This window comes from Nonomuraea sp. B19D2, assembly GCF_040137845.1.
Classification (GTDB): Bacteria; Actinomycetota; Actinomycetes; order Streptosporangiales; family Streptosporangiaceae; genus Nonomuraea.
Genome location: NZ_JBEFAK010000064.1, coordinates 1 through 48641, shown reverse-complemented (window position 1 = coordinate 48641; position 48641 = coordinate 1). Strand labels below are relative to the sequence as shown.

General features: G+C 64.1%; 40 protein-coding genes and 1 pseudogene. 15 read left to right on the top strand and 26 right to left on the bottom strand.

All coding sequences use genetic code 11. The features are described from left to right. A pseudogene (locus ABN273_RS53490) lies at positions 1 to 160 on the top strand (transposase); the annotation flags it as partial. Between the two features lie 70 nt (positions 161 to 230). Here ABN273_RS53490 and ABN273_RS53485 read toward each other — a convergent pair. Further along, on the bottom strand, positions 231 to 650 hold the full coding sequence (locus tag ABN273_RS53485; RefSeq protein WP_349457450.1) for a hypothetical protein: 420 nt from the start codon (positions 648 to 650) through the stop codon (positions 231 to 233). Positions 651 to 1056: 406 nt separating this feature from the next. On the opposite strand from ABN273_RS53485, the gene ABN273_RS60035 reads away from it, so the two are divergent. The 7 genes from ABN273_RS60035 (at position 1057) to ABN273_RS53455 (ending at position 7346) form a co-directional block, all read left to right on the top strand. Beyond that, positions 1057 to 2010 (top strand): ATP-binding protein, encoded by a 954-nt coding sequence (locus ABN273_RS60035; protein WP_502911305.1) that lies wholly within the window; start codon positions 1057 to 1059, stop codon positions 2008 to 2010. A gap of 745 nt (positions 2011 to 2755) precedes the next feature. Next, positions 2756 to 3997 (top strand): MarR family transcriptional regulator, encoded by a 1242-nt coding sequence (locus ABN273_RS53480; protein ID WP_349457449.1) that lies wholly within the window; start codon positions 2756 to 2758, stop codon positions 3995 to 3997. Positions 3998 to 4139: 142 nt separating this feature from the next. Next, the gene (locus ABN273_RS53475) at positions 4140 to 5144 is read left to right on the top strand and encodes a DUF932 domain-containing protein (RefSeq protein WP_349457448.1); all 1005 of its coding nucleotides are present in this window, start codon (positions 4140 to 4142) and stop codon (positions 5142 to 5144) included. 105 nt (positions 5145 to 5249) lie between these two features. After that, positions 5250 to 5723, top strand: coding sequence for a hypothetical protein (locus ABN273_RS53470; protein ID WP_349457447.1), 474 nt, complete (start codon positions 5250 to 5252; stop codon positions 5721 to 5723). A 300-nt stretch (positions 5724 to 6023) separates the two neighbouring features. Then, complete coding sequence (locus tag ABN273_RS53465; RefSeq protein ID WP_349457446.1) at positions 6024 to 6491, top strand: hypothetical protein; 468 nt, start codon at positions 6024 to 6026, stop codon at positions 6489 to 6491. A gap of 22 nt (positions 6492 to 6513) precedes the next feature. After that, a complete protein-coding gene (locus ABN273_RS53460; RefSeq protein WP_349457445.1) occupies positions 6514 to 6957 on the top strand; it encodes a hypothetical protein in 444 nt (147 codons plus the stop codon). Continuing rightward, complete coding sequence (locus ABN273_RS53455) at positions 6954 to 7346, top strand: ParB N-terminal domain-containing protein (RefSeq protein WP_349457444.1); 393 nt, start codon at positions 6954 to 6956, stop codon at positions 7344 to 7346. The genes ABN273_RS53460 and ABN273_RS53455 overlap by 4 nt, the downstream gene beginning before the upstream one ends. A 97-nt stretch (positions 7347 to 7443) precedes the next feature. On the opposite strand, the gene ABN273_RS53450 is transcribed toward ABN273_RS53455, so the two are convergent. The 10 genes from ABN273_RS53450 to ABN273_RS53405 form a co-directional block, all read right to left on the bottom strand. Then, positions 7444 to 8292 carry a restriction system modified-DNA reader domain-containing protein gene (locus ABN273_RS53450; protein WP_349457443.1) on the bottom strand — a complete coding sequence of 283 codons (849 nt, stop codon included), beginning with the start codon at positions 8290 to 8292 and terminating at the stop codon, positions 7444 to 7446. Positions 8293 to 8504: 212 nt separating this feature from the next. Next, a complete protein-coding gene (locus ABN273_RS53445) occupies positions 8505 to 9452 on the bottom strand; it encodes a C40 family peptidase (RefSeq protein WP_349457442.1) in 948 nt (315 codons plus the stop codon). 33 nt (positions 9453 to 9485) lie between these two features. Next, a complete protein-coding gene (locus ABN273_RS53440) occupies positions 9486 to 10355 on the bottom strand; it encodes a replication-relaxation family protein (RefSeq protein ID WP_349457441.1) in 870 nt (289 codons plus the stop codon). A gap of 42 nt (positions 10356 to 10397) precedes the next feature. Then, complete coding sequence (locus ABN273_RS53435) at positions 10398 to 12839, bottom strand: type IV secretory system conjugative DNA transfer family protein (protein WP_349457440.1); 2442 nt, start codon at positions 12837 to 12839, stop codon at positions 10398 to 10400. Further along, on the bottom strand, positions 12836 to 14650 hold the full coding sequence (locus ABN273_RS53430; RefSeq protein WP_349457439.1) for a VirB4 family type IV secretion system protein: 1815 nt from the start codon (positions 14648 to 14650) through the stop codon (positions 12836 to 12838). The genes ABN273_RS53435 and ABN273_RS53430 overlap by 4 nt, the downstream gene beginning before the upstream one ends. Beyond that, on the bottom strand, positions 14647 to 15600 hold the full coding sequence (locus tag ABN273_RS53425; protein ID WP_349457438.1) for a PrgI family protein: 954 nt from the start codon (positions 15598 to 15600) through the stop codon (positions 14647 to 14649). The genes ABN273_RS53430 and ABN273_RS53425 overlap by 4 nt, the downstream gene beginning before the upstream one ends. Further along, positions 15597 to 16961 carry a TrbL/VirB6 family protein gene (locus tag ABN273_RS53420; protein ID WP_349457437.1) on the bottom strand — a complete coding sequence of 455 codons (1365 nt, stop codon included), beginning with the start codon at positions 16959 to 16961 and terminating at the stop codon, positions 15597 to 15599. The genes ABN273_RS53425 and ABN273_RS53420 overlap by 4 nt, the downstream gene beginning before the upstream one ends. Before the next feature lie 380 nt (positions 16962 to 17341). Further along, a complete protein-coding gene (locus ABN273_RS53415; RefSeq protein ID WP_349457436.1) occupies positions 17342 to 17749 on the bottom strand; it encodes a pilin in 408 nt (135 codons plus the stop codon). A gap of 250 nt (positions 17750 to 17999) precedes the next feature. Then, on the bottom strand, positions 18000 to 18755 hold the full coding sequence (locus ABN273_RS53410) for a hypothetical protein (protein ID WP_349457435.1): 756 nt from the start codon (positions 18753 to 18755) through the stop codon (positions 18000 to 18002). 1004 nt (positions 18756 to 19759) lie between these two features. After that, complete coding sequence (locus tag ABN273_RS53405; protein ID WP_349457434.1) at positions 19760 to 19936, bottom strand: hypothetical protein; 177 nt, start codon at positions 19934 to 19936, stop codon at positions 19760 to 19762. Between the two features lie 834 nt (positions 19937 to 20770). On the opposite strand from ABN273_RS53405, the gene ABN273_RS53400 reads away from it, so the two are divergent. The 4 genes from ABN273_RS53400 (at position 20771) to ABN273_RS53385 (ending at position 24826) form a co-directional block, all read left to right on the top strand. Beyond that, positions 20771 to 21613 (top strand): hypothetical protein, encoded by an 843-nt coding sequence (locus ABN273_RS53400; protein ID WP_349457433.1) that lies wholly within the window; start codon positions 20771 to 20773, stop codon positions 21611 to 21613. Further along, on the top strand, positions 21613 to 22488 hold the full coding sequence (locus ABN273_RS53395; RefSeq protein ID WP_349457432.1) for a TRM11 family SAM-dependent methyltransferase: 876 nt from the start codon (positions 21613 to 21615) through the stop codon (positions 22486 to 22488). Before ABN273_RS53400 ends, ABN273_RS53395 begins: the two co-directional genes overlap by 1 nt. A 788-nt stretch (positions 22489 to 23276) precedes the next feature. Further along, the gene (locus ABN273_RS53390; RefSeq protein ID WP_175594775.1) at positions 23277 to 23465 is read left to right on the top strand and encodes a helix-turn-helix transcriptional regulator; all 189 of its coding nucleotides are present in this window, start codon (positions 23277 to 23279) and stop codon (positions 23463 to 23465) included. Further along, on the top strand, positions 23462 to 24826 hold the full coding sequence (locus ABN273_RS53385) for a tyrosine-type recombinase/integrase (protein WP_349457431.1): 1365 nt from the start codon (positions 23462 to 23464) through the stop codon (positions 24824 to 24826). Before ABN273_RS53390 ends, ABN273_RS53385 begins: the two co-directional genes overlap by 4 nt. A gap of 294 nt (positions 24827 to 25120) precedes the next feature. Here ABN273_RS53385 and ABN273_RS53380 read toward each other — a convergent pair whose 3' ends face one another. The 3 genes from ABN273_RS53380 to ABN273_RS53370 all read right to left on the bottom strand — a co-directional run bounded on the left by ABN273_RS53380 (position 25121) and on the right by ABN273_RS53370 (position 28004). Continuing rightward, a complete protein-coding gene (locus tag ABN273_RS53380; protein WP_349457430.1) occupies positions 25121 to 25402 on the bottom strand; it encodes a hypothetical protein in 282 nt (93 codons plus the stop codon). A gap of 260 nt (positions 25403 to 25662) precedes the next feature. Continuing rightward, positions 25663 to 27714: a hypothetical protein gene (locus ABN273_RS53375; protein ID WP_349457429.1), complete on the bottom strand. Its 2052-nt coding sequence runs from the start codon at positions 27712 to 27714 to the stop codon at positions 25663 to 25665. Next, entirely contained in the window at positions 27711 to 28004 is a 294-nt protein-coding gene (locus ABN273_RS53370; RefSeq protein ID WP_349457428.1) for a hypothetical protein, read from the bottom strand. Before ABN273_RS53370 ends, ABN273_RS53375 begins: the two co-directional genes overlap by 4 nt. A 219-nt stretch (positions 28005 to 28223) precedes the next feature. Here ABN273_RS53370 and ABN273_RS53365 point away from each other — a divergent pair, with 219 nt between their 5' ends. Continuing rightward, positions 28224 to 29045, top strand: a complete 822-nt coding sequence (locus ABN273_RS53365; RefSeq protein WP_349457427.1) for an aldo/keto reductase — start codon at positions 28224 to 28226, stop codon at positions 29043 to 29045. Positions 29046 to 30086: 1041 nt separating this feature from the next. On the opposite strand, the gene ABN273_RS53360 is transcribed toward ABN273_RS53365, so the two are convergent. The 12 genes from ABN273_RS53360 to ABN273_RS53310 all read right to left on the bottom strand — a co-directional run bounded on the left by ABN273_RS53360 (position 30087) and on the right by ABN273_RS53310 (position 44787). Next, positions 30087 to 31091 carry a hypothetical protein gene (locus ABN273_RS53360; protein ID WP_349457426.1) on the bottom strand — a complete coding sequence of 335 codons (1005 nt, stop codon included), beginning with the start codon at positions 31089 to 31091 and terminating at the stop codon, positions 30087 to 30089. A gap of 4 nt (positions 31092 to 31095) precedes the next feature. Then, on the bottom strand, positions 31096 to 32097 hold the full coding sequence (locus tag ABN273_RS53355) for a sulfotransferase family protein (RefSeq protein WP_349457424.1): 1002 nt from the start codon (positions 32095 to 32097) through the stop codon (positions 31096 to 31098). 248 nt (positions 32098 to 32345) lie between these two features. Further along, positions 32346 to 34160, bottom strand: coding sequence for a glycosyltransferase family 2 protein (locus ABN273_RS53350; protein WP_349457423.1), 1815 nt, complete (start codon positions 34158 to 34160; stop codon positions 32346 to 32348). A gap of 93 nt (positions 34161 to 34253) precedes the next feature. Further along, on the bottom strand, positions 34254 to 35744 hold the full coding sequence (locus ABN273_RS53345) for a glycoside hydrolase family 3 protein (RefSeq protein ID WP_349457422.1): 1491 nt from the start codon (positions 35742 to 35744) through the stop codon (positions 34254 to 34256). After that, a complete protein-coding gene (locus tag ABN273_RS53340) occupies positions 35737 to 38676 on the bottom strand; it encodes a S41 family peptidase (RefSeq protein ID WP_349457421.1) in 2940 nt (979 codons plus the stop codon). Before ABN273_RS53340 ends, ABN273_RS53345 begins: the two co-directional genes overlap by 8 nt. Beyond that, positions 38673 to 39161 (bottom strand): peptidase inhibitor family I36 protein, encoded by a 489-nt coding sequence (locus ABN273_RS53335; RefSeq protein ID WP_349457420.1) that lies wholly within the window; start codon positions 39159 to 39161, stop codon positions 38673 to 38675. Before ABN273_RS53335 ends, ABN273_RS53340 begins: the two co-directional genes overlap by 4 nt. 74 nt (positions 39162 to 39235) lie before the next feature. Beyond that, the gene (locus ABN273_RS53330) at positions 39236 to 39772 is read right to left on the bottom strand and encodes an NUDIX hydrolase (RefSeq protein WP_349457419.1); all 537 of its coding nucleotides are present in this window, start codon (positions 39770 to 39772) and stop codon (positions 39236 to 39238) included. Positions 39773 to 39847: 75 nt separating this feature from the next. Continuing rightward, positions 39848 to 40516 (bottom strand): HAD family hydrolase, encoded by a 669-nt coding sequence (locus tag ABN273_RS53325; RefSeq protein ID WP_349457418.1) that lies wholly within the window; start codon positions 40514 to 40516, stop codon positions 39848 to 39850. Between the two features lie 48 nt (positions 40517 to 40564). Then, on the bottom strand, positions 40565 to 41458 hold the full coding sequence (locus ABN273_RS53320) for an NAD-dependent epimerase/dehydratase family protein (RefSeq protein ID WP_349457417.1): 894 nt from the start codon (positions 41456 to 41458) through the stop codon (positions 40565 to 40567). Between the two features lie 98 nt (positions 41459 to 41556). Then, complete coding sequence (locus tag ABN273_RS60030) at positions 41557 to 42174, bottom strand: HIT family protein (RefSeq protein WP_502911302.1); 618 nt, start codon at positions 42172 to 42174, stop codon at positions 41557 to 41559. A 3-nt stretch (positions 42175 to 42177) separates the two neighbouring features. Next, a complete protein-coding gene (locus tag ABN273_RS53315; protein ID WP_349457416.1) occupies positions 42178 to 43335 on the bottom strand; it encodes an aminotransferase class V-fold PLP-dependent enzyme in 1158 nt (385 codons plus the stop codon). 1134 nt (positions 43336 to 44469) lie between these two features. Next, the gene (locus ABN273_RS53310) at positions 44470 to 44787 is read right to left on the bottom strand and encodes a hypothetical protein (protein WP_349457415.1); all 318 of its coding nucleotides are present in this window, start codon (positions 44785 to 44787) and stop codon (positions 44470 to 44472) included. 15 nt (positions 44788 to 44802) lie between these two features. On the opposite strand from ABN273_RS53310, the gene ABN273_RS53305 reads away from it, so the two are divergent. Together ABN273_RS53305 and ABN273_RS53300 are read left to right on the top strand one after the other, a co-directional pair. Then, positions 44803 to 46344, top strand: coding sequence for an ABC transporter ATP-binding protein (locus ABN273_RS53305; RefSeq protein WP_349457414.1), 1542 nt, complete (start codon positions 44803 to 44805; stop codon positions 46342 to 46344). Next, positions 46341 to 48164, top strand: a complete 1824-nt coding sequence (locus ABN273_RS53300) for an ABC transporter ATP-binding protein (protein WP_349457412.1) — start codon at positions 46341 to 46343, stop codon at positions 48162 to 48164. Before ABN273_RS53305 ends, ABN273_RS53300 begins: the two co-directional genes overlap by 4 nt. Positions 48165 to 48641: the final 477 nt, after the last annotated feature.

Sequence of the window (48641 nt, the reverse complement as noted above, 5' to 3'; positions counted from 1 at the left end):
AGCCAGCGGCTGGGACGTCATCGCTGGGTGGTGGAGCGCACCGTCTCTTGGCTTGCCGGCTGCCGACGCTTACACCGGCGCTACGAACGCCGGGCGGACCACTTCTCTTCCTTCGTGGCTCGCCGCAGTCCTCATTTGCTACCGCCGACTCACCAAATGAGTCACCGTCTTAGGGAGATCTCGGCGCAACCGAGCCCGCAGACTCGGTAGCTCCACCGGTGGTTCATCAACTAGCGCGGTGAACGCGAGGGAGACGGCACGCGATTGAGGATCTGCCTGTCGTAGGCGGAGTAGGTGGCAAGCACGCTGGGAGGGACCAGGCGCTCGGGGCCCGTGCCGTAGATGCGGCCGAGCAAGTAGAGGGCGTGCGCCGGAGGGCGGCGGCCCGCATCGGGCCAGTTCTCGTACTCGTAGAGGCGAGCCTCGCGAAGGCCGGCGGCTCGGCTGGGGTCGAGGGTGGCGTAGGCACTGATGGTCTGGCTGGCGGTGAGTCCGGCGGCGTACCGGTACAGCCGGAGCGGGCTGACCTGATGGTCGAGGCTGAGGACGATGGCGATCTGGTCGATGGTGAAGCCGCGCTCGCGTAGCAGGCGGCTGCGGCGCCGGCACTCGAGGAGAGTCTGGTAGCCCTTGCCTGACATGGCATCCACGTTCCTTCCTGGTGACCCGGTGGGTTCGTGGACCGTAGGGCGACTGGCTGGAGAGGCTCAAGCTGCTGGTTGGGGTGATCGCTGCGCCGGACGGCGGCGTGGTCACCCCTGGCTGCGGGGTGAAACCGCTGGTAGACGGCCGCCCCGGAGGGGCGGTGTGCTGGGGGTGTGATTCGGGCGCGGAGGTGGTTGATGGTGCTGGCCGCTCCCGGAGCGGTCGGGGGCGTCACGGAGGTGACGAGCGGTGGATCGCCATCACGACCAGCGGGCGCGCCCGCAAGCACATGATCCGGAGCGGCTGCACGTGCCGAACGCAGCGGCCCACGCCGGATACCAAGACGACGTCCTTGATCCCCAGCGTGATCCGTTCGTCGCCGACGTATGGCCCGCGCCAGCGACGAGTGGGATGGGCTGGCGGCGGGTGTTCCCGGGCCGAGGCGATCAGGCGGCTCCTGCTCGTCGTCTGGTGAAGCTGCTGTTGGAGGACACCTCTCGTGCGGACGACGCCGAATGGGTGGCAGCGGAGCTGATCAGTAACGCCCTTCGGCACAGCCGCTCCGGCCTGGCTGGAGGCTTCTTCGTTGTGGAGGTCACGCGTACGACGCACTCGGCGCGTGTCACGGTCTATGACCTGGGCGGAGGAGCCGTCCCGGACTATGAGCAGGCCGACGCGGCCGCCCGGCAATGCCAGCCGGGACAGAAGGAAGATGGATACGGGCTCGCAGGTGTGGCGCGGCTCGCCGCCGAGGTCGGGGTGTCGGGAAGCCCCATCAAGGGGCACGCGGTATGGGCTGAGCTGCGTCTGGTCCCGCCTCAGCCCTCAGGAATCGCAGCAGTACACGCGGCAGGCTCTCTGCCTGTGGCCCGAGCGGCCCGCGCGGAGCACCGCCGGGTTGAGCCCCTCGGCGCTGCTCCGGGACTCGGCGTAAACGACAGGGACGACCAGGTGTCCGCCTTCGGGCAAGAGCCGTGGGCGCAGGTGGAGCTGCGGCGGTTGCGGCGGGAGCACCCTGACTGGGCGTTCTTGGTGGTGCGTTATCGGTGGATGGCGCTGCAGGGCAAGGATGCGGTGATCATTGCTTCTGGGCCCAACGAGTTGCAAGCGGCTCTGCCTCGTGATCGTCGATCGGAGCATAGGAGTGGGGGAGTAGCTGGCCCTGGAGCCGATCCGGGGCCGCTCGAAACCGCTGGATCGGATCTGGTGGAGCCGCGTCGCGCCGTTGCGGACGATGCGGTGTTGACTGCGCGGCGGTCAGGCACGGGGACGTGGACGGCGGTCTCTGATCCCCCAGCGGAAACGTGCCGATGGCCGCTGAGGTGGCCATGGTCACGTCGGCGCATGCGCACCTCCAAAGCGTGAGGTCGCTCGGTACCCGTGGCCGTCTCTGGTCGGCGTGAACCGGAGGCCGGCGGTTAAAGGCATGCCACGGATCAGGCTTGATATGGCGTGCCGAGACGGCCTGGGCGGGATAGCCAGGCCAGATGGCGGGGTGCCGAGCGTGCTGAGATCTGTACTGGAAATGCATGTAGCGTTCCCGCGTGCGCTTAAGACCGCGCCGCCTCTATAACGTCATTTTCCATGGTCAGCGCGGTTCCGGGCGGCGCGGTGTACGGCCCGACTCGCTTAGAAGCGAGGATGCAATATATGGGCAGGGGAGGATTTCGCGTTGGTCGGGGTCGGAGTCTCTGGTACCTGGCCTTGAGAGCTCGCAAACGGTCCGTCTTACCGTCATTTATGTAGTGCCGCTTATTGCGTGCTTTTGCTCTCGTGGTGTAGGTGCAGAATACAGTTCTATTTCTCAAGGCATCGGGATGCCTTGAAGGTTCAGCGCAGGTGGGCGTGTACTTCGGCCCTACGCTCGTGGTTTGTGGCAGTTCCCCGGCTCGCGGGCCGAAAGTCACGAGTCTTTGGTTCGACTTCGTCGCAAGATGATTCCGCAGCCGGTGTGAATCCTAATGAGGGCAGCCTCTCCAGCCGTTGGGGTGACGTAAAAAAATACGGCGACCGCTTGCCATGGCCTATCGCGCGAGACATTGTCGAGCCGCACACAAAAAAACCGGCCCACAAAATGCGAGCCCCAACCAGTGCGGAAAGGACAACGGCAATGGAAATTCAGGTCTCAGAAACCGCGCTCGACAGTGTGACAGGAATCGCGACAGACGGCGCCCTCAGCCCCGCCGAAACCGCTCTCACCCCAACCCCGGAAGCTGTGACGGCCGACGGCCCGAACGCCCGCCAGGAGGCGGTGTGGGCCGCGCTGGCGGTAAACCCTGGCGCGTCCGTGACAGCGATCGGTGCGGCGGCGGGGATGAGCCGGGTGGCAGCGGGCAAGATCCTCAATGAGCTGGAGAGGAGCGGCCGGGCCAGGCGCACAGCCGGTGGCCATGACGGGCGGGGACGGACTCCCGACCGCTGGTACCCGGCCGAAACCGACGACCCGGCGGACACCCCGGAGCCGGTCGAGCACGCCGATCTCACCGATCCGGCCGAAGCCTCGCCGATGGCTGTCACGACTGACGACTCCGACGCCGTCACCTCGTCGGACGCGACGGAGGACACCGCCGGGCTGGACGCGCACCAGGAGGCCGTTCTGGCCGTGCTGGAGAGCAACCCCGGCTGGTCCGCTGCCGCGATCGGCGTGGCGGCGGGACTGACCCGGGCAGGCGCGATCAAGGTACTCGACCAGCTGGTGGCGGCCGGGCTGGCCTCTCGCGGAGACGAGGAGGATCGGGCCAAGGACGAGTGGTACCTGGCATCCCACGAGCCGACCGCCCACGATGAGGCTCTCGCTCTGGACGGGCACCCCGTCTCGACCACCTCTACCGGCGATCCTGCTGCGGACGTGGACGCAAGCCCCGAGGAGAGCGCGGAGGAACCGGAGCCCGACCCGGAGAACTTGCCTCGGGCAGAGGCGCGCGCGGAGCTGCTGGAACTGGCCGACCTGCTCCTCGGGACGGTCCGCGCGATGGACAACGAAGGGGACGCGGTCCTCGCGCTTGGCCGCTTGGAGATGGCCATGGCGAAGATCCCGCAGGCGCATCGCAACGCCCGCGCGGTGCTGACCGGCACCACCGCTCCGGCCCGGCCGGTGCCAGGCCGCTCCGGCAGCCGTAGCGGTGGGAGCGCCGGACTGGTCCGCCCCGGTGCGCTGCGTGACCGCGTGCTGAGCCACCTCACGGAGCACCCGGGCAAGGACTTCACCCCGTACGAGATCGGACGGGTACTCAACGCCTCATCCGGCGCGGTGGCCAACGCCCTGGACCGGCTCGTCAGCCTCGGTCAGGCCCAGCTGACCTGCGAGCGGCCCCGCCGGTTCAGCCTCGCGGAGACCTCGGCCCCGGAGTGACCCAGCGGTGCGGCGAACCACACCGGCCCGCCTGCCGTGCCCGCAGACGGACAGCAGGCCGACACGCGCCTGCCCAAGAAGCCCTTCCGACCTCACACATCTCCCGTTCGACCATTCACGACCTGCCTAGGAGGCATCTGTCATGGCCCACGAGATCGAGATCTTCGCCAACGGCTCGGCCGGATTCGCCGCCGCTGGGAAGCCCGGCTGGCATCGGCTCGGGTACACCGCACCCGGCCCGATGACCGCCGAGGAACTGCTCACCAACGCCCAGCTCGCCGGATGGAACGTGCGCAAGGTGGCGGTCGGCCAGGTGACCGACCCCGACACCGGGCAGACCGTCACCTCCGAGGAGGACTTCCTCATCGTCCGTACGAATCCGGTGACCGGCCAGCCCGAACGCCTCGGCATGGTCGGCAAGGACTACAAGATCGTCCAGAACGAGGAGGTCGCGGAGTTCCTGCAGACCCTGGTGGACGAGTCCGGGGCGATCTTCGACACCGGCGGCTCCCTGAACGGCGGACGCCGGGTCTTCGTCACCATGCGCCTCCCCGAACCGCTCATGGTCGGCGGCCATGACCGGCTCGACCTGTACCTGGCGGCCTTCTCCCGCCACGACGGCTGGGGTGCGTTCACCACCGTTGCCACCCCGGTACGAGTGGTGTGCGCGAACACCGAGCGGGCCGCACTACGCAACCACGCCTCGATGTTCAAGGTCCGCCACACTGGCCACATCGGCGGCCGGATCGCCGAGGCTCGGGAGGCGCTCAAGCTCACCTGGCGGCACGGCCAGGCATTCGCCGAAGAAGCCGAGAAACTCCTCGCCATCCCGATGGACGTCAAGGAGTTCCGCCAGTTCGCCAACACGCTGCACCCGCTCGCGCCGGACGCCAAGGAGCTCACGCGCCGCAATCACGAACTGGCGATGCGCGAGCTGGAATACCTGTTCACCACCGCGCCCACGCAGGAGCCGATCCGCAACACCCGCTGGGCCGCCTACAACGCGGTCACCGAGCGGCTCGACCACCGCAGCCCGGTGATCGGACGGCGGGAGCCCGAGATCGTGCGGGCCGAGCGTGCCCTGCTGGACGACCACGACAACACCAAGATCAAGATCCGCGCGTTCAAACTCCTCGCCACGGCCTGACCATGCTCGCCCGGTACGGCCCGCGCCGTGGGCCGTACCGGAATCTCGCCCACTCCCGGAGCCCTGACACCGGTTCCATCACGCCCGCTTTCCAAGGAGAAGATCATGGGACAGCTCGAAGCCCTGGCCGAGACGCACTACGCCCGCACCTCGCTCGAGGCGTGTGAGGCGATCGACAAGCTCACACACGCCGCCGAGTCCGGTCACGGTCTCCACGCCGAGGACCTGGCTCGACTCACCGTCACCCAGTTCGTTTTCGGCTGGTGGCAGCAGATTACGGACATGATCAACAGCGAGGGGCTCGACGGGGCCGACGCCATCATGCGCACCCGCCGTCAGGCCGAACAGCACCTCCTGAGCGGCAGCCCGGTTCTCCACGCAGACCTGTTCGCCCAGGCCATGGCCCAGGCCAGGCGCCAGGCCGCCCAGCAGTTCCTGGCCACCACCCAATCCTTGGCTGATGCTCTGGCCGGAGCTGCCTCGCTCACCGGCCAGGCCTCCACGTCACCACACCGTCCGGACGACCGTCCGCCCTTCGTTCTGAACCCAGGCGGGCGGGATCCCGAGCAGCAGCTGTGAGGGGCCGCCGCCGGACCCTGACGTTCTCGCGCTCAGGACCCAAAGCTTCTCGCCTTCGAGAACGGCCGAGCAGGGAGTCGCTCAGCTCGGCCGGATCTGACCAGCCCATCCCCTACCTGAAGGAGCGATCACGTGGACATACCAACCAACCGAGACGAGCCGAGCCAAGTCCGCCCGACCACCCATCGCCCAACGGGGACTCCGCCGTCCGCCGGGCAGTTTGCGCCGTTCGGCACTGCGGACGAGCTCGGCTCGCTAGAGGCCGAGCCTGAGGAGTCACTTGTCATACTCGATCAACGGATGCACGAGGCGCTCGCCGCAGCCCAGCACGCCGCGTACGCGGCAGCAGCCGAGGTCGCCTACCTGCTGCAGCGGGCGCTGCGGCTGACCGGCGAGCCGCTGTATCAGACCGCCTACACCCAGGCGCTGCGCACCTGGTGGGAACAGGTCGGTGAGCAGGTCAGCAAGCAGCACCTGCAGGCAGATCACGCGCTGCGCCGGGTCCGCTCGTGGGCGCGTACCTACCTGACCGCCGAGATCGGATCCACTCAGCCGGGGACCCTGTTCGATCACGCCCTCGCACACGCCTCCCGGGCCGCCGCCCGGCGCTTCCTGACCGCCACTGGCGAGCTGCTGGCCGAACACGCTGCCCGGCACGACACCACCCTCGCGACCGTCACAGGCCTGGGCGCTCACAGCGCGGCAGCCGCGCACGGCCCGACCGGCTCCCCTCGTTCGACGACGCCTCACCACACCAGCGCCACTTGATGGCGGGAAGGAGAACACCCTCGTGAACGACTACACATCCCCCCACATGCCCGACGAGCCCTCGTTGGGAGCCCTGGTGCGGCAGCAGCAGCGGGTGAACCAGGACGCGACGATCAGAGCTACCACCCAGCTGGTCCACGGCTGCCGGGTCAGCAGCCAGGAGCTGTGCGACGCTCTGCGGGCGAACCTCCTGCTCCGCTGGTGGAGCACGCTCGCTAGGTATGGCGAGCAGCACGGGCTCGGCATGGTACGCGCGATGGCGAAGTTCAGCTTCTGGGTCAGCTCCTACCGCACCCGGCGCCTCGGCGACAACCCCACCGCTGAAGGACACGGTGGCACTACGGACGAGGAACTAGCCCTCGCGCATCTCGACTGCGCGCTGGAGCTGATCAAGCGCGCCGCCGCCCGCGAGTTCCTGGCCAAGGCCACGGCGAGCCGCTCGGCCGGGACGGAGCAGGCCCAGTGAACACGCACACGCGCTCACACCCGCAGAAGAACGCCACCGACGACTCCCAGGTCGAGACGTTCCAGATGCTGGCCTGGAAGTGGAATATCACAGCCGCCAAGCAACTCACAGCAGATCGCGAGCCGACGGGGCAGCTGGACCCGCAGGCATGGGCGGGCATGCTGTATCTGATCCGGATAGACCACGCACACGCGGCCACCGTGGACCTGGACGAGCCACTGATCGCAGTCCCGATCCCGGAGGCCGGATGGCTGATCATCGACGGCTGGCACCGCATCCACAAGGCCCTCACTCAGGATGTGGACAAGCTGCCGGTCATCGTCTTGACGCCCGAAGAAGAGCTGGCCTGCCGCATCTTCGGAGGTGAGAAGAGACCCGGCTGGCGGTAACCGAGTCCGGTGGCGCAGGTGGTCTGCCCCGGTCGCGCACCTCATGGTGTGCGGCCGGGGCACACCTCCTGCACCACCGGCCGTCGGTGCTCTTCCCCTACTCGGTGCGCGACGGGGTTGCAGCGCGTGAGGCGGCTTGACGGCGCTCTAGCTCGCTTCGCAGGTCGGAGAGGGAGACCAGCCCTTGCCGGGTATCGACTCGCCAGAACTCCCAGCCGTTCTGCTGCGATCCCGCCAGCTCGCTGGCGGGATCGGACGGCTTCTCGCGTGGGGTGCCTCGGAACTGGAGAGTGCCGTCCAGGTTGACTACAGCCTGCTCGCGCAGGTGGGACGGCTTCGGGACAAGACTGGTCCCGGGCGTCAGCAGCCCCGCCTCGATGAGGTCCCGCACCGTAATACTGCTTCTGTATCTCGGCCGGCGAGGTGAGCTTGCCTCAGTGGTTCGCACGGTGGCCGGTGCCGTACGCGGCACCGCGAGCACGGCGGGAGATCCTGATTCTTCGGCGGCCATGGCTTGAGGTGGTGCGGCGATTTTGGGATTGAGCGTGTGGCTCAGGAAATGCAGCAGGTCGATGATCGGGGGCACGCAGGTGCGCATCCCGATTTGATCGTGAGCCGACAGAGTGAGGTCCTGGGGCCGTTTGCCGTTGTGCAGCCGGACATGCGGGGCCTTGGCGAGCAGGTCGTACAAGTGACCTTCAAGCCACCCGGCTTGGCTGGTGTGGAAGGGATGTTCGTTGTCGCGGCGGATCAGAACGGCTCGATACCAGTGGTCGCGCGCCCGCAGATGGTCGCGCAACCTGTGGGCAAGAGTGCCGGGCGCGGCCATGCCCACGTAGACGCCCCATCGGCCCAGCGCATCAGGCCGGTCCAGCAGGAGGTACGCGCCGGGCACGTTCCAACTCTCGTGAAGCTTGGTGGCGTGTGCTCGTTCGACGACGGCCATGCGCACGATGGAGTACTCGGAGATGACCTCGATCGGCCCACTCAGGCCCTGCGGCATCAAGACTTTGTAGGGCGACGTCTCGGCCTGGTGTGTCTCCACTCCGGTCTCCTTCGATCACGCATTGCCCCGAGATCTTCCCGAAGGCTAGCGGACACATACCTGAGGGTGACCGAGAGTTAGGGGTGCGACTGCGCTTGGGCTTTCGAGGTCCGTCACGGAGCCGGTTGGCGAGCGGCAGGCCGCGTGAAACCGACCAGATCACTGCGCTGGTAGGCAGCTATTTTGACCGTTTCACGCCGGTTAGGCGCGTGGATCATCTGGCCATTGCCGATGACGATGCCGACATGGCCGGGTCCGTCGGGTTTGAGATTGAAGAAGGCCAGGTCACCAGGCTGTTCCTGGCCAGGCGGGATCGGCGGACCATGGCGCCATTGGTCGGCGGCGACGCGAGGGATCGAGATGCCCGCCGCTTGGTAGGCGCGCATGGTCAGGCCGGAGCAGTCGAAGGCTTGTGGGCCTTCTGCTCCCCAGACGTACGGTTTGCCGAGCTGGTCATAGGCGTACGCGATGATCGACGCTACCTGCTCGCCGGAGATCGGCAGCACGCACGCGCCGGTGACGAGGTCGATCGTCTGCTGGGCGAGCGGCTCCCACGAGGCATAGGCGTTGGGGAAGGCCGAGCGCTGGACCGCCTGGGCCGCCTCGGTCAGGGGAAGTCGCTCCCAATTGGGGACGGCGACGAGCCGGTCGTAGAACTGGCGGGCCGCGTGAGCAGGGGTGAGGATCTGTTCCGGGGTTCCCCAGCCCTGTGAGGGGCGTTGCTGGAACAAGCCGAGGCTGTCGAGGTGCCCATTAGGGAGGTTACGCAGCCGGGATTCCTGCAGGGCCACTGCTACCGCGATCACGGCGGCTCGTGCTGGTAGACCGAGCTGCTGGGCGGTCTGGACGATGAGCGCGGCGTTGTTCTGCTGCTCCTGATCCAGCCTGGTGAGGTCGGGCATGGCCGCGACCGGACCGCGCTCCGGAAGGCTGCTCGCCGCGCCGTACAGGCAAGCCGCGCCGCTCGAGCCGCCGGTGCCGGTGAGAACGGTGGCGGCTGCTGCGATGACGGCGATGACGAGAAGCAGGAGGAGCGCGATGCCGGCCGCGGCGTACTTCATCTCGCTGCGACTCCCTTTCTCAGACCGAGGCGATCAGGCATCGGTCTGCTCGTCGCGAGCCGTTGCGAGGTGGGGCCAGGCATCCGCGAGGTTGGCCAGCCGCAACCGGGGTTGCTCGGATCCGATCGGCATCCATACGGGTCCGGCCGGGCCGTCCTCGTTCTGCACTGCGGTGGCGACGGGTACCTCTGTCGTCGCCAGGACTCTGCGCAGGTTCGTTTCGCGAGTGCTGCTGGGCAGCCACAGCAACACGGGCGTGGTGATGCCGGTGGCTTCGGCGAGGTTGGCGTAATCGTGGAGCTTGGCGGCGACCTTGGCGAGGGTTTCGCTGCCGGTGTCATGTTCGAGGAAGAAGTCGATCTCGCGGCCGTTCTCGGCCCAGCGGCCGTAGGCATCTGGCCGGGCGAGGTCGCCCCAGAGCTGGGCGCAGCGCCGCTCCGGCCACCATGCCTTCACCTCCGCGCAGGTGTCCGGTTGGCGGGCGTGATGGTGGAGGTAAGAGAAGAAGTCGTTCACGCCGACCTGGTGGGACAGGCGGGAGGAGACGGCGATGGGGTGGTCGGGGTTGTAACCAAGTTCCTTGACGGTGATGCCGTCCCTGATGGCCAGGACGGCGGCTCCGGCGCGGCCGAGGAGCCAATGGGTGGGTCGTGATCCCGCGCCGTAGGGAGCCCAGGGGCGGAAACGCGTGACAGCGTTGAGCGCGTACAGGGTCCCGAGGCGTTTGCGGGTGGCTTGGGGGATACCGAAGAAGATGCGCTGCAGTTGGTGGGTGGTCAGGACGCGGTGCTGGTGAAGGTGGGTGAGGATGTCGTAGTCGCGCGGAGTCAGGCGCGCGGCCAGGGCGGTCAAGGCGGCCCGGTCCAGGCGTGGCTGTCCAGCGGGGATGGGTCGTGCGGGCATGTCGATCTCCCTCGTGATGGTGCGGTGCCGGTCGTGAGGTGGTCAGTGGCCGCTGGCGCGCGGGTCTTGTTCGGGGACGCTCCGCTTTCGAGGGGCGGCCTCGGCGGGAGGTGACTGGGCGAAGCGTTCACGAGATGCCTGCCGGATGGCCTGCTCGCGTCCGGGTGCAGCCGGCGGCAGGGGGCGAGTACGAAGCGTGAAGGCGGCGGTTTGCTGGCCGTCGGCGATGAGCCGGGTGACGGCTTGGTATGCGCCGAGGTGCGTCATGTCGTGTGGCGTGATCAGAGGCGCGACGTGGAATTTGAGGTCGCCTGCGTCCTTGGGGGAGGCGTTGAAGTAGATCTTGTTGCGGGCGTCGGCGGACAGGGCCTCGCGCAGGTCGGCGGGGAGCTGGTCGAGGTGCTGGTGGGCCAGGACGAGGGAGAGGCGGTAACCGCGCGCCTCGGCCAGGACGTCGTTGATGTGGCCCGGCAGGTTGAGGAAGTTGTGGCACTCGTCGATGTAGAGCCCGGCATCAGACCGTTCGGCCTCGGCTTGGTGGGCGCGGCGGGTGGCGGCCTGCCAGGTGTGGGCGAGAAGGATGGAGCCGAACAGCCGGGCGGCGTCGTCGCCCAAGATGCCTTTGGGGAGCCGGGCCAGGATCAGGCCGCCCTCGTCGAGGAGTTGGCCGATGGGGACGGTGGTCGTGGGATTGGTCAGGGCATGGCGGATGAACGGGCGGAGCAGGACGGCGCGCAGCTTGTTCATCACGGGGCCGATGACGGTGGCCTGTCCGGCGGGAGTGAGGGCGTGGTAGGAGTCCCAGAAGCCGGCGAGCAGTTCGTCGTCCAGCCGCGCGGTGATGCGGGCGCGAAACGCGGAGTCGGTCAGCAGCCGTGGAACCTCGGCCAGCGTGGCCTTGGAGCCCAACACCTTGGTGAGGGTGAGGCAGGTTGACCGCAGCAGATCGTCGACCCGTGGCCCCCACGCGGAGCGGAAGCAGCGGTGGAAGATCGTGACCAAGGAGTCGACGGCGAAGGCGGGATTGGGCCCGGCAAGTACGTTGATCGCCGGTGGTCTGGCGCTGTCTTGAGGGTCGAAGACGGCCGTCTTGCCGATCGAGCGTTCCGGCAGGCGAGCGAGAATATCGGTGATCAAGTCGCCTTTGGGGTCGATGACCAGCGCGCCCCGCCCCGCCTGGGCGTCGGCCAGAACCATGTTGGCCAGGAGCGTGGATTTACCGACGCCGGTGCCGCCGAGGACGTGGGTGTGATGGCGCGCGTCAGCCACGGGTAGCGCTACGGGGCGCTGTGGGCCGCTGTCGGTGTCGCCCAATACCCGCACCGGTCCGCTCCCCGGGCCGCGCGGTACGGCGGGTGGCGGGGCGACGGGGCGCGCTCCGGCGCGGGTGATCCCGGGGGCGTCGGTGTCCCAGGGCAGGTGCGCGAGCGCGGCAAGCTCGCCGACGGACAGCAAATATCCAGTGCTCAACCGTCGAGAGTCGGTCACCTTGTGAGGTCGGAAGAGCCGGGCGCGGCGCAGGTACTGGTGGCCCGACGTGAACAGGGCGAAGACACCAGCCAGTGCGTGTGCTTGCCCGCGCGATCTGCCCCTGGCCGTTTCGTCGTCTCTGAGGGAGGCGACGGCGTAGCGGATGGCGACCTGGTAACGCGGCTGGCCTGCCTTGGCCAGAATGGCGCGTACCTGCTCGGCACGTTCGGGGAACATGCGGGCCAGCTCGCCCGGGTGGGTGCGACTGGACACGAGTTCGTCCAGCACCTGGCCGAGCATGCTGCTGGTCTTGGCGCCGCGCAGGACCGCTGCCGCTCGGTGGGCGCGCCTGAGACGGCGCCCCGTGGTAGGCCGGGCCAGGACCTGGACCAGAGCGTGCTCGCCGTCGCGCAGCCCGCTCATCGCGCTGAGCAGGGACCGGATGGGGTCGCTGGTGTGATCGGTCTTGAGCGGGAAGTGCTCGGCTCGCGCGAGCATCAGCCTTCCGCCGACTGCGCGGGCCCACGGTGGAAGCGGGCTGGTGGCAGGCATGGTGGTCGTGATCGCGCCTGGCCAGGCGGATTGGACAGCCTTCTCCACGATCCCTGGCGGAACGACGCCGGGCACCCACAACCGGATGCGGATACCGGAGGCGCTTCCGACGTATTCCCACACCAGGTGTGGCTGACCTGCAAGGTGCCGTTTCCAGGCGGGACGTAGGAGTCCGATCAGTTGGCTCCACAGCACCTGCGCGCCCTGCGGGTCGCTGTCCGGGGGGCACGAAATCGTGACCAGCTGGGCTCCCGGCGCCAGTATCTGGTGGCGCATCCGGCTGATGAGCTGACGAGCTAGCGCCAGCACCGACATCACGGCCAAGACGCCGGTTGCGACACGCCAGCCGTGGTGCAGGACAAGATCGAGAAGCCGAGCCGGCAGCTCGCGGAGGAACTCCAGTGCTTCCCGTACATCCCGATCACTGACTTCGCACAACAGGCAGTCCGTAGCTGACCTCATAGCGGGTCGCTCTCCTCGTCCGGGTCGCCGCAGTCGAGCGAGCCTGCGGCGGGAAAAGCGCCGGTGTCGCGGCGTTCCAGCTCGGCCAGCTCGGCGGGGTCGGTGGTGATCAGCTCTGTCTCGGTCGGGGAGGCGATCACGTGGAAGGCGACGCGGCTGGCGGGTCCGGCGACCATGAGCGCCTCGCCGCGTTCAGCGGTGAGCAGGAACTGCCGCTCGCCTTCCGACAGGTCGAAGGCATCGCCAACCACCCCGATTGCCTGCGGCGCCTGGCGGAGGAGGATCTGGCCGGCCGCGTTGGCCACGATGGCCTGGCCGAGCTCGGTCCCGAGCAGGTCAGCGGCGTCCTGGGTGACGACTGCAAGCCCGGCCCAGTGCTTGCGGGCGGCCTTGGCCATGCGGAACAGGAAGCGAGCCCCCTCGGCCTCTTTCATCAGCAACCAGGCCTCGTCCACCACGACCAGGCGTTTCTTACGATCGCGAGGGTTGGCTACGCGGCGCCAGATGGCATCCAGGGCGAGCAGGGTGCCGACAGCCTTGAGTTCGTCAGGCAGGTCGCGGAGCGAGAAGACGATCAGGTGGCCGGTGGGTGTGGCAGTGGTCGGACCGTCGAACAGCTCCCGGTAGGAGCCGGAGACGTACGGTGCGAGCTGTGCGGCCAGCTCCGCACCCTGTTTACCGTTCTTCAGGGTGGTGACGAGGTCACCCAGCAGCGGGGCCGGTCTGCTCCAGGTGGCCGGGTCGCGGGTGATCCCGGCTGCCTGGTAGGTGGCGATGATCGCGGCATCGAGCGCGGCTCGCAGCTGCGGGGCGAGCGGCGCGGTGAGCATGGTGGCGATCAGGGTCTGCAGGAAGAGAGCGCGCCGGGACAGGACGTCGTCGTGGGGCCCTTGGCTGGTGGGCAGGTCGAGCGGGTTCCAGCGCACTCCGGTGGCGCCGAGGCGCAGGTGCATGCCGCCGACCGCGCGGGCCAGGCGGGCATATTCGTCTTCGGGGTCGACGACGGCGACTTCGATGCCCTGATAGAGCAGGCGCAGGGCTTCAAGCTTGGTGAAGAAGCTCTTGCCGGCGCCGGAACGGGCCAGGGTGACGGAGTTGTGGTTGTCCTGGGCGAAGCGGTCCCAGACGACGATGCTGGAGCTGGAGGCGCTGAGCCCGTACAGGACGGCGCTGTCACTTGCGGGGGCGGCCAGGTCGGGCGAGGTGAACGGGAACGCGGCGGCCAGGGCGGTGGTGTCGAACGTGCGGGTCAGCTGCACCGCGTCCACGCCGAGGGGCAGGCTGGTAGCCCAGCCCTGCAGGGCTCGGAAGGTGGTCGGCTGGGCATCCAGGAGGAGCGAGGCGGCCAGGGCGTGGACGCGCTCGAGTTCGGCGTTGAGCTCTTCTTCGACGGTGGCGTGCACGGTGAGGTAGAGGCCGACCTTGAACAGCCGCCCGTGGCCTCGGGCGAGGCTGGCGGCCAGCTCGGTGGCGTCGTCGGCGGCGGCTTCGAGGGCGAAGTCCTGCAGGCGGCCATGCTGGGCGTCGGCCCGGCTGGACGACTCCAGCCGGGCGAGCTGGCGGCGTAGCCTCATCGCGGCGACCGCCTGCGGGATCGGCTCGATGTGCAGCGACACGTCGAGGCGACCGGGGTAAGTGAGCAAGGGTTCCAGCCAGCCCGCACCGACCTCACGCGGGTAGCCGACAACTGCGAAGGACGCGGCCATTCCTTCAGGGAAGGTCAGCACGCGAGCGCCGACCTGCAGAGCGGCTGGCTCCAGCAGCGTGGTCGTCCCCGACACGCCGTCGTGCCGGCGGTGGCGTCGTCTCATTGGCCCTCCTGGTCAGCGGCGGTGAGCACGTCGTCGGGCAGGGCTGCCGGGACGGGGTGCCAGCCGCCGGGGTCGAGGCATTCGGTGAGGACTCGATGTGCCGCTGGGGCGTTCAAGACGGTGACGGAGATGCCGAGTGCGGCCAGGGTGCGGGCGCTCTCGTCGGCGCGGCGCAGCACGACGGCGGCAGCGGCGTCACGCCTCGCGATGCGACGCCCGCGAGCCGGTCCTGGATCGCGCAGCACGATGAGCACCTGCCGGGCCAGCAGCTCGCGGGAGTCATTCAGCTGCTGCAGGAACGCCGCATGCTCGGTGGCGCTACGAGCGAGCGCCGGGTGAGGCAGTCGATCGGCGCGCTGGAGGACCGTGCCGATCAGGGCGTCGAGCTCGATCGGGCGAGCACGTACGAGGATCTGCGCGGGTGCTTCAAGAGAGTTGAGCCAGCGGCCGAACGCGCCCACCAGACTCGCTTGTTCCGCGGTCGTGCGCAGGTGGAAAGAGACGGTGGTGGTCTCCACGAGCACCGCCACCCCGCCTCCGGCCAGCTCCAAGGCCCCGTCGGTACGAATAGCGAGGACCGGCAGGCGAAGGGGCGCCGGCAGCTTGCCCCGCAGCCGGCACCACGCGGGCGGCTCCACCACCTCACCGGAGGCGGCGACCAGCCGCTTGGGGGCCCGGGCGAAGTGGAGGGCGGCAAGCGAGAAGCGATCGAGGCTCAGGCCCTCGCGGCGGCCGAGAGCCACCACCAGGCCGACAGCAAGCAGCGGCAGCACGAGCCCCGCGAGGACCACCACGGGAAGCAGGTCATGGAACAGGTAGTAGATGGCGGAGGCAAGGGCTCCGGTGGTAGCGACGATGATGATCTGCCGGATCGTCAGCCCGTAAGCGATCTTGTCCGGCTGGGCGATATCGGCTGGGATGTGCGCGACCAGCGGCTCAGGCTCGTTCACGGCTCACCCCTCCTGCGCGACACGCGGCGGGGTGGCGGATCGAGCCGTAGATGCAGCTGGCGGGGCCGGGCCGGGCGGGTGGGCATGCCCGGCAACATGGGCTGAACCCAGGGCGCGTGCGGGCGGATCCATGGCCCGCTCGGCGCGGGCTGCAGGGCTGGTGCGGGCGGCCGTGGCACGCGGGTGACAGGGAACGGCAACGCCAGCTGGCGCCCGCGTGGACGCGAAGCAGCGGTCCGTGCCGGCGCGGGCGGCAGGTTGAGCGGTAGAGCGAGCTGCTGCGGTGCGCGGGTGCCGCCCGCTGCGGAGGGGAAGCTCGGCGGAGTCTGGGTGGATGCGTTCACCGGCTGAGGTCCTCTCATGCTTGGCGGCCCGCTGCTTGGCCGAGGCGCGCTCGGATCTCGCCGTCCGGCCCGACTTGGTCCGGACGCTGGCCCTGAGCGACGCGCTGCTCCAGCGCTCCTGGCAGCGGAACGGGCGGCCTTCCCGTTGCGCAGAGCGGCACCGGCCAGGCCGAAGCTCTTGTAGACGATCAGGGCCTTGATCAGGCGCTGGAGCAGCTGGGGCTGGGCGTGTTGCCAGACGGAACGGGCGACCCAGCCGGGAATCTTGATCAGGATGAACAGCAGGCCGATCAGCACCAGCGTGTCGATGGCGCGCATGACGATTGGCTTGGTCGCCGCCAGGACCGGCTGGTCGGGTGGGGTGGCGAAGGTATCGGCGGAGTCGGTGAAGTACACCTTGAACACCAGGATGAGTACCAGTGCTTGCAGCACCTGCATGATCAGGACACCGGTGAACGCGCGCCACCACAGCCGGGCGATGTGCTCGGTTTGCGGCAGTGCGTGGCAGAGCAGAGCCAGTGGCGCCGCGATGATCAGGAACAGCAGCAGGGCGACCCGCAGGATCGCGATGAAGGCCAGGATGAGCCCCATCACCACAGCGAGCCCGATCATCCAGATCAGGAACATCTGCGGGCTCTGAAGCTGGCCGACCGGGTTGGCGAGCTTGTTGGCCAGCAGATCGCCGGCCCGCCGCCCGTCGACACCGTCGCCGAGCAGTGCGGAGACCAGGCCATTGGCGAGCTCGACGGCATGCTCGCACAGGGTGAGCGAGGTGTTGAGCGTGATGGTGGCGACCACCAGACGTGGGACGATCTCCTGCGCGGTCGTGGAGGTCTGCACGGTGCCGTACGCCATCACGATCAATCCACCGGCCAGCACGAACAGCGCCAGCAGCGCATTGGCCACCAGCCGCACGTGAGCCGACAGCTCCCGGACCCGCTCCAGCATCGAGGGCGGTGGCGAGGACAGCAGGAGCGTTCCGACTGTCTGGAAGGCCGGCTGGATCGCCTCGGTCACGATCGTGCCGAACCAGCCGTTCAGCGCGCCATTGATCTTGCAGCCGAAATCGAGCCAGCCGCACTCGTCTGGTGCAGCTGATTGGTCTGGCGCCGGTATGGAGGGCGGCGTGGTGGGACGAGGCTGAGGCGGCGACGTCAGCACCGGGCCGATGGATGAAGTCGTCGCAGGTTCTGGCGTCGGGGCTGGCTGCGAAGGCGCGGGCGAAGCGAGCTGTGGATTCGAGGTCGGTGAGGGCGCTGGCGGCGGACCCGGCGACGCCCACGCTGGAGTGCTCATCGCGGTCAGCGTGGCGCCGATGATTGTGAGCAGCTCCGCTATTACGAGAGCCACGTGATGTCGGCTCGCGACGGGTGGACGCGGCGGCTGGCGGGGCACTGTCAGGCTCCTACGATGCCCTCGAGGATGGCGACCAGCAGCGGCGCCAGAACGGCGATGCCGTAGCCGAGGGCCGCATAACGCAGGGTCTTCTTGGCCGCCTCCACCTCACCGGGGTCGCCTCCCGCCAGGATGTAGCGGACCCCGCCCACGGTCAGGAACAGAGTGGCCAGCGCGACCAGCAGGCCGACGATCACGTTGCGCAGGTTGTCTATCACCTGGTTGAGCGAGCCAGGATCTTTCGGCTTCGCAGGCCCGGTCCAGGCTGGAGCTGTGATGCCGGAGATGCGAGCGGCCTCGGCGAAGTGGGCGAGCGCCAGCTCGAGGAGCATGCCGAGCGTGGTGCCCGCGATGATGACGATGGCGATGAGAAGGATCTTGCGAGGGGTGAAGCGGGAACGTGGAACCACGGCTGCCTCCCGGCAAGGCGTTGAGGATGCGTGCGACGGGTGGGACAGGCAGCGCGGAGGCCCGGTCCCGGCCAGGGCCGGGTGGGCGTCCTCCTTCTGTGCGGTGCGGGGTGGCGGGTCCGGTGGTGACAGGAGCCGGGTGGCCGGGTGCGGCCTGGCCGGACCGGTGCCGTCCGCGCTGCCTTTCACCTGCTAAAAGACCGGGTTCGAGTGCCGAGATCGGACATCGAGGCCCGTGGAATTTGCCCGATCATGACCGTGAGCTGTGGCGCGTGGCGCTGGCTGGCGTGCCGCCTGGTTCAGCGGTGCCGGATAGCTCGCCGCTGACCAGGGCCTGGCGGAGGCGTGCTTCGGCACGCTGCCGGCGCTTGAGCTCGGTGCAGTAGAGCAGGCCGCGGGCTCGGCAGTAGTCGGCCAGCGATGCGTTGTCCAGTCGGGTCACTCCGATCAGCTCCGCTGCCTCCGCCGTGATGACGCCGGCCTCGACCGCGCGGGCGAGCAGCAGATCGGCGTGACCGGACGGATAGCTCACCGCCAGCTGGCCGTCGCTCATCTCCGCCTCGAAGAGCAGTTCAGGTTGATCGACGGCGTGGGCACGCAGGACGCCGAACTGCGTCAGCCGTGACAGCCGCAGCACAGGGTGGGACCAGGACAGCTCCACCCGGTACAACGCCTCCATGAAGCAGGCCAGCATCTCGGCCTCCAAGTCCTCATGCTCGGCGTTGATCATCTCGGTCAGGGTTTTGAGCAGGCGGCGCAGCATCGGCGCTGCCAGCGCGACGGCGGCGACCATCCAGGCACCTCGGTGGGCGCGTGCTTGCTCGATCAGGTGGCGCCAGACGCCGTCCCGGGTGGTCCGATCGCAGCTGGGGTGCAGCAGGATGGTTCGCAGCTCGTCCAGAGGAAGGGGGCGAGCGGGTAGGCCGAGCCCGAGCGCGGCCGCGTCGACCGTCAGCGGCTGCGGCCCCTGCATGAGCAGCGTGAATGAATGCTCGACCTGGTTCAACGGACGCCGTTGGACGGAAGCGGTTGAAGAGGTGCCGGAGGAGGAAGCGTCATCGCTGTTCGAGACTGAAGGGGCTTCGGTGGTGGCGGCGGCGGTGGTCTGGGATCGGGCGTGGAACATGGCAGCTCCCGAAAGGCTAGGCGGTTCGGATGCTGCTCATGGCGCCAGAGACGGCGTACAGAAACGGGACGACTTCCGGACGGACTTCGGCTCAGATAAAGATCATTCAAAGTCTGAAGGGACGTCGGAATTGGGATCTGACCTGCGCGAACGCCCTCGGCGCATCGTTGAAGGACTCTGGAGGAGTACGGGTCGGGCGCCGTTCACTCCGAGTCCGGAAACGCGCCCACCTGCGTAAACAGTGTGGGCCAGGATCCCAGGCATATAGATATGGCAAAGAGAGCCGGACGGTGACCGTCCACCACTCAACCCCGAGGCTACTGCCGCTCGCTCACCGTTTCAGAAGGGGCAATGGTGGCAGGGTGGCCGACGACACGATCGTGCGCTGGCGGGCCATCGGGTTGCCTGCTGCCTCTCGGCATCCTGCCGTTCGGCGTCTTGCTCGCGTTGGCGATGAACCTCTTCTTCTCGGTGCCGTGGTCCCCGGTCGGCCTGATCATCCTCGGCTCGATATCCGTCATCGGCGTTGTGCTGTGGCCGGTGAACGACCGCAACGAGGTCACGGCGGCGGAGTCCACCCCGCTCCAAATGCGTCTGGAGATTAGGGCCGCCGTTCGTACGGTGGAGTTGGCGGACTTGATCGAGGTGACCGTGGCTCATTCGGGCTACACCGATGAGGGCTACACGCGTACATCGCTGCAGGTTGCCTGGTGGGACGGGGAGGGAGATGATCGACGGGCTTCACGACGCCACGCTCGCTCCATCGCTCAGGCGACTCCTCCCGCCAGGCGTCGAGATCCGGCACGTGTGGGAGGAGCCGGAGAATCTTCCGTGAAGAACGCTCGAGGACCGTTCAGCGCGCATCGTTCGCCGTCAGGGGAGCATCAGTGCCAGCCGATGCGGACAGGGGTCCGGCATGGACCGTACTTGTCCCCTTCGCACAACTTGAACACGTCGATTCGGCTGAAGAAGGTGGAGTCGGTCCCGCAGCCCCATCGGGCACCGTTGGAGTCCACCACCGTCCAGATCTGCAGGTAGGAGGTACCGTACACGGCGCGCACAGCTCGACCGTCGTTGCTCAAGTCGCAGACTTCGATGTGCTTGCGGTCGGCTGAGACGGTGACCGATCCCCAGCCGGCGTCATCGTTCCAACCGCCCGATGAGTCAGCGGAGGCTGGGGAGGTGCAGAGCACAGCGGCGAGGGCGATGACAAGTGCGCGGTGAACGTACATAGGGTCCCCCGTTCCGTTGAGGCGAATTCGAACGGAGCCACTGTGATCCCATTGCGCGCTTGAATCTCGCGGGTTGGACCCCCTGACAACATGGCTTGATCAACATTTGGTCGGCCTGCGAGGGCAGCTACGCGCTGAGGGGATGCAGAGGACTCCGAGCCGAGCCTGACGGGGCATCACCGCCCGCCCAGACCATGATCTCTCCATCCGGCAACCCGCCGTTCTCCAGATCAACTGGGGGTACGAACTGTGGCGGATGACTGTCCGACTCTTGTCCCGAACGTGTCCAGAAGCGCTGTGACCTGCGAGAACTTCGGTAGTGGGGTTGTCGGAAGGCGGTGGCGAGGGAGCCGCTTCCTTCCTCTCCTCCTAACCAACCCCGTCCAGGAAACTCAGCATTCAGCACCAGGTAGTCGCGCGGGTGAATGCCCAGGCGATGAGGCCTTTCCATGGGCACCACTGACTGCCCGACGGAATCTTTGCCTGACCTCGTGTCTCAACTCGGCTCTCGGCACCGGTATTTAGGTAGGTGACAGGAACCAGGCGGCCCGGGTGACGGGCCACACCATCGTGACACCACCCCTACGCGCCGACCGTGCCGCCACCAGCGGCCTCACCGCTCCTCGTCGAACAACTCGCGACGTTCACCAGGTGGAGCTGCCCTTGAGCGTCTGGTTGGCCGCGGCCGATGCCGAAACCCCTCCCGTCTGCCGAAGCGGTTGTTGCGTCCCGGTGAGCCAGTCCCTGGCCCGCCATCTCGTCACAGTCTGTACCGAAGTCGGCGATCTCGTGATCGACATGGACGCCGCCGACCACAACGTCATCTCCACTGCATTGACACTCGGCTGCCAGGCCACCGCCACTGTCACCAGCCCGCGCCTGGCCGGCGAAATCGGTAAGAGGATTTCCACCTCCCACCCTTCCGCCGAACTGGAGGTGGCCGACCTACGCGTCGTCCGCCCCGAATCCCTGCTCTCCGCCGTCAAGGACCTGACCGGGACCGCAGCCCTGGTTGTGCTCACCCATACCTGTCCAGCCCAGCACATGGGCCAGCCGCTCATGACGGCCCGGCTCATCGACGCGCCAACACAGATGACGGTCAATCCAGCTGGATTGGCGGCGCTGCTGAAGCCAGGCGGTCACCTTGTTGTTGTGACTGGCCTGCACCGCGGTGAGCAGGACCTCATCGACCCAGCCCCAAGCTTGATCGCCGGTGTAAAGCGTTCCGGGCTGGCTTACATGCAGCACATCGTGGCTCTGCGGGTACCCGTGCGCAGCGGGCAACTCGAACAGCCTCCGGAATGGGGCGCCCCAAGACCTGGCCTCACGAGGGCGGGGCTACGGGGCAGTGCTCGGGTGCACAGTGACGTGCTCATCTTCACCAAACCTCGCGCCGGTCGAGGGTCGCCGCATTCCGTAGTCGAGCCGCCTCGACGGACCCGCCATCAGCAGCAGACGGGTGGTCCGGTGACGGGGGAGCTGTCTTGGATGGAGGGGGAGCTGTGATGACGTCGAACGCATCGGTGTGGACGACGGGCCAGCAGCAGTCGCGTACTCAAAGGCTGGGCCGGTACCTGCCGGAATCGATGAAGCACCCGGGCAAGATGCTGCCGTCGATCGCAGCCCAGGTGATCGACACCTACACACAGTCTGGTGAGCTGGTCATCGATCCAATGTGCGGGATCGGCACCACTCTGGTCGAGGCCATCCACCTGGGCCGGCACGCGGCCGGAATGGAATACGAGGAGGATTGGGCGAAGCTTGCTGTGGCCAACCTCGCTCACGCCCGCCGCCAGGGCGCGGGCGGGTTCGGCACGGTGATCGCCGGAGACGCGCGGGGTATCGCAAGATTGCTGCCGGACCTGGTCGGCCGGGCGGCGCTGGTGCTGACCTCGCCGCCGTACGGGTCGGCCACGCACGGCCACATCCGCGCAACCCGCGACAGCGGTGAGCCAGGCATCCGGAAATGGAATCAGCGCTACTCCCGGGACAGGGCCAACCTGGCTCACCAGGGCCTCCCGGTGCTGCTGGACGGATTCGCCCAGATTCTGTCCGGTTGCGGTGAACTGCTACGGGCCGGCGGCGTCGTCGCGGTAACGGTGCGTCCGTACCGGCACCGCGGGGAACTGGTCGACCTGCCTGGCCACGTGCAGAAGGTGGCTCAGCGCGCCGGTCTGAACTTCGCCGACCGGATCGTGTGCCTGCTGTGCGGGCTGGGCCGCGGCGAACTGCTGAACCGCGCGTCGTTCTTCCAGCTGTACGAGGCGCGTAAGGGTCGGGCTCGCGGCCTGCCCATCCACGCCACCGCGCACGAGGACCTGCTTATCTTCACCAAGCCTCATCCGCTCAAGAACGCTTCGACCATCCAGAGGGCTGCCTGACCCAGCTGAGGGGCTCACGTGGCCCGCTGGCAGCGTCTGGATGCTGACGGCAGACGCGGCTGGTGGGGAGCTGCCAGTCCACGACGAGCCGACCACGGAAGCTTTGGACCCCACGTTCGCCGCCACGCAACCGGACTTGACGACATGGCCGGAGGCGGTGGTCCATATCCCTGCCCCTGACGGTCTGGGACACCCGCTATGCGGGTGATCGCCTGCGGTACACGGCGGGCTTTCAGCTCGGCTGGCTGCTGAGCGCGCCTCCGCAGGACTTCATCCAGTTCGTCCTGGTCAACAGCGCACGCGCCGGCCTGCTGGTTGACCGCCGAGAAGGAGTGATCAAGGAGGTCCCGAACGTCGAGCCTGCACCGACTGCGCCTGCGTCGGCATCAAGGCCCACCGCACCAACCACAGCGCCCTCGCCTGGCCACATCCGCCAAGACGTCCACCAGGCGAGGGCCATCCCACACCAGACCACTGGAGAGGACGGATCCCATCTTGCACGAGCTTGCCTGTTCCAGCGCCAAAACGAGAATGACCGACCGACTCAACTACCCCGATAGCGACGATTGGGCGGACCAGATCAAGCGGATTGGTGGCTCTCGCCGACCCGTTCACCGCCGTGGAATGGGCGTCCACCTCGGTCGCGCCTCAGGCAGGCTGCTGCACCGCGACGCCCCTATCCATAAGCCGGGCGGTGTAGCGCCCGGAATCCGGCCCGCCTTTCGCTGTCCGGCTGCGGGGAAGGGCCACTGCACCGCTGTCTGCCTTTCGACCCCGGGCGGTGGTCGATGATCAGGCGTGACGAGCTGCTGACCATTCCTCAGGTCCTCGAAGAACTGGGCGTGTCCCGCCGTACCTTCTACCGCTGGCGCCAACTCGGCCGCGCACCGATCTGCGTTCAGCTCCCCAACCTCGAGCTCCGCGTCTGGCGGAGTGACCTCACGGCCTGGCTCGACTCGCGACGGGAGGCGGCGTGAAGACCACCTACTACGTGCAGCTCGGCCAGATCCAGCAGCGCACCAACCGCGGCACGCCCGCCTACATCGCGCGTTGGCGAGTGGCGAGCAAGGACAGGTCCAAGACCTTTCGAACCAGGGGGCTGGCCAGCGCCTTCATGTCCGACCTGCGTCAGGCGGTCAAGATGGGGGAGGAGTTCGACATCACCACTGGTTTGCCAGTGTCGATGCTTGCGGCGAAGACATCGGGGCCGTCGTTCCTGGAGTTCGCTCAGGCGTATTTTCTCCGGCGGTGGAACACCTTGGCGGCCAGGACTCGCGAGACCGAAGCATACGCACTCCTGACACTAATCCCTGCCCTGGTAGCCGACGCGCCGCGTCCTCCCGTTGCGGAGGAACTACGCGAGGTTCTCAGGACTCACGTCCTCCTCCCCGAGAGCAGGCGAACTAGCCTTTCCCCGTCCCAGGCTGCGGCGTTGAGCTGGCTGGAGAGAGCGTCCCTTCCGCTGTCGGCACTGGGGGAGGCGAACATGCTTCGCACAGCTCTCGACGCCATCTCAATCACTTTCGCCGGTGTCCCGGCGGGGGCGAACTCGGTACGGCGCAAGCGCGCCGTCCTGCATCACCTCCTGGAGCACGCGGTAGAGCAGAAGGTGTTCAGCAGCAACCCGCTGGACGAAATCAAGTGGACGGCGCCAAAGGCCGTTACGGTCATCGATCCGCGTACGGTGGTCAACCCGGCCCAAGCGAGGCAACTTCTCGCCGCCGTCCCCAAAGTGGGGCGCAAACGGGGTCCCCGGCTCAAGGCCCTCTTCGCCTGCATCTACTACGCGGCGCTCCGGCCGGAGGAGGCGGCGGACCTGCGGCTGAGCAATTGTGCCCTGCCCGAGAAGGGCTGGGGCCAGATCGTCCTGGAGAGGGCACGACCCCAGGCAACAAAACGCTGGACCAACTCCGGCGAGACACACGAGTCCCGCAGCCTGAAGCACCGCGCGGACAAGGAGACGCGGGAGATCCCGATCCCGCCAGTCCTGGTCGCCATGCTCCGCGAGCACATCGCCGAGTACGGCACCGCAGAGGACGGGAGGATCTTCAGAACGGGCACCGGCGGCACCTACTCCAGTTCGGCACACTCCTACGTCTGGCAGGAAGCCCGCAAACTGGCGCTCACCCCGGAACAGGTCGCATCATCTCTGGCTGCGCGACCGTACGACCTCCGCCACGCGGCGGTCTCACTCTGGCTGAATGCGGGTGTTCCGGCCCCTGAGGTCGCGAAACGTGCCGGTCACAGCGTTGACGTGCTGCTGCGGGTCTACGCCAAGTGCATCGACGGCCAACAAGAACAGATCAACGGAAAGATCAACAACGCGTTGGGCACGTAGCTCACGCTTATCCGCCTTCGGCCCTGGCACGACCAGGGCCGAATCGCCTGGCGCTGCCCCATGCCGCATGTTCCCGCCAAACACTCCCGTCCTGTGCCACGCTGGCGCGACACGCGCAGAGAGAGCAAGGGACCTTGTACGAAGAGGGAAATGACCCGCCGCGATGTCCAGAGAAGCTCAGCCCCCACGGCGATCCTCGTATGGCCTTCTCGCTTCGGCGCCGGCCCCGACTCCAAGTCCCATCCGCATCTTCGTTGGCAAGCGCCAGTGGGCTACGACGCGCATTCCTGTTAATCAGGAGAGAAGTAGCGGCCTTAATTGCCTGACGAATTCGACGATGTCCGCTCGGTGGTCCCGTCCTGGCGCGCCTCGGGCAATATAGATGGTAAGCAATTTGGTGCCGTTTTCTGTCCATGCCAACGCCTTGGCGCCGATGATTCTTCCATCCGCGTCCTTGATGGGAGCGCTGTAGCCGGGGCCGGCATTGCTTGGGAGATCGGATCCCCCGTCTTTGGTCTTTGTGTATTCCAGGCTTTCTAGCGTGGAGTCGAACGGGTTGTACAGCTCGATGGACATCGGTGCCTTGGCGGCTGGCTCCGGTGATTTGTTGATGATGCAGTGCGAGAAACGGGCTGCCGATGTGGAGCCGCTAGCGCGAAAATTACTCAGTCCGAGGGCGCGAGCTATGGCTTGACTCGAGACTACTCCGCATTCCAGTGGAGGTGCGGTTACGTTTCCCACTGGACGGCGATCCACAGGAGTAGGCGGCGGGGACGGCGAGCATGCCGCTAGGGCGACCATAGTGAGCATCAGCAGGCTTGATGCGCGTCGCGTCCTCAATCTTTTGCCCTCTCGTAATCAGGGACAGGCCTCTGGAATCCTAATTCGACGTTCTGGGAGACGCTGTTGAAGATGCCTGACGCCGTCGAATGTTTCAACCATTCCTCGTATGCGGATACTTGGGTGTCGTTCATCTGGGTGCGAGGCTTGATTCGGTCGCTCTCGAGGAAATCTCCGTCCGAACCCTTGGCAGAATTCTTGAATGAGTGAGGATGGGCGCTGTCCGGTGCGCCTTCCTTTCCGAACATTCCGTACCGCATCATCATGTTAGCGGTTACGTCCTTGAACAAATTCTGGCTTTGGAGCAGCTTGCTCTCTCCCTGATCGCGCGCCTTGTCGCCTTCGGTGAACTTCATCTTGTCACTGGCGAAGCCCTCCGCGAACTCAAAGATGGCGGCGGGCGCGTCTCCAAAGGGGGTGAGCGCCAGCTTGGTTGTTCTTGCTATACCCTCTGAGAAGGCTTTGTCTCGTTCATCTTTACGATCCGCCTCGTTGATGCTGGCAAGGTTTCCAGCGTCGATCACGAAGTAAAGTGACTTGCTCAGTGAGAATACTTGGGCTTTGAAAAATTCCCCTGGGCTACCGGCCATGCTATCTTTCAGCAACTTCTCGCGATAGGCGCTCCGTTCGGCCTCCGTCGCGTTGGGGTGATCTCTCTGCCAGGCGGCGAACTCGGAGTTGAATTCTTTTGCGACCGCCGCTGCCCGTGCGTCCAATGCCTTCAGGACATACTCACCGTGTCCTTCGACGACCGTTTTGAACGCTTGCGGATCCTTGGCCACCCAAGTCATCGCTTTCGTGAGTTCTTCTCTGTCGAACCGAGCCGAATGGGGTTGATCGCCGGGGAGGTTGGGGTCGGTGTCCGGCAGTGGGTGAACGCCCGGCTTCTCCGAGGTGGTGCCATTGGCGACTCGATGGACGTCGCTCATATAGGCGGAGAAGACACGGGCGGCACTCTGCCGGCTGTCGGCAACGGTGGCCTGTGCTCTTGGATCCGCCCAGAAGTGGACAGCCCACGATGCGATCAGTGCCGACTTGTACCCGCGTGACGTGTCTGGAGGCTGGCCGTGGTCACGGAACGTCCTGGTCGCCGCCTCGATCGCCCGGCCGAGCGCCGCGCCTCGGTCGCTCCAGGAGGTCTCCCGCATCAGAAAAGCCAAGGGCTTGCGTGCAGGGTCAGCGAAGAAGTCCTGAGCAACCCTGGCGTTCCTCGCGAGGGCAGCGGCTAGCCCAGGAGTGAACTCGACGATGTCCGCGCGTTCCGAGATCGGCTTTTGCGCGTTGTCGAAGACTTTGTTGGCGATGTCACGGAGGAACGCGTCGTCAAAGGTGCCGTACTGCAGGAGCTTGTCAACGATACGGCCGTCCACTGCAGCCACAACGCCATCGGCCGCGATCAGCTCATCGGTGTACTCCTTGGGCAGCTTCATGCCGCCGACCCCGCGCGAGGCTGTTCCCAGGGTCACACTGAGGGTCTTCAGTAAGCGATCCAGGTCTGCAGATGGCGAATCTGAGCCGTCCTGGACAAGAGGGTTGCGTGCAGAGCCGTAGAGATCCCCAAGGAGCGTTTTTAGTTCCTTCGGAGGCATTTCCTTCATGAAGGCAACGGCGAAGTAGGGATCGTGCTGGTGTCGCTCCAGCAGATCGAGGGTCTCGCGGCTCAGGGTAACCTGACCCCCGGCAGCTGCGGCCTCCTTCCTCGCCTTCCGTAGCTGGTCAGCGGCGGACTTTGCCGCTGCCGCACCGCTCGCCGGTGAGTTCGACACCCACAGCGTTTCGTCCGCCCAGACGACTCCCTTGTCGAGTCCGATCTTCTGCGTGGAGACGATGAGATCCAGGCGCCGTTGGAGGCCGGGGACCTCTTGTGCGATCTGGAACCAGATGTCTTTTAGGAGGCCTGGTCCGGAGATGCTCGTGCCGATCGAGCGCAACGCATTGTGAAGCTGCCCATCCACGTCAGACCATGACGCCTCCAGGCGCTTCATCTCGGCGATCAGTTGTGTCATCAGTGTGGGGTCTATGCCGATCCGGTTCGCAGGCGGGCTCATCGGCGAATCCCATCGGGAGGTGGCAATAATGGTGGCCGCCCCGGCCACTCGAACGGCTTGTCCGCCTCCGGACGTGCGGGTATGGAATCGACCTGGGCGAGTGCCCGGCGAAAGACGTCCTTGTAAGCCGCCTCCCAGGCTTGGAAGTCCTTGATGAGCTTGTCCGCGGCTTTGCCCTTCATCGCGCCGCTCTCGAGCAGGCTGATGAGCTTGCGCACGTCGTTGGCGTGCTGGTCACGTAAAAGCTCGATCGTGCGTCGAGCGGCATTGATCTCTTCCTGCGTCGCCATCGGTCGGGATCCTTCGGATCTTTGAGACGGCTTTCCCCCGGGATCAATGTGACGATAAGGGGCAGGCGAAGTCTCGTCGAGCACTACTGCCAAACCGGCATGGGCTCACGGGATCAGCGATGCCGGAGGATCCAACATGCGATGTCAGGTACATGACTCCCATGGGGGACGAAATTTGACAAAGATTGGCTCGCACGGCATCAGGGCACTACCACACTCATGAGCATCAAACTTCGTGACGGACACCAGATGCCGCGGCTTGGCCTGGGCACCTGGCCCATGGACGACGACGAGGCCCACAAGGCGGTGACGCACGCCATCTCACGGGGCTACCGGCTCATCGACACCGCCGCTAGCTACGGCAACGAGGCCGGCGTAGGCGCCGCGGTCGCCGACGCGAACGTGCCCCGCGAGGAACTGTTCGTCACCACCAAGCTGCGTGGCTCCCAGCACGGATACGACGCGGCCCTGCGCGGGTTCGAGGAGAGCAGTGCCCGACTCGGGCTGGACTACATCGACCTGTACCTCATCCACTGGCCGCTGCCGGGCCGGGGGCTCTACGTCGACACCTGGCGCGCCTTCGTCCGCCTGCAGGAGCAGGGCCTGGCCCGCTCCATCGGCGTCTCCAACTTCACGCCGGAGCAGATCTCGCACCTGGTGGAGGAGACCGGCGTCTGGCCGGCCGTCAACCAGATCGAGCTTCACCCCGCCTTCCCGCAAAGCGAGCTGCGTGCTTGGCACGCCGAGCATGGCATCGCGACCGAGTCGTGGACCCCGCTCGGGCGCGGCCCCAAGCTATTCGACGAGCCCGCCGTGAGCGAGATTGCCGCCGCGCACGGCCGTACCCCCGCCCAGGTGGTGCTCCGCTGGCACCTGCAGCTCGGCGCCGTGCCGATCCCCAAATCGGCCAACCCCGATCGCATGCGACAGAACATTGAGGTGTTCGACTTCAGCCTGTCGGACGACGAGATGGCCACGATAGGCTCGCTCGACAACGATGGCCGCATGGGCGGCGACCCCAACACACACATGGAATTCTGAGCTCGGCCCGACGGGCACTGGACCGCCCAGGCTTCAAGTCGGGTTGGGTTAGAACGCCATGTGGGCCAGTCACTGCTCCGTCAGCGGCCGATCCCCGGTGACCTCCACCCGAGGGTCGTCGAGGGGAAGGCGGCGGGAGCACAATAGTAAGGTTCGCAACGGGTACCGACACCACTGCGTCCGCATCCACTAGACTGCGCTCCCACCGCAGCCCTCTGGCGTCCTGGCAATCATCACCCAGCCGTCGCTCGAGCCCAGTCCAGGAGCAGCGGGGAAAGAGCTCCCACAGTGGCGACTTCGATGGTGGCGAGGATCAGACCAGCTACAGCCACCGCAGTCATTGCCGTCTTCGCCGGGCCGGTGCTGGTGGGGCCTCTGGCTCTGAACACGGTGAACGATTTTACGTGGGCGGTGGCGGGGCTGGAGCGGCGCTCCAGATGGAAGCTAAGGCCGCGTCGGTGATAGCGGAGATGATGAGCGCAGCCGACGCCAACGCTGCGTGTCACAGTCGGGTGTGACCCAGCGTCGTGCGCTCATTGCAGCGCCCTTGCGAATTGTGCGTACGCGAAACATACGAAACCGGGCGGCAATGATTACGCCTCCCGAAGCCCTTGTCCCCACCGGCGGGGCAAATGGAGCCGGTTGAGCGCTTCGCAGCGGGTGTATTCCGGCCGCCAGTCGCAGTGGTCGCGGAGGAGGAACGCCCCACCGGGCCTGCATGGTGGCCAGATCCATACCTGTGTCGAGGAGCTCGCCACAAAGGTGCGCCGTGATCCGCTTGTCCCTTATTGAGGGGTTCAGCTCGGCCGCCTGCCTGGTGCATATCATGAGTATTTTCCGCAAGCCTTTGGCCGGTCATGCTGCCGGGCCGCCCTTTGTCTTCGGTGGTCAGCCGCGCGCCGTTCATCGTTATCGTATCGACTGGCGGAGGCATTCAACGATCATCAGGCATGGTGTTTGTCATGTGGACTCTGAGAAGCTTTTACCCGCCCAGCCGGATAACCTCGTGGGTGTCTGTCCAGCTGAGGAGTTTCAGTCCTGCTACGCATTCAGGCTGTTTAGCCGATACCTCAAGGTTCTCGCGATATCACGTGGATCGGTAGGATTGATATAGACACCCAAGGAGAGCTCGAAAGCCCCTAGGTATTTATCTGCGCCGTTGGGTCGTCCAAAGGCCATGATTTCAAGCCTCAGATGCTTGTTAGTGCTGGTTGGCGCAACGTCGAATATGGCAACAAGGTAAGGATTGAATGTATGAGCTTGCGTCGCGTAGAGGCAGTGCCAAACGGCTTCGGCTAGCTCGATACATCCACGATCATCTTGGTCCACAAAACCAATGCCATGCCGCTTTGTACTGATCCACAGCTCATAAGGAACCCTGGGGGCGGTGGTCATGTACGCCGAGATGTTATCGCTTTCCCAAACTAAATACTCCCGTTCCTTGGCTCGATTCTGCTCAGAACATACCATGCAGGAATCTGCATCGGGGCCTAGTATTCGGTCGATTCGTTGTGGCGTGAAAGGCATGCCCAGCAACTGGCCGTGGGGATGGAGCTGACTAGGACCAAATCGGGCACCTACTGCCATAAAAGTGAATATCGAGCGTAGCCCCACTGTACTATAGTGGTAGATGTGCCGGTCGCGAAGCCTTGCAAAGAAATTTGCGATCTGATCAACACTGCACTTATGGAGATACTCATTGTGTTTTGACGTATAGATGACGACATCATTAACCCCGGCAATGGGGTGGCCGTCTTCAGAAAGTAGCTTGCCATGTAGATCTGCTGAATTCACAAGCGGATATTCATTGGGAAAGATGAGCGTGTCGTATGAGCTCTTCGCCAGGTGGCTTGGGGGGCAGAACGGGCACTCTGAGCGATAAACTTCCTGATTTAATTGTACCGGGTCGATCTCGCTGTCCACGAAGGAGTTGATCCCTTTTCGGTCAGGAACGAGTAGAACCCACTCACTTTCGCTGTTAATTCGCGCAAATCGACCGCCCATATCGCCTCCACGATAGTGACATGCATCGATGATGGCAGACAAATTCCTACGGTATGGCCCGTCGCACTGATTCCAGGATCTCGTCTCGACGCTTGTGTGGCGCTTGGATGAGGGGATTCTGCTGTTCTGGATGCTTTCGACGGAGCTCCGAATCCTTATCCATGATGTCGTTGATCTGGGTACTAGAGTAATGCCGTTGGCCTCGAGCATATAGAGGTTCATACCCCCATGTGATCATGGAATCATATGCCGCCTCCTCGACAGCCTCTACAAACTCTCTATGCTGAGAGAGTCTATACTTTCCTGAATTCGCAGCCTGTACCGGTTTGTCCAGGTTGGCCCATAGGGACGAGAGCTCCGGAGCCTCTCTAGCATCCAGGCGCTGATAGAAGCCAGTTACATCGCCCGAAAAGCTGATATTGTAAGCTGAACAAAGCTGCTCGACGGTGTCGCGAGGACTAACAACTAGATCCTCATATCTAACTTCATTCCAGCTAGAACTCTCGGCGCCCTCTGCATGCTTCGCCGCTAATTTTTGATGTTCTATCCATATCCAGGCGATCGCCACTGGATGCTTCGGGCCAATCGGGGCCTTGGTAAAGGAGAGTGCCACATCTCTCGGATCACGAAGGAGGTGAAGGACTTGGAGGCCTGGAATTGCTTCTCGCATCCTGTCCAGGCGTTCTACATTCTCGAGGCTTTTGGAAACCCATGCCTTTGCGCAACGATCCGCTGCGACATCATGAACAGCCGAATATACATGTTCCAAGGTGCGGCCGCTACACTGATCGAACACAGTGTCCACTGATAGAGAATCCACAGGCCACTTCAGGACGTTCTCATTGATGACAGCAATTACATCATGAATCAGGGATCGAAAACTTTGATCCTCCGTGAGTGGGCCGTATGCTGGAACGAGATCCTGGAAGTCTCTAAGCACATGCACGGATGGAGGAGCGAATACCTCAGGCAATTGGTCGAGCATTAGACGGAGCAAATTGGAGCCGGAACGCTGCGTCCCGATCATTTGAACCCTGGTCTCTATCACAGAACTATCCCTTTCTTTTTCTTGCAGTGTTTTGCTGACGCGTCGCTTGGTTAAACTATAGATCCGACAAACACCCTTCCATAAGTGTCAAGGAGGAAGGTGTCGAATCAATCCCAAAGCCTCGACATCGCATCGAATCAAAGCTGGCGTGTTCCGCCTTGAAAAAGGATGTGGCATCTACGGATTGTGCGTGGGATGAAGGTGTGCGGTGAGCTGCCAAGGTGCGTAAGTCTGCCCCTTGGTAGGTACTAATTGTCTGCCAACCTTGCACCTTCCTCTCTCAGCTGAGTCATCAGGCGATTGAAATGAAGACCTGGCCAGCGATATGGACTGCCATTGAGGTACCACTCATTGGATACCTGCCAAGAATGGTTCTCTGGCGCCCCTCTGTAGTAGATGTGGTTGAGCCCATGCTGCCGGTAGACCAAGCCTCCCGCGCTTCGTACCGCCGCGCACAACTCGCCGTCTTCGTGCAGCGGCACAGGCTTGAACCCGCCGAGCGCGTCGAAAGCGGACCGTGTTATGAAGAGTGACCCACCCATCAAGATTCCATTCCCGACGGCAGAGGTCGGCTTTTCCACCTCCATGTTGGCCATACGTCCTATAGTGAGATCCAGCTCTGCGAGATATACTTGCTCACCAGAGAAACCGACCAGGTCCGCGCCAGAGAATCGCTGGCTCAGCGATAGATCTGCGAGATGGTCTGGCCCGTAAAAGTCGTCATCGTCCATCTTCGCCAGGAATGTGCCGCCTGCGCGTGCGGCGGCAAGGTTAAGCACTTCGCCCAGCGCGGCGCTGGATGGAACGCAGATCACCTGGCACTCAGCCGCGACGTCCGGCGGAACAAACGAGGGCGGAAAGCCGTGGAGGGCAAGGACGAGCTCCACTTCTACGTCGCGTTGCCGGCGCACCTGGGCGACGGCGCGCGCCACCATCTCCGGACGCTTCGTGCTCATAAGAACGCTGACGCGCGGGCGCTCGCCAGGGTACAGGCGCCCGATCGTGCCATGGTGCCGCAGTACGTGCCGACGCAGTAGAATGCTGTGCTCCTCTCGATACAGGTCGTCGCACAGCAACTCTTTCGTCGCGGTTGTGAACAGCGTGGCCAACTCGTCGCCGAGTAGTCCTGGCCACTCAGTGTGCGGTTCACCATAAATGGGCACCCCGGCTGCGCCGAACCCAGCCACGATGCGTGCAACGATGCGTTGATCCTGCACATGTGACGGAAAGGGGATCAGGATTCCGCGCACGCTGCGCAGCTCGGAGATCTCGCGGTCGGTGACCTCGCCGCTCAGCGGTAGCCGGATCGGTGGGAGTCCAGGAACTACGACGCTGTGCCGGTTCTCGACGCTGATTAGGCTGCCGAAGGACGGGCCAACGCGGCGCAGGAAACCCGTTGGATTCACCGAACGCTCATCCACCGGCGGGGTCCGCGCGATCTCGGGCCCCGCCGCCACCGCAATCACGGTGCCCTCGACCAACTCAGCGCGGGTAACGAACCGATGTCGGGCAGGGTCTTTGATCAGCGCCAAGCGTGGGAAGACGGTACCCGGCCCTGTGGGACCGGCCACCGGACCTGATCGCATGGATCGGTGGCCGTCGAGCGCTCGACACACAGCAGTGAGAATCGCTCCCAGGGGGACGCGGTGGCAAAACTCCAAGTCGATCTCCCAGCTACCGCTGGCCGATCTCTTAGCGGCTATCTGCTGTAGGCACTCCCAGACCCTCACAGTCTGGTTAATGCCGTCCTGCGGACGCAGCGCCATGCCCCGAGACCACAGATCCTCATCATTTACCGACGGCAAGGGTGGGCCCTTGTGCGTTGGAACATGTGCCAGCTCCAGTCGGAAGCGGGAGGCCATCGGCAGCCAGTGCTCGAACACCGTTGCGCGACGAAGATCTGTGGCGGTCCGAGCGGCAAACCTCACTTCAGCGATGTCATCGGCGTCGGTGAGACCGGCCTTGGCCACCTCCGCGACCTCGTAACATTCGCCCGTGGCCTCGTAATCCCCGACGTGCTCGTCATACCCGACATGAATCGTGACGGTCCTCTCGGGACTCATCCTGCGCCGCCTTTCCCGCAGGGGGCATACCTAGCCGCCTGCAATATTGGTGCCACACTGACCGCCGCGAGAGCAGGTGATCAGGCGCGAGCGTTATTGAGCTTGGTGACCATGCACATCATCCCAGGAGCGCTCCGTGAGCACCTCAACCACAGCGATCGCGGATGCTAGTGATCCGCTATGCGCCGCTATCACAGCGCCGGTGTCGGGCAAGCCGATTGGCATCCCAGCCTCGATCAGCACCGCGTCGGGGCGTGTAGTGAGGATGTCTCGCACCATCCGCCTCATCCACTCGTGGCGATGCAAGTTACGTACAGAAAGAATCAGAGGTCGTGCCTCAGCCGCGGCGAGCACATCGTGAAGGTATGGCTCGTCGTGCCGCACGCTATGCCACGTCGTCCCGGGCAGCAGACGGTCCAAAAACGCCTTCGCCGCTGGGCAGCCGAGTCCCCAGGGCATCCCCCGTCCACCGTGGATTGTGTCCTGGGAGAACTCCACCACGTGCGGCGGCTGGTCGAGGGGGCTGCCGATCCCCTGGCGGGTGATTGCCAACCGAGCGGCCACCAGGCCCACTCGCAAGTCGACATCGCTCGCCGCGACCGGATGCGCCCACGTGGCGAGGGCCCTAACCCGTCTCGCCGCATCGTGCAGTCGCTCCTCGCTCAGGCGCCCCCGAACTACGGCGTCAACGAGGGCGGCGCGCAAGGTTACGACTGTGTCCTTGTTGGGCAGCCCGCCGCCCACGCATATCAAGTCGGCGCCCGCCGCGAGCGCCATCACGGTGCCCTTCTCGAGTCCGAAGGGCTTGACGATCGACTCCATCTCCATTCCGTCCGTGATGACCACACCGTCGAAGCGGAGATCCTTGCGCAAGAGCCCATCCAGCACGAGGCGATTGAGCGTGGCTGGCAGTTCACCGTAGCGCGGCAGTACCAGATGCGCTGACATGATCGCTTTAACGCCAGCCGAGATCGCGGCTTGGAATGAGACCAAGTGTGGGGGAAGCTTGGCGTCTTCTGCGGCGCGGGGCGCGGTGAAGTGCGAGTCCTCAGCTGTTTGGCCATGCCCCGGAAAGTGTTTCGCGCATGCGGCGACGCAGGAGGCCTGTATACCCTTCACATAAGACGCGGTGTGTCGTGCGACGAGATCTGGGTCCATGCCGAAGGATCGGGTGCCTATGACCGAGCTGGTGGGATTGTATAGATCCACCACTGGGGCAAGATCGAGGTTCACCCCGCAACGGGCAAGCATGGAACCGATCGCCTCGCCTACCGACTCGGTCAACGCAACATCGTCGATGGCGCCGAGCACAGCGTTGCCTGGGAAGGAGCTGCCTTGCCCCTCCACTCTGGTGATATCACCCCCTTCCTCGTCGACGGCGATGATAAGTTCGGGCTGGTGCCGCCGTAGCTCTGAGGTCAGCGCCGCCAACTGCTCCTCGGAGCTGATGTTGCGCCGGTAGAGCGTGATAGCACTCAGACCATCGTCGAGCATGGCACGCAACCAGTCCGGCGGGGTCGTTCCGTCGAAGCAGGGCTGCAGCACGGTCAGAGCGCGATTGTTCAGGTCGCGCAAGTCAGCCATCCAACAACTCCATCGCAATCTGCAGGCAACGGGCGATCTGCGGGTCATGATCCCGCGCCCAGTCCTCGGGCCGGATGATCACCTCAGAATCGGGCACGATTCCGCGGTTCTCCACCTCCCAACCGTGCTGCTCAAAGCGCAGGCCGAGAGTGGGCACCGTGATTCGGGTGCCATCAAGAAGTTGATGCACCTCACCGAAACTCACCGTTCCGCCCCAAGTGCGGGCGCCTACAACCGGGCCAAGGCCGAGACCCTGAACTGCGGCGGCGAACATCTCCGCGTCTGAACCGGTGCCTTCGTCGACGCAGAGCACGATCGGTCCACGCGGCATCGTCTCCGGGAATGTGTACGGCTGGCCTATGCGCGGGTGGTATTGCCCGATCAGCCGTCTCGAGAGGCGGTCCAGGATCGGCTGGGAGGCATAACCACCCCGATTCCATCGGATATCAACAATGAGACCATCGCAGCGCATTTCGCGTCTTGCATCGCGGCTGAACTGTGCCCAACCACGTGGCAGCATGTCTGGGATATGCACGTAACCGACCCGTCCGCCGCTGCGGCGATGGACCTCGCCCCGACGGCGCCGGATCCAGTCCTGGTAGCGCAGCCGTTCGTCGTCTAACAATGGTATGACAACGACTTCTCTCGAATCAGCCCCGGAGTTTCCGGCAAGCATGAGCTTCACCGACTTCCCGGCGGACCCGTCTAGCAACGGCCATGGACCCCGCGCGCCCTCCACAGTTTGTCCATCGACTGCGAGGATCTGGTCGCCTTCACGAGCAGTCTCGCCAGAGGCCGCGCGCTCAGTCAGCGGGGACCTGGCCAACTCATCGGCTCGGTCACCCGCGATGATCCGCGAGATGCGCCAAGGTCCATCAGGTTGCCGCTCCTGCACGAGGTCGGCTCCGAGCAGGCCCGGCGCGTTGTCTGGCCGCCCCCAGCCATAGGAGTCCGGCCCCCACACATAGGTGTGGGACGTCCGGAGTTCACCATGCAGGTCCGTCAGCAGATCCTCGAACTCGTCAGCGGTGCGGATCAGATCGAGCAGCGGCCGATAACGGCCCATCTTCTCCTCCCAGTCGATGCTGGGAAGCCGTGGATCCCAGAAGTCGTGACGCACGATGCGGCCTGCCTCTGCCCATGCCTGCCGCCACACTGCGGCCCGGTCCGCCTCGACGGAAATCTGGCTCAGATCCATCTCGTACTTGGCGTCAAAGCCAAGGTCTACGGAACAGCAAAACACCTTGCCCTGCTTGCCGAAGAAGAGACTGGATCCATCGCCGCTGGCCTCAAACCAGTCCACGCCCGCCGCAATAGAAACCTGCTTGAGGGATTTGAGTTCGAACACCTCAAGACTCCCATCCCGCAACCACGCCAGGCCCTGGGACACCGCACGCAGCCCGGAGTAGTCGCCCTCTGTTACTGGCAGCGCTTGGATATCGCCGTGGGCAAGGGAAGCCAGCTGCGGGCGGGAAAACATTGGTGCCTGCAACGCTTCGCGGGGGCAGGCTGACGGCCGTGACAGGAAGGCTAAATGGCGGCCGTCCAAGGTGAACACCGGATCGGTGTCAGCGAACTGTGCCTCGGTGAGTTGGATGATGCCCTGGTCTCGCAGAGTGGCTATGCAGATGATGCGCAGACCCACGTCGACGTGGTGCGACCAGGCCAGACGCGCGGAGTCCGGCGAGAAGCACAGTCCGCTGGCCGGACCGTTGCCGACAGCGAGCTGGCTGATCTTTCCGCTGTCCAGCCCCACGTGCAGCACACGGCCATCCTCGGTGGCGATTGCGGCCGATGCGCCGTCCGGCGACGCGGCAAGTTGCGCGACGCGTCCAATTGCCGTGGCGATTCGGGTCGGTACCGGCTCCGGCGCTGTTGGGTCGGCGAGGAAAAGTGCCTGATCATGATCAGCGTTCTCGGCCACCCAGATCACACTGCAGTCGCCGGCCATCATCGGATGCCGTACGCGCGTGCCCTCGTCGGCGGTGACCACCCGCACCGATGGCGGGTCGTGGATCAGCCAGTGCACCGTCCCACCAACCCCGATCGCGGCGGCGTCACCCGATCTGTTGCTGGAGAACCGGTTTGCGGCGAACGAAATTACGGAGCGCGGCTCGGCGTTGGGCGGCAGTTGCACCTCGACCCGTTGTGGTGCGGTGTCAAGGCCGTCCAGGAGCCAAATCTCTCCGGCACGCTGGTACACGATGCGGCGACCGTCGGTCGAGGCATTGCGAGCATAGAAGCCGGCATGGTCGGTAAGACGGCGCAGCCCGGAGCCATCCATTTCTGATGCATAAAGGTTCGCCGTACCTTCGTGGTCCGAAAGGAACGCAATCTGGCTGCCGACGATCATAGGGCTGGCCAGGCACCCTTGAATGTCAGCGTGGATCTGGGCGAACGGCTTACCTGCGACCGACACCCACAGCCGACCGCGGGCGCCGCCGCGATAGCCCTTCCAGAATGCTGGCTCGCCTCCCACCGCACTGGTCAGCAGCAGCACTGAACAAGTACCGACGTCCAGGTCTACGACGGGGCCGTAGGGGAGGCGCACCCCGGCGCCACCCGAGAGCGACAGACGGTGTGCCCAAGTATGCCGCGAGAAGGGCTCGCCTATCGCCGTGATCGCGAGGATGTCCCCCTCAGGAGTCCAACCCCGCATCCGCGTCGTGCGGTGTGCCCAGTGCGTGAGCCGCCGTATTTCTCCGTTCCCGACTTCGCCGACGTAGATGTCGCGCTGGCCGTGTGGTGTGCTCGTCCAGGCAAGGTTCATGCCATTGGGCGAAAGCCTCGGATGGGCGGAGGGCGCAGGATCGACCGTCAGCCGCTGGGCCATGCCTCCGTCAACCGGAACTGTCCAGACATGATCGGCCGCGACGAAGGCGACCAGCTCATGGCGGACATGGGGATACCGCAGGTAGGCGCTACCGATCACGGCATGTACCTTCCTTCAGCATGGCACGTGGTCTGCCTCCAAAATGGACTCCGAATGGACCCATTGCCGTTACCAAGTGGCTCAAGGTCGGCTGGCCTCAAGGAAATCGCTCTAGGACCTTCGTCCTGGCGATCAACACGAGCAGAGGTGAAGACATCGCGAAATTTTGAGTAAAAATTCCCCTTGCTGTCGGGCCCCGTTGTCGTCACGAATCCGTCATAGTTTGATTCAGTGTAGAGGTAGACCACATGTTTTGTCCGGTTCCAGTCCGATTTTGCCCTCCTTTCCATGTTCAGTAAAGCGAGATCTGGAATCGCTTCCTCAATAACGGCCACATCGCCGCTTCCATTCAGGCCAGAAAACATGCAGTAATATCCGTCAGGGCACCTATCGTATCCAGTGGCCCTATGCGTAGAGTCCACTGAGGACACGGCCTCTGTGAAGGTTGCCGCCAGATGATCTGTGTCGCTGTGATTGCTGCTCATAGGCACTCCTGCTGCTACTACTCGTCGAGATCAGGGGTCAACTCACTAAAATCATTTGCGACTTCCAACGCCATTTAGTGTGGGGCGGCACCATTACTTGCGCTCCACGATTCAATCAGCGCCTCTCGTTCGAAGAGGGCAAGCGCCAATTGACTGTGAGATGATCCTCCCTCGGAAAGGAAGGATCTCGCTTCGTCAAGCGTCACCCAGCGCTGCTCCAAGATGCCCGAGTCATTGGACCGCGACTCTGGGCTTCCCGCCTCACGATGGAGTGGTACCTTGAAGAGGTGCATTCTCTGGTTGGTACTCCCGGGGGAGAGCGTGCATACTCCGAGCTGTTGTGGTGAGCCGAACACGTCCTCAGGAAGGCCCAACTCCTCCTGCGCCTCTCTCACTGCCGCTTGCGCTGGAAGCTCGCCATGCTCCATCGCCCCGGCGGGGATATCCCAAACAGCACGGGAGATAGCTGGCCTGTACTCCTGAATTAGGCCGATCCGCCCGGAGGGCGCGACGGCAATAATTGCCACCGCCTCGCGATGGAAAGCTACAGACCAGAAAGTTTCGTCATTGAATGTGCTCTTAACGACGGAAAACCACGGATTTTCATGCACGGTCTCCCGGGGATCGCATCCCACTAGAACACTCCCATTCCTCATCGATGCTGACGTGCTACTGGAGAGCCTTATCTAGTCGAGTTGGCTCTCCAGCCAACTCGCGCACGTGAAATCTTCTCTCTTCAGTAGCTTTACGCTAAGTCTCGAAAGTCTCTCTGGACCATCATAGTGAAATGCGGCGACATTGACATTTCTAGCTTCATTGACGATTTCCAAACGATCATCGAGGAGAACTGGCCGAGCGTTCGGTTGACTGGACAACGTATAATCAAAGAATTCCCGAGACGGCTTGGAGCTGTCCGCCTCGATTGAGGTGACCACGCGATCGAATACAGACAATGCGCCTCCAAATCTGGCACGCCAAACTGGTTCATGAATGGGGTTCGTGTTACTCACTCCGATCAAGGTCCATCCAGCGCCGCGTAGATCCAGCAAGAACCTCACCACGTCGGCATTCACTGAACCATAGATAGAGTTCCAACCCTCGACCATTAGTTCACGAGGTCCGAACCAACCGATCGACCGTTCGAGCATGGCAAGGAAATCCTGTTCGTCCAGCTTGCCAGCCTCAAATGCGAAGAACTCCTTAGTGAGAACGGAGCCGACGGTCAGCTCTTCTTTCTGAGAGAAACCGAGCTCTCGCCAAACGTTGATTGCGCGCTCGAACGAGATGTCAAAGAACACGCCTCCGAGGTCGCAAAGAAGAACGTCTGTCATCGCCTTACTGGCCGAAGACGCCATCACCATCTCCTCTCGATGCACTTACCTGGACGCAACGCTTGGATCTAGCTAACCCGGTTGGCCACTCTCCCGAATCTGATTCATGACCTGGGCTATTCCAGTCTTCAGCGAGCGCCCAGGTTGGGACCCCCCGAGGAGGCCGCGGAGTGTGGACGTGTCGGCGCGGAATTCTGTAATTTCGTTTACTCGTCCAAGAGTCCAATTTACAATGATCTCGGGGCAAAGGGATCCTATTATCTTCATTACCTCATTGACGGAATAGCTTCGACCGCTCCCGATGTTGAGAATCGGGGGTAGCTCGCTACAGTTGATTATCCGCATAAGAACACGGATAATATCATCAATGTGTGAGAAGTCTCGCCTCTGTTCACCGTCTCCTTCAATTTGGAGTGGTCGGCCTTCCAGGGCGCATGTGACAAAGCCTGGGATCACTGCGTCTCTGCCTTCATCCCAGCCATATACATTGAAAAATCTTAGAGCGGTGAAGCGAGAGTCCTTGTAAATACTGCTGTATACTCTGGCGAGGTGCTCAGCTGCCAGTTTGGAGACCGCATAGGGGGACCGGGGGGCCGCTAAATCTTCCTCAGAATTCAGAGCGCCACCTGCCTCTCCATAAACCTCGCAACTTGAAGCAATAAAGATTCGAGGTACGCCTGCTTCGCCGGCAATGCGCAGCAGATGATGATCAGCGGTGAGATTACGTTCGGCACTCTTCTGGTTGAAAGAAAGTGGCACGCTCTTGTGCGCCGCCAGATGGAAAACGAGATCCGTACAGGAAAGGTCTGCAGGCTTCAAATCCTCGACCGAGATCGGATTGAAGTCGCCCGGCGGCGCAACTACAGGAGTAACAGACAAGTTGTCCACACGAGTTATCGCTATGCCATGGTCCACCAAGCTCTTGCAGAGGTTTCGGCCGATAAATCCTTGGGCGCCGGTCACCATGATTCGCATTAAAATCATCCTCTTTCCGCTGCGAGGGAATACAAAGCAAGGTGGTGCGTTGCCTTCAGCGCAGGCTAGCAGTCAGGTGCGCAAGCTCTTCAGGCGCCTTTTTGGAATCTCGTAACGAGCCGGTCGCCAGCACGCCTCTTAAGCTCAAGGCTTCTCTTCCATGTAATAGTCTTCTCCCAGTCGGCCAGGTGTTTGTTTCCTATCAACGAGCTTGCGACCGTTCGAAGATAATGAGGAGGAAGTGGGCGCATTATCGGAACAAAGGATCCTTTAGATGCGATGGATTTAACGATGATGTAGCCGCTGACATCAGATGCAAGCTGTGCGACTTCTGTCAACGTCTCCCATCCGGCGGATTCTCCCATATTTATAGATCCCGCAAGATCGTGTTCTATGGGCAGAATATGAAGGTGTGCATGGTTACACATGCGTTCACTTGCATTTAATCTCACGCAATGGCCGGTGCGGCCATGTTCGAAAATTACTAGAGGGCCATACTCTTTCTCCTGAAGAGAGGCGACCATTTCGAGATGTGATTCGCATTCACGTAGGAGATCCGCAGGTAGATCGGCGATTGACGAATAGTGGTCACGGGGGCATAGGAGTGTGTGCCCTTCAACTATCGGAGCGTCATCGAGTTGCAGGTAAAAGTTGTCGGTACTCCACACTATACCCGCTTCTCGCTGACAGAAAATGCAGCCTTCCATGTCTTAATAATGCCCTTTCTTTTCATGCTCGCATACCAGCTCTAGAATCGCATCAGCCACCTGCTGTGCCTCAGCCGGGGTATTCTGATGGCTGAAACTGACTCGGACAGTCCCATCGCCTAGGGTTCCCAGACTCCGATGAGCCAAAGGCGAACAATGGAGTCCACCACGAACGAGGATCTGATAACGTTCTTCCAGAAGTGCTGCTGCTTCTCCCGAACGAAGCCCCGGAATCCTCACAGATACGACTGGCATTGGGCGCGCAGATGAAGGCCATCTATAACAAAGGTCCCGATCTGCTGCTTCGAGCTTGGAAACGAAGGCTTCTCTGATGGAACGTTCCTGGCCTGATATCGCATCGAATCCAACAGCCTTCACATGCGCTATTCCTGCGGCCAGGCCCGCGATTCCAACACCGTTCGGAGTTCCTGCCTCCAGCGCATTCGGCAACCAACGTGGATGCTCCATCAGTTCCGAACGTCCACCAGTTCCACCCGTTATGAGTGCCTCGATGCTGGGACTTTCGCTTCCCAGCACCAGGCCACCGACACCTTGAGGCCCAAGGAGACCCTTATGCCCAGAAAAGACAATCAGATCAGTTGCGCCGACTCGTAACGGTATGTGTCCGGCTGTCTGTGCAGCGTCTACCAAGAGGAAGGCGCCATAGTGACTGCACAGAGACGAGATTTCTTCTAATGGCGCCACCGCGCCTGTCACATTGGACCCATGGGCCACAACCACCAGGTGGACATCTCCCTGAGCAAGCTCGGCTTCCATCTGGTTCAGATCGACCGGATTGTCGCTGTCGCCGCTGATAATCGTCCAACTGATGCCTTCTGAGGCCAGGGCATGTACCGGCCGCGCCACCGAATTGTGCTCGAATCCGCTGGTCAGCACTCTGGCCCCGCGCCGGGGCAGCCCTTTAATTACCATGTTCAGCGCCATGGTGGCGTTTAGAGTGAATACGACTCTACTGGCATCCGCGGCACCGAAGAGTTCTGCGGCAGACTCTCGCGCTTGCCAGATCGTTTCCTCGGCTGCGGTCGCCATGGCGTGTCCAGAGCGCCCCGGATTTCCGCCGAGCGCCATGTAGCTCTGCATGGCTTCCACGACTTGTGGCGGTTTTGGATGTGAGGTGGCGGCCTGATCAAGGTAGAGCACTATAAGAGTTTCCTTACTGTAGCTCCGCTAGAGCATCACCTGTCGTAGTTTGCATACAATGCGATGCACCAATCCGGACGCGATACGATCACCAGATGAGGTGGCCTCTGGTGTGACGCCTGGCGAGAGTGAGTGCTTTCTCAGTCTGTGCGAGCACACCTAGACAGAATTTCTGGGATCCTCGAGAGAGAGCGGCCACTGTTCGGCGCCTGAAGATCTACTAGTACTTGATGCAAAGCCGAAACGCAACCATGTAATTCATACTTTCAAAACAGCCAGCGGGCAGTTGTCCGCCGGCGACCGGTCTGGCTGAAACGTGTCCGTGGCCGCACGTGACCGTGATCCGGCTTTGGGCTCATTGCAATAGGTTTGACGTTGCCGTCATCAAGTAGTCTAGATACGTCCTACCCCCTCGAAGTCCCTGACATTTCGTTTTGCGACCTTCCCATCAGCGGGTTGTTAGGCAGTCTTGCAGCGTGGAATGCCGAGGCGCTCCTGACGGGATTGAGGTGCGCCTACGGCACCGCTGTGTAGCTTGCGTCCCATCACGCCCTGGATGAGATCATCCCAAAGGCTACGATGTCAAGACTTTGCAGACTGGCTGTTACTGGTGTAGGAAAGTTTCAGGAGGCTTCGCTGGCGAAATGCAGCTGGCTGTTCACTCGTAGTATTCAATTGGGCAGCCGAGGAGCCCGGCCGCGCGTTACATGCCCAATGCGAGGCCAAGGCCCGTTGACGTGGTCAGGATTCGAGATCATGCCGTAGATGCTTCTGGAATAAGGGCAATCGAAAGGTTGGGTGCATTGAGACTTTCGAACCAGTCGCCGACTAGGCTGGTCCCGTGCTCACTGTCCGGCTCTAATCTCTCCTCGTGACAGCCGGTGGTCACCTTCCGAGCTCCTGAGAGGGCTGCGTGTAGTGGGCATGGGAATCGGTACCAGATGAGAGTCTGAGGCGTTGTATGTACGCCGGATCAGACCTCGAGCTGAGCCGTCGATAACGCGTCGGCAGCGCTTTTGAGACGAGTGCTGGCAGACGAATCGCTGGGTCTCGAATGGTCTCGCGCTCCGATCAAGGCTGTGGCCTCAGCCGTATCGTACCTCTGCCACAACAAGAGAGCTGACCTCCATGTGCTCACCATTCAAACCACTGAGCGTTCTCCACGAGCGCCTTAACCTGCTCAAACTCCTGCGACACGCCTCTAGATCGGCTGTCACCGCCAGCCTCCTCCTTCAGCTGGCAGTCGGAGCGGCGCCGCTCGCGTTCATGGTGTTCAGCAGTGCGGCTGTGGGAAATGTGCGTGCGGCTGCGGTTGGCGGAATCGAGTCGGATGCATGGCGGGAGCTCGAGATATCTATGGGGCTGGCTGCGGGTGCCCTGGTGCTTGGGCAGGTGCTGGCGCCAGTGCAGCGGATGCTGGCGTGGGGGATCCAGTACCGGGTCGACATTCACGTATACCGGCGACTCATGTCCACGAACTACCGTGCACCGGGAATTGCCGTCATGGAGCGGCCTGACGTCCGAGCGGCGCTGGACGAGGCGGTCGCAGGGATGCGGCGGTACGCAACTCCTGGCGCGGCTGCGGCGGCGTCGCTGACGCTGCTGGCCCGATATACCGAGTTCGCCGGGGCGTTAGTCGTCATCGGGGTCGAGTTCACCTGGCTCGCGGCGACGGCCGCTGGGCTCGGAGGTTTGGTACTACGGGTCACACATCGGCGGGGGGCAAACGCCTACTCATCGGCGATTGTCAAGACGATTGCGCAGCGGCGACGGCACTCCTTCCTGTCTGCCTTCACTCTGGGGCCCACGATCGGGAAGGAGTCGCGTATCTTCGGGCTGGCTGGGTGGCTGGCCGACCGCGGTCAGGAGGAAGGTCTCGGGTACTTCCGCATGCTTTGGAACATCCGCTCTGCGGCCTTCGTTCGGCCCTTCGTGTTGGCCGCGACGGTCACGGCCTTTGGTGGGGCGCTGGCGCTGGTGGGGCTGGCCTGGCCGAACTTCGGCGGAGGGCTGTCCGTAGGCTCGACTATGCTGGTCGCACAGGCGGTGATCGGCGCGCTCAGTATTGGTGCCAGTTTCGATGAATCGGACTACATCATCTCCTACGGCCTCACTAGCGTGCGTCACCTTGAGCGGGTAGAGGCGGCGATGGCCGCCGCTGGGCCGCCCATTGCGGTACCGGACGCCGTTCCCACCGTATCGGCCATGTCGGTGACCGAGTCGATCCACTTCGAGGACCTCGTTTTCACTTACCCGGGCACAGCCCAACCGGTGCTGTCCGGCTTAACACTGAATCTGAGGGCCGGGACATCACTCGCCGTGGTGGGCGCCAACGGTGCGGGAAAGACCACGTTGATCAAACTACTGTGCCGGTTCTACGAGCCGCAGTCCGGCCGGATCAATGTGGACGGTGTCGACATCAAGAGCATAGACGCCGCGCAGTGGCAGCGCCGCATCGCTGGTGTTTTCCAGGAGTTCGGCCGCTACCCGCTCTCGGCTGCCGACAACATCGGCTTTGGTGCGGCCGAGTTGGTCGCAGACCGGACGGCGGTCAGGCGGGCTGCGGAGCGTGTCGGCGCTGACCGCTTCCTGGAAGGACTGGATCAGGGATTCGATACTGTGCTCAGCCGTGAATACCGGGGCGGCACAGAGCTGTCCGGCGGACAGTGGCAGCGCGTGGCTCTTGCTAGGGCGATGCTGGCGGTGGACAACGGCGCTTCGGTCTTGATCCTGGATGAGCCGACCGCGAGCATGGACGTGCGCGCCGAAGCGGAGTTCATTGACAACTTCCTGGATTTGACGCGCGGAACGACCACTATCGTGGTGTCGCATCGGTTCGCCACCGTCCGCCGGGCCAACCAGATCGTCGTGCTTGACGGCGGCCGCGTCGTCGAGAACGGCACCCACGCCGAGCTTATGGAGCTCGGCGGGCAGTACGCGCGCATGTTCGCGCTACAAAGCGCTCCATTCGCCGTGGCCACTGGTGCGGGAGCTGGGGACGAGTCATGATGGCTGCGATCAAGTCAAGGCCGGAAGGACGGCTCCGAGGCACACACGACGCCTTCGCCACATGCTGGATGCTGCTGCGGGAAGATCCAGCCCGCGCAGTCGGCGGCGTCCTGCTGATCTTCTCTGGGGCGATCTCCCGTCCGCTTCTCGGCTTGGCGCTGGCGGAGCTAGTCGGGGCCGCTGCATACGGTCGGCCGGGTGTCGCCGCCTTCGCAGGGTGCGGGGTGGCCGTGCTGGCCGTAATCCAGCTGACTACGGGGCATTTCACGTCGATAATCTTTTCCGTGCTGGGGGAGCGGGCTCTCCTGGCCACCACAGCGCGTCTTGTGCGGGCTACTCAGAGCAGCGCGACACTGGATCGGCAGGAGGACCCTGAATTCGCTGACGAGATGTCACTACTTCAGCAGGACGTCTTCGGGCTGCACAATGTGGTGCGCGGTCTGTTGGAGACACTGGCGATCATCGTCCAGATGTTCGTGACCGTCGCATTGCTAGGGCAGCTTCAGCCGCTGCTCATGCTCCTGCCAGTCGCGGCGCTCGCCCCCTACTTCGCGGGACGCTACGCCACGGAGCTGTGCGAGCGCATCCGAAAGGCTGTAGAGCCGCAGCACCGCCGCGCCCACGACCTGCTGACGCTCGCTCAGCGGCCGGGCCCGATGATGGAGATTCGCCTGGCTGGGCTCAGCCTGGAACTGACACGCCGTCAGGAGGAACTGATTAGTAGGGCTGCGGCGCGGACCCGCCGCGCTGAGACCATAGCGGCAGTAGTCCGCACAGCCGGACAGGTGGTTTTTGGAGCGGCCTACGGCTTGGCGCTGCTACTTGTGGTGCGCGATGCGGTCTCCGGGCACGCCGGAGCCGACGATGTGGTCCTCGCTCTTGTTCTGGCTCGGCAGGTCGCCGTCGGTGTGACCCAGATCCTTAGCCTCACTTTCGACATGCAACGCGCCGGGCGGATCGGCGCGCGAATGCGTCGAGTGATGGCCGCCGCCCGCGAGGACGCGGCCATGGCCGACGGCACAGATGCCGCGCCGGAAGCTCTGCATGACGGTATACGGCTGGAGGGTGTCTGCTTCCGCTATCCAGGCACTGACAAGGACGTCGTGCGCGGTCTCGACCTAGTGCTGCCCGCAGGTTCGGTGGTAGCGCTCGTGGGTGAAAATGGTGCGGGCAAAAGCACCTTGGTGAAACTGCTGTGCGGACTATACCGGCCGAGCGCAGGACGCGTTCTCGTCGATGGGAGGGATATGACGGGCCTGGACGCACACGCGTGGCGGGATGTTATGTCCGCCGCATTCCAGGACTTCGTCCGCTTTGAGTTTCCGGCGCAGCATGTCGTGGGCGTCGGCGATCTGCCGCGTGTCGATGATGCGCAGGCCGCTCGCCGGGCGCTGCGCGACGCCGGCGCCGACGGAGTATTGAAGGAGCTGCCGGACGGTCTGGCGACTGGGATCGGCACAAGCCTCCCGGACGGCCGGGACCTGTCCGGCGGCCAGTGGCAGAAGCTAGCCTTGAGCCGGGCGATGATGCGCCGGAGCACGGTCTTCCTAATTCTTGACGAGCCGGCCGCTGCTCTCGACGCGCAGTCGGAGCACCTGTTGTTCGAACGTCAAGTGGCAAGGGCGCGCCAGGTCGCCGAGGCGTCCGGTGCGATAGCCCTGTTTGTTTCGCATCGATTCTCGACGGTCAGCATGGCCGACTGGATCGTGGTGCTCGAAGATGGTTCTGTCGCCGAGCAGGGAAGCCATGCGGAACTGATGTCATCCGGCGGACGGTACGCGTCATTGTTCGACCTTCAAGCGCAGGGGTACCGTCCGTAGCGCCGATCCGGGAGGACGACCTGATCTACTGAGTCCGAGGGCGGCGTCTACGGGAGTGTGTACGAGTTGGCCTGCTCACAGGCCTGGCATCGTGAAATGAAGACGGCCACCGGCTTCTCGCGCTCAGGACGTGCTGGTGTCGACTCGATCAGCGTGAGCGCCCGTACCCTATGAAGGGGCCCATGTTCTGTGCGTGACCTGGAAAACACCGTCAAGATCATCCCGACCATATCCCCGGATCATGGCCCTACGGCTGCGTACGGGCGCTCTCGGCTGCCTAGCAAGGTCCACCAAGCAAAAACCTGCGGCCGGAAAGCCGCAGGTCAGTGGCCAAAGTCCTGGTCGGAAGAGTGCCCCCGGCAGGATTCGAACCTGCGGCACCCGCTTTAGTCTCCGATCTCCCCTGGTGGAGGAGGCCGTTCTGGCCTGAAAATCGGGGTGGTTGCCCGCTGACGTCGTATCTCCTTGGTCGTTCAG

Excerpts from the sequence above, each read along its gene's own strand:
- ABN273_RS60035 (WP_502911305.1), top strand. The coding sequence starts at position 1,057 with ATGGGCTGGCGGCGGGTGTTCCCGGGCCGAGGCGATCAGGCGGCTCCT.
- ABN273_RS53480 (WP_349457449.1), top strand. The coding sequence starts at position 2,756 with ATGGAAATTCAGGTCTCAGAAACCGCGCTCGACAGTGTGACAGGAATC.
- ABN273_RS53475 (WP_349457448.1), top strand. The coding sequence starts at position 4,140 with ATGGCCCACGAGATCGAGATCTTCGCCAACGGCTCGGCCGGATTCGCC.
- ABN273_RS53470 (WP_349457447.1), top strand. The coding sequence starts at position 5,250 with ATGGGACAGCTCGAAGCCCTGGCCGAGACGCACTACGCCCGCACCTCG.
- ABN273_RS53465 (WP_349457446.1), top strand. The coding sequence starts at position 6,024 with ATGCACGAGGCGCTCGCCGCAGCCCAGCACGCCGCGTACGCGGCAGCA.
- ABN273_RS53450 (WP_349457443.1), bottom strand. The coding sequence starts at position 8,292 with ATGGCCGTCGTCGAACGAGCACACGCCACCAAGCTTCACGAGAGTTGG.
- ABN273_RS53445 (WP_349457442.1), bottom strand. The coding sequence starts at position 9,452 with ATGAAGTACGCCGCGGCCGGCATCGCGCTCCTCCTGCTTCTCGTCATC.
- ABN273_RS53440 (WP_349457441.1), bottom strand. The coding sequence starts at position 10,355 with ATGCCCGCACGACCCATCCCCGCTGGACAGCCACGCCTGGACCGGGCC.
- ABN273_RS53435 (WP_349457440.1), bottom strand. The coding sequence starts at position 12,839 with ATGAGGTCAGCTACGGACTGCCTGTTGTGCGAAGTCAGTGATCGGGAT.
- ABN273_RS53430 (WP_349457439.1), bottom strand. The coding sequence starts at position 14,650 with ATGAGACGACGCCACCGCCGGCACGACGGCGTGTCGGGGACGACCACG.
- ABN273_RS53395 (WP_349457432.1), top strand. The coding sequence starts at position 21,613 with ATGACGTCGAACGCATCGGTGTGGACGACGGGCCAGCAGCAGTCGCGT.
- ABN273_RS53390 (WP_175594775.1), top strand. The coding sequence starts at position 23,277 with ATGATCAGGCGTGACGAGCTGCTGACCATTCCTCAGGTCCTCGAAGAA.
- ABN273_RS53380 (WP_349457430.1), bottom strand. The coding sequence starts at position 25,402 with ATGTCCATCGAGCTGTACAACCCGTTCGACTCCACGCTAGAAAGCCTG.
- ABN273_RS53375 (WP_349457429.1), bottom strand. The coding sequence starts at position 27,714 with ATGAGCCCGCCTGCGAACCGGATCGGCATAGACCCCACACTGATGACA.
- ABN273_RS53370 (WP_349457428.1), bottom strand. The coding sequence starts at position 28,004 with ATGGCGACGCAGGAAGAGATCAATGCCGCTCGACGCACGATCGAGCTT.
- ABN273_RS53365 (WP_349457427.1), top strand. The coding sequence starts at position 28,224 with ATGAGCATCAAACTTCGTGACGGACACCAGATGCCGCGGCTTGGCCTG.
- ABN273_RS53350 (WP_349457423.1), bottom strand. The coding sequence starts at position 34,160 with ATGAGTCCCGAGAGGACCGTCACGATTCATGTCGGGTATGACGAGCAC.
- ABN273_RS53345 (WP_349457422.1), bottom strand. The coding sequence starts at position 35,744 with ATGGCTGACTTGCGCGACCTGAACAATCGCGCTCTGACCGTGCTGCAG.
- ABN273_RS53335 (WP_349457420.1), bottom strand. The coding sequence starts at position 39,161 with ATGAGCAGCAATCACAGCGACACAGATCATCTGGCGGCAACCTTCACA.
- ABN273_RS53325 (WP_349457418.1), bottom strand. The coding sequence starts at position 40,516 with ATGGCGTCTTCGGCCAGTAAGGCGATGACAGACGTTCTTCTTTGCGAC.
- ABN273_RS53320 (WP_349457417.1), bottom strand. The coding sequence starts at position 41,458 with ATGGTGACCGGCGCCCAAGGATTTATCGGCCGAAACCTCTGCAAGAGC.
- ABN273_RS60030 (WP_502911302.1), bottom strand. The coding sequence starts at position 42,174 with ATGGAAGGCTGCATTTTCTGTCAGCGAGAAGCGGGTATAGTGTGGAGT.
- ABN273_RS53305 (WP_349457414.1), top strand. The coding sequence starts at position 44,803 with ATGTCCACGAACTACCGTGCACCGGGAATTGCCGTCATGGAGCGGCCT.
- ABN273_RS53300 (WP_349457412.1), top strand. The coding sequence starts at position 46,341 with ATGATGGCTGCGATCAAGTCAAGGCCGGAAGGACGGCTCCGAGGCACA.